The sequence below is a fragment of the Paratissierella segnis genome, assembly GCF_014385195.1.
GTDB lineage: Bacteria > Bacillota > Clostridia > Tissierellales > Tissierellaceae > Paratissierella > Paratissierella segnis.
Genome location: NZ_JACRTG010000027.1, coordinates 1 through 47,720 on the forward strand (window position 1 = coordinate 1; position 47,720 = coordinate 47,720).

Consider the following 47,720-nt stretch of genomic DNA (forward strand, 5'->3'; position numbering starts at 1 on the left):
GCTACGTCCAGAGGAAATTAAAGTCAAGACTTCATATTCACGTCGCGATAATGACTTTATTTTTTCTAATTCAATATTGCTTTTTTGTATCTTATTATTTACTAGATTTATAGATTGTAAGCTTTTTATAATATAATCATTTTCATCAATTCTACCTTTTATATTTATCAAATTATTGTTGTAATTATTTAATGATCTGTATCTGAAAATTTTATTTTCGGTAGAATTAATAACATCAGAAAGATTATCTATTGTACTTAATTTGATTAATATTAACGATTGATTTTCTTTTTCGGTTTGAATCTCATATAAATTATCTCGCAATTTGTTCAATATTTCAACTTTATTTTCTAAGAAGGATAATTTAGACTTTATATTTTCAAGATTTTTTAATTTCAATTTTAATTCTTCTAAAAAGGCAAATTTTTTTATCTCCAATTCCAAGCTTTGAACGCTGTCTTCTATGTTTTTTTTATTTATATTTAAATTTCTAGTATCTTTTAGTGTATCTCTCAGTGCATCGTCAATAATATTTACTCCTACTAATCTACCAATAGCACTTGCCCTCACAGAAGTTTTTTCTGAAAGCAGGAATGCACCTTCTAATTGTTCCCCCAAATTGATTGCATTTGAAGAATCACTATCCAAATTTATCTTTTTTATTCCAACTGTTTCAATTATTTCTTGAGGAACGTTAGATCCAAATCCTTCGAATTTTATTTCATTTCCATCTCTATCCGTTAAAATATAAATATTTTTATATTTACTCCTATATCTTTTTAATATTACATTATCATTAAATTCAATGGTTACACTACATTCTCCTGCTCCTTCACGTATGAAATAATCACCAGATGGTTCATTGTATAAGGCCCACTTTATGCCTCTTATGATTGCTGATTTTCCTGAATCAGACGGACCAACAATGACATTTAGGTCTTCATTGAAATCTATTACTGAGTACTTATGGGACTGAAAGTTTTCCAAAATAACTTTTTTTATATATTTCATATTCTCACCTACAAGTTTTTCATTTGGATAAGTGCTATTCTTTTAAGAGCTTCAAGTTTTACTTCTTCCGAAACTCCTTCTGAAGAAGAAACTTCTAATAATACATCATTTATATCCATTTTTTCAAAATTCAAGGCTGAATCGATAGTCTGCTTAAATTCCAAAATTCTCTCGCCTTTAAATATATGTTTTTCAATTTCACTTCTATCTAGTACCAATTCACCTTCTTCGGCACATTTTAAAGGTACATATTCAATATTTATTTTATCATTTAAATCTAGCATAACAACTTGAGGTATTCTATTTATTTCTCTTAAGCTATTTGTAATTCTTACAATACTTCCTGGATTAATAAAGTATTTATTATCTATGATAGTTGTTTTGAAGCCATTATGATAGTGCCCTGACAAGGTTATATCCGCTTTAGTACCTTTTATATCTTCAAGAAGCGTATAAGGTATGCCTTTTATAAAAGGTTTATCCAACAGCATTCCATGTACTACATGTATTGAATAATTTACATTATCTTTAATTTCTTTAACAATATATTTATCTTTATTGAGCGGATTATCAATATCATAGGTATAAGGTTGTCCAGTTAATTGTAATTTTATATTATTTTTCTCCAATATAATCACTTCTTTATCATCTATGATATGAATAAAGTCTAAATCATTTAATAGCCCCAACATTGTTCTACCGACGGTTAAGGGATTATGCCCAAAGATATCGTGATTTCCACTTACTATATAAAGTGGAATTTTTATTTCTTTTAAAATTTTAGCAAATCGACTGACAATAGACACGGAAATATCTGGACGATCAAATAAATCTCCTCCATGGATCACATAATCGATATTGTTATCGTTTATTATTTTAACTATTTCCAATAACTTATTTTCAAGTGTTTTAACAAAATCATCTTTTCTATTTTTTGGATTATTTCCCCGTATATGAGTATCAGTAAAAAATAATATTCTCAATCTATACACTCCTAATGGAAAACCTCCTATATAGGAGGTTAATTGCTTTTTAATTTGCTACCGGTATTATTGTCAGCTTCTTTTTCAATAATTTCATTAGTGGCTTCTTCTTTATTTAAACCAAATTTTACTCTAACCTTCTTTTCTATTTCATTACAAACATCTTTATTTTCTTTTAGAAAATCCTTAGAATTTTCTCTTCCTTGACCTAATTTATAATCGCCATAACTATACCATGAACCGGACTTATTGATTATGTCCGCATTTACTCCACAATCAAGAATATTACCTTCTTTAGATATTCCAAGCCCATACATTATATCAAATTCAGCTTGTTTAAAAGGCGGCGCAACTTTGTTTTTTACCACTTTAATTCGCGTCCTGTTCCCAATTATTTCTTCACCTTGCTTAATAGCTTCAGATCTTCTAACATCCATTCTTATTGTAGCGTAGAATTTTAATGCTCTGCCACCAGTAGTAGTCTCTGGATTCCCAAACATAACTCCTACCTTTTCTCTTAATTGATTAATAAAAATACATGTAGTATTTGATTTATTTACTGCACCTGCAAGCTTTCTAAGTGCTTGTGACATAAGTCTCGCTTGTAAACCAATATGGCTGTCTCCCATTTCCCCTTCTATTTCGGCTTTCGGCACCAGTGCAGCTACAGAGTCTATAACTACAACATCAATAGCACCACTACGAACTAATGCTTCGGTTATTTCAAGTGCCTGTTCACCGGTGTCAGGTTGAGAGATAATTAAATTATCAATATCTACACCTAATTTTTTTGCATATCCGGGATCAAGAGCATGTTCAGCATCAATAAAGGCAGCAATTCCACCTGTTTTCTGTGCTTCTGCTATGATATGTAATGCAACAGTCGTCTTTCCGGATGATTCCGGACCAAAGATTTCAACTATCCTACCTCTAGGTACTCCGCCAATGCCCAAAGCAATGTCCAAGTCCAATGAACCTGTAGGTATAATATCTAAACTCATCTTAGCCCCTTCTCCTAATCTCATAACAGATCCTTTACCAAACTGTTTTTCAATTTGGCTAAATGCCAAATCAAGAGCTTTCTTTTTATCAGTATTAATAGTTGCCATAGTTCTCCAGTAAAACTGGATTCACCCCTTTCTGTTTTCGAACGTTAGTTCTGTATCTTTATATTACAATAAATATGAACATTAGTCAATTATAATTATTTTAAATTCACATTACCTTTGTATTTATTTTTTCATCCTGAGATTTGAAAAACCTCAGTTGTTATTATTTTTATTACCTTAAAAAGTTAAATATTTCATAGAAAGCTTTAATCGTTGCTCTATTTTGAATTGATGTTCTATTACCGGTAAAATGATTTTCGTATATCTTATAATTATCCCTTGTCATAACACACATATATACAAGTCCAACAGGTTTTTCGATACTTCCGCCTAAAGGGCCTGCTATTCCTGTAATAGAAAGCACAATATCGGAATTCGTCTTTTCTATTAAGCCTTTTGCCATTTCATATGCAGTTTCTCGGCTCACTGCTCCATGATTTTCTAAGGTCAACGGTTTTACATTTAGTTCATCGATTTTGGCCTGATTGCTGTAAGTTACCAATCCTCTATCCAAGACTTCAGAAGCACCGGAAATACCGGTTAATCTGCTAGTTATAAGTCCGCCTGTACAAGATTCACATAACGACATCTTAAATCTCTTTTCTTTTAATCTGTTAAGTACCAATTCCTCTATCGGAATGTTATCATATCCATATATAAATTCGCTAAATTTTTTATTGATTATATCAAGAATTTCATTTACTTTTTCTTCTACTTCTAATCTCACTTTTCCTTTGCCAATGATTTTTATTTCTACTTCTCCGTCTTTAGCAAACGTAGCTATTTCAAACCCATTAGTATAAACATCCAATTTTTTAAGTTCTGTTTCAAGTGCCGACTCCCCAATACCTATCAAATTTGCGGATTTTTGAATAATTGTATAATCTTCTTTGATAAGTCCGGCTACATAATTTTCAAACATGGGGATCATTTCTTTTGGAGGTCCGGGTAACAATATGATTTTCTTTCCATTTTTATTAATGAAAATACCTGGTGCGGTGCCATTGCTATTTTCAATAAACTGTGATCCTAAAGGTCTTTCCGCTTGTTTCAAGTTATTTTCAGTCATATCCCTATGCATGTTTTGAAACATCATTCTAATATTTTCTTCCATACTAGAATCTCTTTCCAAAGGAAGTTCTAATGTACTGGAAATAACTTCTTTAGTTAAATCATCTTGAGTAGGTCCTAATCCACCGGTAGTTATAATTATATCCGCTCTATCAAGTGACGTTTTAAAAACATTTCTTAATCTCTCTTTATTATCATCAACAGACGTATGGTAAATAGGCTCTATACCTAAATCCATTAATTTACCAGCTAGATATTGAGCATTAGTATTTAATATGCTACCTGTTATAACCTCTGTTCCTATAGTGAGTATTTCTGCGATCAATATTGCCATCTCCTATATTTCATCTAATTTTAACAAATCTTTATTTTTATAAATATAATCAATACCAGATAATATAGTAAATAATAAAGAAATATATAACATTATAATATCAAATGGTATGTTAATAATTCTAAAGGGAAAGTTATTCAATAACAATGCAATTATTGCAATCAATTGTGTTACTGTCTTTAATTTTCCTAATGGACTTGCCGCTATAGTTATACCTTCTGATGCAGCAATAACCCTAAATCCTGTTATTGTAAACTCTCTTGCTATTATGACAATTACAATCCATGCCGGTGCCTTACCAACTTCAACTAAAGAAATTAACGCTGCAGATACCAATACCTTATCTGCTAACGGGTCAACAAACTTTCCAAAATTGGTTACTAGATTTCTGCTTCTTGCAATATATCCATCCAAAGTATCGGTTAATGATGCAAGAATAAATATAATAGCCGCTATATATGTACTATATTGGAAATCTAAATTAAAAATAATAAGAAATATGGGAACCATTAAAACTCTTATTAAAGTTATTTTATTTGGTAAATTCATGAACCAACTCTCCTATCAAATCATATTCTAGAAAATCGCTAATTTTAACATTAACAAAATCACCTGTATTTAACTTGGTTTTACTATTTACATATACAACTCCATCAATTTCGGGACTATCCATATATGTTCTACCCACATATGTATTTTCGTCGATACATTCCTCAATAAGAACTTCATATGTATTGCCAATCTTTGAAGCCATAATATTTTCTGATATTTTCTTCTGCAATTCCATTATCATATTTCTTCTTTTTTCTTTTGTTCCTTCATACAGCTGGTTTGGCATATTATAAGCAATAGTATCTTCTTCTTTAGAATAAGTAAATACTCCGAGCCTGTCAAATTTTACATTGTTTATAAAATCATAAAGTTCTTTGAATTGCGCATCACCTTCTCCGGGAAAGCCCACTATAAAAGTGGTCCTTATTACTATATTAGATATCTCTTTTCTGAGTTTTTTAATTAATAATATAATATCATCTTTATTAGTTCTTCTATTCATTTTCTTTAAAATACTGTTATTAATATGCTGAAGAGGTATATCGACATACTTTAACACCTTGGCATTATTTTTTATTGAGTTTATTAATTCATCCGAAAAATGATCGGGATATAGATAATGAATTCTTATCCATTTAATATCTTTAATTTCGTTTAATTTATCCAATAATTTGTATAGAGAATATTCCCCATACAAATCAATTCCATAATCGGATGTATTTTGAGCTATCAAAATTATTTCCTTTACACCGTTGGAGGCTAAATATTCAACTTCGTTTATTATGTCCTCCATTTTTCTACTTCTATGCTTTCCCCTAATCTTGGGTATTATACAATAAGTACAATGGTTGTCACAACCTTCTGATATTCTGACATATGCTGACGATGAGAAATTTATTCTATTTACATTTTCCAAATATGCATTATTGATATCTTCAATTTTAACCTGTTTCTTCTGATTATTTAGATTTTCTAATATATTGTTTAAATTCCGAATATTTCCCGTACCGATAATTCCGTCAATATCTTCTATTTCTTCCATTAATTCTTTCGAATATCTTTGTGCCAAACATCCAGCTAACAATATATACCTGCAATTACCGTATTTTTTATATTTTGTCATTTCCCATATGGTTTCAATAGATTCTTCTTTAGCAGATTCAATAAATCCACAGGTATTTACTATAATTATGCTTGCATTTGAAATATCTACAGCAACTTCGAAATTTTCTTTATCCAGTATACTCAACATTAGTTCTGAATCCACTTCATTTTTGGAACAGCCTAGTGTAACTACATACACACTCATTTTTGCCATCATATCGCTCCTTAAAAATCTTCTTCCAATTCACTTAATTCTTCTTTGCTCATTAAAACTTTTCGTGGTTTACTACCCTCATAGCTACCAATAACACCGCGTTCTTCCATTTCATCTACAATTCGTGCCGCCCTAGCATACCCAATTTTTAATTTTCTTTGCAGAAGCGAAATTGATGCCTGTCCTTCTTCAACTACAAGTTTAATTGCATTAGGTAGCAATTCATCACTGTCTAAATTGTTAATATTTTTGGGGTTTTGTATTATATCTATAATCTCCTCATCATACTGTGAGATGTTTTCATCTTTCAAGAAATTTACTACTTTTTCAACTTCATCATCTCTAATAAAAGCACCTTGAATACGAGTCGGTTTAGAATAAAATGAAGGATAAAACAGCATATCACCTTTACCCAACAATTTTTCAGCACCCGACATATCCAATATAGTTCTGGAATCTACTTGAGATGATACTGCAAATGATATTCTGGAAGGTATATTTGCTTTTATAGTACCGGTAATTACATCCACCGACGGTCTTTGAGTTGCTACTATTAAATACATGCCTGCAGCTCTTGCCATTTGAGCTAATCTGCAAATATAATCCTCAATTTCCTGAGCTGCGACCATCATCAAATCTGCCAATTCATCGATTATTATAACTATAGTGGGAAGTTTTTCTTCACCGCTTTTTTCTTTGATTTTGCTATTATAAGCCGTAATGTCCCTTACACTGTTTTTTGCAAATATTTTATATCTTCTTTCCATTTCGGTAACAGCCCAACTTAATGCAAAAGCCGCTTTTTTAGCATCAGTTACAACGGGAATTAACAGATGTGGAATTCCATTATAAACGTTCAATTCAACTACCTTAGGATCTATTAACATCAATTTTACATCGTCAGGTGATGATTTATATAAAATGCTCATTATTATTGTATTTATACATACACTTTTTCCAGATCCTGTTGCACCGGCTATTAATAGATGAGGCATCTTATCTATTGAAGAAACTATGGGCTTTCCGGAGACATCTTTTCCAAGAGCTAACGGTATAGGAGAATCCATGTCTTTGTATTCATGCGATTGAATGATTTCTTTCAGATATACATTAGATTTCACTCTATTAGGGACCTCTATACCAACGGCAGCCTTTCCCGGAATTGGAGCTTCAATCCTAATATCTGATGAAGCTAAACTTAATGCTATATTATCGGATAGAGATACTATTCTACTCAGTTTGATACCCGGTGAGGGGGATAGCTCATAACAAGTAATAGTAGGACCTACGTTTATTTTTGATATAGTTGCATCAATTCCAAAATTTTTCATAGTATCTTCAATGATCTTAGCATTATTTAGAACTTCTTTTTTATTATTGGTATCATATTGATTTATTGGTGAATTCAATAGGTTTAAAGGAGGTATTTTATAAGCGATATTATGAAACTTAACTTGTTTTTCCTTTATTTCCGTATCTATATTTTGAGTTTCCTTTTTTACACTTGATGAATTTACATTTTCTTTTGTTGCATCATTTTGTGCATTTTTGGAATAATCATGTATTTTTATTTCTCCATGAGGTATTTCTAATAAATCTTCCGGAGACAATTGTGCTTTATATTTTTTGATATTATCCTTTTTTTCATGTTTGATACTATTAGTTTTTGTTATTATATCTTTAATCTTCGTGTTTGTTAAAATCAATAAACAAACTGTAATTAATAAAGATAATACTAAATAAGTACCAACGGATCCAAATAGCTTATAAAAGAAAAATCCAAAAAAGCTTCCGATAATTCCTCCACCTTTATTTGCTTTGGAAAGTATGATACTGTTTTTTATTCTATCAATAAATCCTAAATCCACTTTATTTATTCCATCTAATACAACTAATAAACTAATAAATATAGCTATTATAGCTACGGTATTCCTAAATTCCAGCTTATCAAATCTATCCAAAAGATACATGACTCCAATTGATATTACAGCTAATGGGAAAAAGTAACCTCCGAACCCCATAAGATAAAAGCAAGCATCGTTTATAGCTTGTCCAACAATTCCCATCTTTGTGTTAAAGAGACTTATCATTATAATTATGCCGATGGATATTACAACAATTCCTAATAAGTCTTTATTAAAAATAATATTATCTTTATTTGTTTTTTTCTTAGATGTTTTTTTTCGAGTTGCCAAAGAAATATCACCTCATACTCCCTGCGAATTAAATTAATTGAGTTATTACAGTAATAATTCCTACAATCCATAGATAATATGAAAAGTAATGAAGGTTATTATTTTTTAATACTTTTATAAAGGTTTTAATCGAGATAACACCAACAACCGCTGACAATATTACACCAACGATTAGAGGAGCATTAATCATAACAATATTTGGTCCTTCCTTAAATACATCTATTATCCCCAACAAAAAAGCACCAAAAATAGCAGGCAGTGCCAACAAAAAAGAGTATTCTGTAGCTAATGATTTGTTTAAGCCTCTAAACAAACTAGCTACTATTGTAGAGCCTGATCTTGATATGCCCGGTATGATAGCTATACCTTGACAAGTCCCTACTACCAAAGAATCCATTAAATTCATATCTTCTATTTTTCTATTTTTAGAAGTTTTTCTTTCAGCAAAATATAATAGAAAACCTGTTACAATAAAAGCAATACCTATTGGTAATATTGAAGTATATAAATTTTTAAAAAAATCTTCGAACAATAGTCCAATTATTGCAGTAGGTATACTTCCCGTCAAAACAAATAACCCTAATTTTTGATGTGCTGTAAGCTTTTTTCTTCTTCCTTTAATTATATCTCCAATTAATATAAAAATTTCATAAATTATCTTTTTTATGTCTTTAAAATAAACAATAAAAATAGAAATCAATGTTCCGAAATGCAGCATTTCCATAAAAAACAAATTACCTTCTTCTATACCAAATAAATGCTGTAATAAAGCCAGATGTCCTGAACTACTAATAGGTAAAAATTCTGCAATTCCCTGGAATATTCCTAAAATTACCGCTTGTATTAAACTCAAATGTATTTCCCCCTTTATTCACTTTATAGTATTATAGCATATTTATAAACTATAATCTAATATTTTTATGTGTAAAGCCCTGCTTTCATTGCATAAAAGAGCTTTATAGAAATGAATTTCATAAGAGCCATTTTATTTGTCAATAAATGCTTTTCTTATCATTTATTAATTCTTTCATTTTATTTAAAGCAAAGGAGAAATTACCTACGCTATCAATTAAACCATATTTCACTGCTTCTTCACCTACTAAAATGGTGCCAATGTCATTTGCCAGTTGATCAGTTGCATACATTAGATCCATAAGTGATTTTTCACTAATATTTGATGTACGTAAAATAAAATCAATAATCCTTTTTTGCATTTTTTGGAAATATCTAAAGGTCTGAGGAACTCCAATTACTAATCCTGTTGTTCTGATTGGGTGAATGGTCATTGTGGCTGACTCAACTATTACAGAATAGTCAGTGCAAGTAGCCAAAGGAACACCAATACTATGACCTCCACCTAATACCAAAGAAACTTTTGGTTTGTTTATTCCGTTGATCATTTCGGCCAATGCAAGCCCTGCTTCCACATCTCCTCCAACTGTATTGAGTATGATAAATAACCCCTTTATGTTAGAATCCTGTTGAGCATTTATTAATAAAGGAATGATATGTTCATATTTGGTCGTTTTTTTATCAGCAGGTGCTACAAAATGGCCTTCAATTTCACCTATTATTGAAATAAATTGTATATCGTTTTTGCTGGTAGCTAATTCATTAGGAATCCCAAGTTCTTTTATATTCTCAGTTTTATCAGTGTTGTTCCCATCAGCTTCTTTGTTTTCGTCTAATTTTTTGTCATCATCTTTTGAAAGCATATATTTCCTCCTCTTTAAGTTTTTCCTAATTAGCTTTAACCTTATTATTTATATTATTCTTAAAAGAGAAAAACATAATCTTAAAAATTTTAAAGATTATGTTTAAAAAATTTAGCTATCCAATTCAACTATAATCATATCATATCCAATTTTCCTTATTGCATCCCAAGGAATTTCTATGCCATTTTTTTCAATGCCAAAAAGTTTTGATGAAAATCTTCTGTCAGGTGCAATTAAACTTAAAATTTTACCGGTTTTTTCTTCGATAATTAAATCAGAATCAGCCAATATACCAAGCCTACCACCGTTGTTTAAATTGACGACTTCTTTTTCGCCCAACTCACTTAATTTCATATTATCACCCCAAATAAACTTTTAATAATAAATAAGAAGGTTCTGTTAGTATTCTACTATTATAAGTATATGTGGTTATTTGTTGTTTATTCATATCATTTATGATAATATCAATTATGCTACTAATTAAACTCCGGTATGACCAAATCCTCCTTCTCCTCTATCTGTCTCATCTAAACTTCCCACAAGATCAAAATCTATCCATTCGTGTTTAATCAAAACCAGTTGTGCTATTCTATCCCCATTATTTATCGTGAAGGGTTCTTTTCCTAAGTTGATAAGTATAATTTTTATTTCACCTCTATAATCGCTATCAATTGTCCCTATGCCATTAGCCAATGTAATTCCATGTTTTAATGCCAATCCGCTTCTACCTCTTATTTGCCCCTCGTATCCTTTCGGTATAGATAGAAATAGACCTGTTGGCACTAATACCCTATCTAAAGGTTTAAGCACTATAGCGTCGTCTATATAGGCCTTTAAATCCATTCCGGCTGAATAGGGTGTCTTATATTCCGGCAACGGAAAGGGACTTTTATTTAAAACTTTAACAATCATCTATCTTCATCTCCTTATCCAAATAGTATTTCTTTGATTTCTTCTTCAACTGTTTCCTGCTCGTCCAATTCTCCAACATAAGCAATATTGAAGCTATCATTTTGAAATATGTGATTTACAACTCTTTCGATGTCATCCATTTTTACATTATCTATTTTTTTAATTACCTCTTCGATTGTCTCAATTCTATGAAATTGAGATGTAGATTTTCCAATTTCCATCATTCTGTTAAATGTGGATTCCATAGCTAATATATAATTTCCCTTTAACTGATCCTTTGATCTACTCAATTCATCTTTCGTTATCAAGCTTTTCTTAATTTTCCTGATTTCTTCATCAATCAGTTTAATTGATTTAATTAAATTTTCAGAATTTAACCCTGCATATATTGTAAATATTCCGATATCTTTATAAGCTGTCATATGTGAATCTATGTCATAAACCAACCCCTCATCTTCTCTTAGCCTTTGGAATAGTTTTGAGCTCATACTTCCTCCGAATATATTGTTAAGAATTAATATTGGATAAATATCATCAGACATACTATTTACGCCATTCATTCCGATACAAAGATTAAGTTGCTCAAAATTTTTATTTATCCCTTTTATATTGTTGGTAAAATTATAAGTAATAATATTGGAAACATCTTTCGTACTATTTCCAATATTAAATTTCCCAAAAGTATTGTTAAGCTGAGAAATTACCTTTTTTTCATCAAATTTACCGACTATTGAAATTATAATATCTTCAGGATTGTAATTTTCATAGAAATATTTAAGGATCTTATCTTTGTTCAAATTTATTATACTGCTATCAATTCCCAATATCGGATATTCAAGTGGTGTTTTCTTAAACATTATTTCATTTAACAACTCATATACTAAATCCTCCGGCGAATCCTGATACATATTTATTTCTTCCATTATGACATTCTTCTCTTTTTCGATTTCACCATCTAAAAATAAAGAGTTTAAGAACATATCCGAAAGAACATCTATAGCTATATTAAGATGATCATCTAATACTTTTATATAATAAGCCGTTTGTTCTTTTCCCGTAAAAGCATTTATTTGACCTCCTACATTGTCTATAGCTTCAGCGATTTCCTTAGAAGTCCTTGATTTTGTACCTTTAAAAAGCATATGCTCAATAAAATGTGATACTCCATTGTTTGTTTCATTTTCCCTTATTGAACCGCATTCTATAACAACTCCTAGGGTTACCGAATTTAAGTAATCTACTTTCTCCATTGCCACATGTATTCCATTATCCAATTTATCTAAAATGTACATTATTTCCTCCAATTTTTAATTTATCACATCACCTATTGTACCAATTTTATATCCTTTTTGAAATAGGAAATTGATTATTTCCGGTAAGGCTTTTACCGTTTCTTGAGTGGGATGTATAAGTATAATAGCGGAATTATGTATTTTACTTTCAACTCGATTAATTATTACATCTTTGGTGCTGTCTTCTCGCCAGTCTATGGTATCTATACTCCATAATACCAATTTATATCCTAAATCTTTGGCTGCTTTTACGGTTTCATCATTGAATGCTCCGGAGGGAGGTCCAAAATATTTTGGGGACTTCCCCGTTATATCCATTATACTATTATGTGCCTTTAATATTTCTTCCTTATTCTTATCATAACTTAATTTATCATAATCCACATGATTATAACCATGATTTCCTATTTCATGGTTATCTGCGTCAATTGATTTAATTAAGTCAGGATTTTCTTTAGCCCACCTTCCTGTGGGGAAAAAAGAAATCTTGATGTCCTTATCTTTAAATATTTGGAGCATATCTGGGATATACTCATTTCCCCAGTCTACATTGCATGCAAAAGCTACGATCTTTTCATCTCTTGTCCCTTTATAAAAGATATCTTCATTAAATACATCTTTAGCATTTGAGCCAAATAGTAGAAATAATATTAAGCCTATCAATAACAATAAAGCTATAAGAATTATAAAAATTGTATTTTTCTTTATAACTAACATCTTCATAGCATAAACCCCCTTGATATATTCTATATAAATATATATTCAATTGGGAAAGTTATATACAAAGAAATTAAAACATGAACCAATTGGGTTCATGTAAATAAATTATTTTTCGCCTTTAGGCTCTTCGGGCAACAATACCTTTCTAGATAGATTGATTCTTCCTTGGTTATCTATTTCCGTAACCTTTACCAAAACTTCATCTCCAACTGAAACCACATCTTCTACCTTATTTACCCTCTCTTTAGCCAGTTGAGATATATGGACCAGACCCTCTTTACCATTAAGAACATCTACGAAGGCGCCAAAGTTAGTTATACGCGTTACCTTACCTAAATAAATGTCCCCTACCTCTACTTCCTTAACTATATCATTTATCATAGATATTGCCTTTTCTCCGCCTTCAGAGGACACAGCAGCAATAAATACCTTGCCTTCATCATCAATATCTATTTTTACTCCTGTTTCATCTATTATCTTGTTTATCATCTTTCCGCCAGGACCTATTATATCCCTAATCTTATCCGGGTTAACTTGCATGGTGTATATCTTAGGAGCATATTTAGATAGGTCATGTCTAGGAGAAGAAATGGTTTCGGCCATTTTATCCAATATAAACAACCTTCCTCGTCTTGCTTTCTCCAGTGCATCTTTCAATATCTTTCCATCTATTCCGTCAATCTTAATATCCATTTGGATTGCTGTAACACCATATCTAGTGCCGGCAACCTTAAAGTCCATATCTCCTAAATGATCTTCCATACCTTGAATGTCATAAAGAATAGCCACTTTGTCATCTTCCTTAATTAAACCCATTGCTATGCCTGCAACCGGTGATTTAATAGGTACACCTGCGTCTAGCAAGGACAGAGTGCTTCCGCAAACACTTGCTTGGGATGATGAACCATTTGAACCTAATACTTCAGATACCAATCTAATGGTATAAGGGAAATCTTCCTCTGATGGTATGACCGGCTCCAATGCTCTTTCAGCTAAAGCCCCATGTCCTATTTCTCTTCTGCCGGGACTTCTCAATGGTTTTGTTTCACCAACTGAATATGGTGGAAAGTTATAATGGTGCATATATCTTTTAGAATCTTCTTCTCCAAGCCCATCTATTACCTGAGCATCACTTATTGCTCCTAGTGTGGTAATTGTAAGCACCTGAGTTTGACCTCTTGTAAATAAACCTGAACCGTGAGTTCTAGGTAACAGTCCTACTTCACATGTTATTGGCCTGATTTCATCCACTTTTCTGTTGTCAGGTCTTATTCCTTCTTCAATTATTAGTCTTCTTACTTCTTTTCTAATTATATTCTCTATTATTTCATCTATATCTTTTTCAGTTTCCGGATAATCAGCTAAAAATTTTTCTAAAATTTCATTAGAAACCTGAGCTATATTATCTTCTCTTTCTTGTTTTTCAACAGTATTGATAGCAGCAATTAATTTTTCAGTACCATATACAATAATTTTTTCTTTCAATTCATCGTTGGGTTTGAATACTTCGTACTTTGATTTTTCCTTTCCACAATCTCTAGCTATTTCTTCAACAAAAGAGCAAATCTTCTTGATCTCCTCATGGGCTAATAATATTCCCTCTAACATTGTTTCCTCAGGGACTTCATTTGCGCCTGCTTCGACCATCATAATTGCTGATTTTGTACCGGATACAGTTAAATGAATTGCTGATTTTTCTCTTTCTTCACAATTTGGATTTATAATAAATTTACCATCTATTAGCCCAACAATTACAGCTCCTGTAGGTCCATCAAAGGGAATATCCGATACTGATAGAGCTATAGAAGAACCTATCATTGCTGCTATTTCAGGACTATTGTCTTGATCAACCGAAAGCACGGTAGCTATAACCTGTACATCATTTCTAAAACCTTCGGGGAATAAAGGTCTGATGGGTCTATCTATAAGCCTTGAAGTAAGTATTGCCTTTTCGCTTGGTCTGCCTTCTCTTTTTATAAAACCTCCTGGTATTTTCCCAACTGAGTATAATTTTTCTTCGTAATCTACGCTCAGTGGGAAAAAGTCTATTCCCTCTCTTGGTTCTTTAGATTGAGTAGCAGTAACTAAAACCACAGTATCTCCATATTGAACTAAACAAGAGCCGCCTGCTTGGAGAGCGACTTTGCCAATGGTCACTACCAAATCTCTACCAGCTAAACTATACTGGAATTTCTTCTCCATATAATACCTCCTATTAAATTTTCTATCTTTATTATAACCATTTATTTAATTATACACTAAATAAAACAGCATAAAAAGTTTCTCTTATGTTACTCTGTAAGATAAACTAATAGAGCGGGATTATCCCGCTCTTATTAACCTCTGATGCCTAATTTTTCAATTAAGGAACGATATCTTTCAATATCATTTGCTTGTAAATATTTTAAAAGTCCTCTTCTTTGACCAACCATTTTTAACAAACCTCTCCTTGAATGGTGATCTTTTTTATGAGTTTTAAGATGCTCATTTACTGAGTTAATTCTGTAAGTCAATAATGCGATTTGCACTTCCGGAGAACCTGTATCTCCTTCATGCATTTTGTAATCATTGATAATTTGCTCTTTTACTTCCTTTGATAACATTAAATTACACCTCCAAAATTTTATACACCAAAGACCAAGTTACCCGCCGAGGAACGAAATACTTAGTTCTTGGTAATTTCTATGACATTAAATATATTATCATAATATTTTTATAATGTAAATATTTAATATGCTTTAACTTGCATTATATCCTTATGCATTTGTTTTTTTAATAAATCTATAGTTTCAAATTTATATTCATCTCTTAAATATCTAATAAATTTTAACTCTACAATTTTATCATATATATTTAAATTAAAATCAATTATATGTGATTCAATTTTAAGTTCGTTCCCTTCAAAGGTAGGATTATATCCAATACTTGTCGCACTTAAATATTCTTTGTTATCTACAATAGTCCTTGTAGCATATACTCCATTTCTAGGAATTATATAATCGTCTAAAAGCTCAATATTGGCTGTAGGAAATCCCAGTTTTTCCCCTCTTTTTTTCCCATGAACTACCTTTCCTCTTACGGAATAATCTCTACCAAGCAAGGCTTTTGCTTCATCTATATCACCTTTAACAATAAGTTCTCTGATTTTTGTGCTGCTGACAATTTCATTATTTACATACATTGGACTTACAATATTCACAAAGTAATGAAATTTATTTCCCAATTTCTCCAATAAATTTGCATTTCCAGATTTTTTATATCCAAATGTATAATCGGTACCTACTGATACAGCTTTACAATTAAGTTTTTCAATCAAAATACCTTTTACAAATTCCTCCGGGCTTAATTTCATAATATTTTCATTAAAGCTCATGGTATAGACAATATCCACACCTAAATTTTCAATTAAATCATATTTTTGCTTTAAAGAAGTTATAAGTTTTGGCCCTTTCCCATCTAATATCGTTTTTGTATGATTGTTAAAGAGTAAAACGGAGGATTTTAATCCAAATTTTCTAGAAATCTCAACCATTTCTTTAATTAATTTTTGATGTCCTATATGAACTCCATCAAAATTCCCTAGTGCTATTGCTGTTTCAAATCTATCTTCTTTAAAATTTTCTATGTTTATTATTTCCATTAAACCCACCTATATCAATACTTTATCCATTTTCAAATAAAGTTTATTTTCTTTTGTAAGAATTACTCTTCCTATCCCAATAAATTTATCACATGAATAAACCCTTTGTAAAACATTAATTTTATAATTATAATTCTCAGGTAATATAATCGAAACACCATTTTTTAATTTATTATATAATTCATCATCTATTATAATTTTGTCCATATAATTCAGTGCTTCATCCATAGGAACTATAAGCTTTATTATTTCATCTTTAGGTAACTCTTGTAGATGGTCAATGCTGTATGCATTTTCCAGCTTAAAACTGCCAACTCCTATCCTGATCAGATAAGACATATGGCCAAATGTGCATAAATCCTTTCCTATATCATCACACAATGTCCTAATATATGTACCCCTTGAGCATCTTGTATAAAATAATATTTCTTTGTTATTATAATTATTTAATATTTTCAAATCTTTTATTGAAATTTCTCTTGCCTTTCTTTCAACGGAAACACCCTCTCTAGCCAACTCATATAATTTTTTCCCTTTGTGTTTTAGTGCGGAATACATGGGTGGAGTTTGCAGGATATTGCCTTTAAATTTATTAAATGAATGTATTATTTCATCTTCACCAACTATATTGTTTGATGTATGAATAATATTGCCACAATCATCTTGTGTATCTGTAGCAATACCAAGTGTCAACTCACCCACATATTCCTTGTCCACATCCAATAAATATTCGGATATTCTTGTCCCTTTTCCGATACAAATAGGTAAAACTCCTGTTGCATTGGGATCTAGGGTGCCGGTATGACCTACTTTTTTTATATTTAATACTTTCCTAATAAAATATACTACATCATGAGATGTCATACCTCTGGGCTTAAATATATTTATTACTCCATCCATATTTTCACCTGAATACTTCTGTTAAAATATTTGAAATCAATTTTTCTGATGTCCCAATGTCTTCATATATTGTGCATCCTGCAGCTCTTATATGTCCTCCGCCGTTGAAAGGTTCGCATATTTTAGCTACATCAATGTATGATTTGCTTCTCAAACTCACTTTAGTTTCCTTGTCATCAATCTCTTTTAGTAGGCATGCCACCTCAACGGAATCAATATCTCTTACAAAAGAGATTATCCCTTCAGTGTCCTCCATCTTTGTCTTGGTTCTATTGAGCATTTTTTGAGTAACCTTGACAATTGCAGCTTTATTATCTGCTAATGTATTTAGAGTTAAGAAGGATTCTATCAACAAATTCGTTCTTTCCAAACTTCTGCTGTGGTATAATTTGTTGTTAATATAAGAATGGTCTATACCGCATCTCAATAATTTAGCTATAATCTCATGTGTTTTATCAGTGACGCTTTCATACTTAAAACTTCCTGTATCAGTGCTGATTGCCGTATAAAGATTTGTAGCAATCTCTTTAGTAAATTTAATATTAAGCTTTTCAATAATACGAAATACAAGTTCTCCAGTTGCGGCCGCCTTGCTATCTACAAAGTTTAAACCCCCAAAATTGGTATTGGTAACGTGATGATCAATATTTATTACAAAATTTGCTTTATTAATAAGATTTTTATTTATACCTAACCTGTCTATATCGCTACAATCCAATATAATGAATAAATCCAAATCGGTAATCTCTTTGTATTCCTTTATAATCTCAATTCCGGGAAGAAATAGATAGTCAGAAGGTATGATATCGGATTTTAAAACAAATACATTCTTATTCAATTCCAATAAAGCAAGACCCATTGCAAGAATAGAGCCTATATTATCACCATCAGGCTGAATATGTGAAGCTATATAAATGTTGTCTCTTTCATGTATAGCATCAGCTATATCATCTAATATTTTTACAGGAATATTACTCATGTGGCTCATCCTTATGATTATTTTTATTGACATCATCTATCAATTTTGACATTCGTATGCCTTCTTCTATGGACTCATCCAGAATAAATATTGGTTCTGGTATATATCTGATGTCTATTTTATTGCCAATTTCTTTTCTTATAAACCCTTTAGCACTGTTTAACCCCTCAATAGAGCTTTCTTTTTCTTCTTGATTTCCAAGAATTGATGCGTATATTTTTGCATATCTTAAATCCCTAGTTACCCTAACTCTAGTAATGCTTGTCATTGGACTAATCCTGGGATCTTTCAATCCATGATAAAGTAATTCGGATACTATTTTTTTAATTTCTTCAGATATCCTATTTACCCTTTTTTCGTTCATATTACACCTCTATCTTTCAACTTCTTTAAGAATATATGCTTCCAGCATATCTCCTTCTTTTATATCATTGTATTTTTCTAAACCAAGACCTGCTTCAAAGCCTGATAAAACTTCCCTTGCATCATCTTTAAATCGCTTTAACGAAGAAACATCGCCATCAAATATTACAACATCATTTCTTAAAAGTCTTACTTTAGAATTTCTGGTAATCTTACCATCTAAGACGTAAATGCCTGCTATGGTATTTCCATTTGGCAGTCTAAATGTTTTTCTAACTTCCGATCTGCCCAATACACTTTCAACAATTTTTGGTGCATGCATACCCTTTACAGCATTTTGAATATCTTCAATTGCCTCATATATAATCCTATATGTTCTAATATCAACATTTTCTTTCTTTGCTACATCTATAGCGTTAAGATTCGGACGTACATTAAAGCCTATTACAATCGCATTTGATGCAGATGCAAGCATGATATCACTTTCGGTAATACCCCCAACTCCTTCATGTATGATATTGATTCTTACTTCTTCAGTGTCTAGCTTGTTTAAAGATTGTACGAGAGCTTCAATCGATCCCCTTACATCTGCCTTAATAATTATGTTTAAATCTTTAATTTCACCCATCTTTATCTTTTCAAACAAGTCATCTAAAGATACCTTAGATGATAATTTCATCTGCTCTTCTCTTATTTTATCTCGTCTTTTATCAGCTATATTTCTGGCTGTTTTTTCATCTTCAACACAATACAGCAAGTCTCCGGCATTAGGTACCTCGGACAAACCCAAAATCATAACAGGAATGGATGGGCCTGCCTTTTTAACTCTTTTTCCCTTATCATCAAGCATTGCCCTAATTCTACCACTTGAGGTCCCAGAAACGACCATATCGCCTACTTTTAGTGTTCCTTTTTGTACCAATACGGTAGCAAGGGGTCCTTTTCCTTTATCCAGCTGAGCTTCAACAATTGTTCCAACAGCCCTTCTGTTTGGATTTGCTTTCAACTCCCCAATTTCAGCCACCAAAAGAATCATTTCCAATAAATCATCAATCCCGATCTTTTGTTTAGCAGAAACAGGAACGGTAATAGTATTTCCACCCCAATCCTCGGGGATTAAACCATTTTCCACCAATTCTTGTTTTATCCTATCAATATTTGCCGTTGGCTTATCAATTTTATTTATTGCAACTATAATTGGAACATTTGCCGCCTTTGCATGATTTATCGCTTCAATTGTTTGCGGCATTACACCATCATCGGCAGCAACAACTAAAATTGCTATATCTGTAACCTGTGCACCCCTTGCTCTCATTGATGTAAAAGCTTCATGCCCTGGAGTGTCTAAAAATACAATTTTTTTGTTGTTGATGTTTGCCACTGATGCACCTATATGTTGAGTAATTCCTCCTGCTTCACTTTTAGTTACACTTGTCTGTCTAATTGCATCCAGTAACGATGTTTTTCCGTGGTCAACATGCCCCATTACCGTAACTACAGGTGGTCTTAATTTTAGATCTTCATCCTTATCGACAAAATCTAAACCAAAATTATCCTCACTTACATCATTAGTTTCTACTGGTATAAACTCCACAGCTGCACCAAACTTTTCTGCAATAATAGCTGCTGTTTCACCATCAATTGATTGATTTTGAGTAGCCATTACACCCATTCCTATTAATTTCGTTATGACTTGTGATACATTTAAATTCAATTTTTCTGCTAAGTCTTTTACTACAATATTTTCGCCTATTTCTATAATAATCTCACCTGATTCGTTGTTTTTTGGTATTTCTTTTTCCACTTCTTTTTTTGATTTGTTTTTCTTATTCTTTCTATTTTTATGTTTTATTACATCTATTGATTTTTCTTCTACTGGTTCTTCTTCAGCTATATATTCATCATTATGATCATCAGCATTTGCTTGAATAGAAGGTTTAGACTCAGATAGCAAATCGACAATTAAATCTGCGTCTTCCTTATCAATAGAACTCATATGGCTTGATACTTCCAAACCCAAACTTTCAATTTTATTCATTAACTCTTTACTACTTATATTTAGCTCTTTTGCCAATTCATATACTCTTATTTTTGTCATAAATACACCTCCCGTATTTTTATTTTTCACCGGATATCTCTACATATTTTCAATAACCTCTTTCAACTTCTCATATATATCAGGAGTTATTTCAGTCTCTAAGCTTCTTGTGAACTTTTTGCCTTTATACGCTTTTTCAAAGCAACCAATATTTGGACAAATATATGCGCCCCTGCCATTCACCTTACCGGTCAAATCTACCATTACTTGATTTTCATTGTTTTTAACAACCCTAATCAATTCTTTTTTCGGCTTGCTTTCGCCGCATCCAAGACATTTTCTGAGAGGAATTTTTTTCTTTTTCACTTGATCACCCTATTCTAATGGTTCATTAATGTGCTCATCTTCCAAGCTTTTTTCTTTACCGTCTTCTTCAGAATCCCCATCTTCATATTTACCTTCTTCTACCTTTTTGTCAAATAGCTCTTCATACTGTATTTTGGATTTAATATCTATTTTCCAATTCGTAAGTTTTGCGGCCAATCTGGCATTTTGTCCTTCCTTACCAATAGCAAGTGATAATTGGTAATCCGGTACAACTACTACAGCTGATTTTTCCTTTTCGTTAACATCAACTTTTAATACCTTAGATGGACTTAAGCTATTAGCTATAAATTCGTCTATTTTTTTACTCCAAATAACTATATCAATTTTTTCGCCATTTAGTTCATCTACTATTGCTTTAACTCTGCTGCCCTTAAAGCCAACACAAGCTCCAAGCGGATCCACTAACGGATCCTTAGAAAATACTGCAATCTTTGTTCTAGAACCCGCCTCTCTGGATATAGAGTAAATCTCAACCAAACCATCATGAATTTCAGGTACTTCCAATTCAAATAAACGCTTAACCAACCCCGTATTTGATCTTGATAGAATTATTTGAGGACCTTTTGTAGTCTTTTTTACCTCAAGAATAATTAATTTTAATCTATCACCTTGATTATAAACTTCACCTTCAATTTGCTCGGATGGAGGCAAAACACCTTCAGTTTTACCTAAATCAATATATACATTGTTTTTGGCTATTCTTTGGATTTGTCCGGTTATTATTTCATTTTCTCTATTTATAAATTCATCATAAATTACATCTCTTTCCGCATCTTTAATTCTCTGTATAACAACTTGTTTAGCTGTTTGTGCAGCAATTCTTCCAAAATCCTTAGGAGTTATTTCTATTTTTACAACATCTCCCAATTCATATCTTTCATCTAATGTCTTAGCTTCGTCTAAAGACATTTGTAAAATATCATCTTCCACTTCTTCTACCACTTCTTTGGTGGCATACACATTAACCTCGCCAGTTACTTTATCCATTTCTACTAATACATTTTGAGATGAACCAAAGTTTTTTTTGTAACTGGATATTAGTGCGGATTCCAGCGCATCGAAAATTATATCTTTGGAAATTCCCTTTTCTTTTTCTATTTGAAGAAGGGCTTCGATAAAATCCCCATTCATTTTTTTAACCTCCCTTAAAATTTTAAAGCCAATTTAATAACCGATATTGCATCCCTTGGTATTTCCATTTCATCGTCATTAATTTTTATTACAATTTTATCTTCTGTAAAGAATTTTAAATTTCCTTCAAACTTTTTTTTGTTTTCCAAAGGTTTATATAGGCTGATTTCAATGTCCTTACCTAAATTTCTTTTCAAATCTCTATCATTCTTTAGAGGTCTATCCAAGCCCGGAGATGACACTTCTAAGTAATATGCATTTTCTATTGGATCTTCTTTATCTAATTTTTCACCAAGCAATTCACTCATGCTTTGACAATCATCTAAAGTGATACCCGCCTTTTTGTCAATATAAACTCTCAGGTAATAACTGCCGGATTCTTTTACATATTCGACATCCACCAATTCATAATCAAGACTGCGAGCTGATTCATCGCACATTTTTACTAATTTTTTCATCAATTCTTTTTTATTCACTATCACACCTCCCATTAAAAAATCAAGAGTGGGAAAACCCACTCTTGCCAGATAAACCTTTTTATTGTCTAAACAATTATAGCATATTTTTAACATTAAATCAAATGCTAAATAGGCTAATCTGATTACTTTCAGGCATATTTTGTAAACAACCATGTTTGGTTAAGGCTTCTATTACAGGTTTAGTAGCTTTCCCTCTATTTACTAAATCCTCAATGGATATAAATATGCCTTTTTCTCTTTCCTCAACTATCTTTTTAGCAGCATTCTCTCCAACGCCGTCAAGTACCTTTAAAGGAGGTAAAATTCCATTTTCTCCAATTAAGAACTTATCACTATGGGACTTATATAAATCCACTCTCTCAAATTTAAGTCCTCTCTGATACATTTCCAACGCCACTTCCAATACTGTTAATAAGTTTTTCTCTTTTGCTGTAATATTATTCCCTAAATTTTCTAATTCCATAATTTTTGACTTTATAGCTTCTTTACCCTGAATGATCAATTCACCATCAAAATCTGCAGCTTTAATAGTAAAATATGTGGCATAGAATGCCTCCGGATAATAAACTTTAAAATATGCTATTCTAAAGGACATCATAACATAAGCGACAGCATGAGCCTTTGGAAACATATATTTAATCTTATTACATGACTCAATATACCAGTCAGGCAAATCCAGAGCCCTCATATCTTCTTCATCTTCAGGTGACAATCCCCTACCTTTACGCACCTTTTCCATTATAAAAAATGATTTTTTCTTATCCATGCCGGCATTTATCAAATAAAGCATAATATCTTCTCTGGTTGAAATTACCTTTGACAGCGGTGCTATATTGTTCCTGACTAAATCTTGAGCATTATTTACCCATACGTTAGTTCCATGGGACAGTCCACTTATTCTTACAAGCTCCGAGAAGGTAGAAGGCTGAGTATCCACCAACATTTGTCTTACAAATCTGGTACCAAACTCCGGTATACCCAAAGTTCCTACAGGGCAATTTATATCTTCAGGTTTTATTCCCAAAGGCTCTGTACTTGTAAATATTTTCATAGTTTTAGTCTCATCTAAAGGGATTTTAGTCGGATCTATTCCCGTAATATCTTCTAACATCCTTATAATTGTCGGTACATCATGACCTAAGATATCAAGCTTTAAAATTCGTCCGCTAATAGCATTATAGTCAAAATGTGTAGTTATTACACCTGACGATTTATCGTCTGCAGGGTATTGTATGGGTGTAAAGTCCAATATGTCCTTATATTTAGGTACGATCATTACCCCACCCGGATGTTGTCCGGAAGTACGTTTAATTCCCAAAAATCCTTTTACCAATCTGTTTATTTCAGCATTGCTTACATTCATTTCCTTCTTTTCAAAATATTTTTTTACAAATCCGTATGCTGTTTTATCCGCTATAGTACCTATAGTACCGGCTCTAAATACATATCCTTCGCCAAACAATTCCTCAGTGTATTTATGAGCATTTGATTGATACTCTCCTGCAAAATTAAGGTCTATATCAGGCTCCTTATCCCCTTCAAATCCTAAGAAAACTTCAAAGGGAATGTCTTGTCCATCTTTATTTAATACAGAATTACATTTCGGACAATTTTTATCCTGTAAATCCGACCCGCTGGCTACAATGCCATCTGTGAAGAATTCGCTGTATTTACATTTAGGACAAACATAATGAGGAGCTAAAGGATTTACTTCCGTAATACCGCTCATTGTAGCAACAAATGAGGAACCAACAGAACCCCTGGAACCCACTAAATACCCATCAGCATTTGATTTCCAGACAAGTTTTTGTGCAATAATATACATTACTGCATAACCATTTTTAATGATAGATGTAAGTTCTCTATTCAGTCTTTCTTCTACAATCTCGGGAAGGGGATCTCCATATATTTCATATGCTTTTTTATATGTAATCCGTTTTAAATCTTCATCCGCTCCTTCGATTATCGGAGGAAAAGTTCCGCTTGGAACAGGAATTATCTCTTCTATTGAATCACTGATTAGGTTGGTATTGGTTATGACTACCTCTCTGGATGTATCTTCACCTAAATATGAGAATTCATCCAGCATTTCATTTGTTGATTTAAAATACAATGGTGCCTGTAAATCCGCATCCGAAAAGCCTTGTCCCGACATTAGTATTCTTCTATAAACTTCGTCCTCAGGCTCTAAGAAATGTATATCGCCTGTTGCTACTACTAATTTCTTGCTTGTCTTTCCCAACTCATATATTCTTTTATTTATAGATTTTAATTCTTCTTCATCTTTAACAACACCATCTCTAACAAGATGCATATTGTTGCCTAAAGGTTGTATCTCTAAATAGTCATAGAACTTTACTATGTCCCTAATTTCATTGTAACTTTTGTTATTCAATATTGCCCTGTATAGTTCTCCTGCTTCGCAAGCACTTCCTATTATAAGCCCATCCCTATTAGCTTCTATTAAGGACTTAGGCATTCTTGGCTTTCTATGAAAAAATTTAATATGCGAATCTGAAATAAGACTATATAAATTTTTTAAGCCAACATAATTTTTAACTAGAATAATAACATGGTATAATTCACCTTTAGAAATATCTCTGTTTTTGGTTAAACTGTTCAAATCGCCAATATTCTTAAAGTTTTTATCCTCTAAAATTTCCAAAATTTTAAGTAAAATTTCTCCTGTTGCCGAAGCATCATCCACTGCTCTATGATGATTGACAAGACTTATGTCCAAATGCTTTGCAACAATATTCAATTTGTGGCTTTTCAAATTAGGAAATACTGCCCTGGATAATTCCAAAGTATCTAAAACAGGATTATCAACTTTGATACCTTCTAATTTCATCTTTTCTCTAATAAAGCCCATATCAAAATTAGCATTATGTGCTACCAAAGTACAATCACCGATAAATTCCTTAAATAATGGTAAAATATCTTTTATATAGGGTTTACCTTCTACCATATCATTAGTAATAGACGTTATTTCAGTTATATGTTTTGGTATGGAAATTTCAGGATCAATAAGCTGACTGAATTCATCAACTATGTTACCATCAACAATTTTTACGGCACCTATTTCTATAATTCTATCATTTTTGGCAGAAAGCCCTGTAGTCTCTAAGTCAAATACAACGAAATTATTTATTTCTATTTCTCCATGGATATTTGTCACTATATCTTTTTGATCATTTACCATATAGCCTTCGACGCCATATAATATTTTAACTCCATATTGTTTACCTGCATCCATGGCTTCCGGAAATGCCTGTACAACTCCATGATCGGTAACGGCTATTGATTTATGTCCCCAAATACTAGCTCTTTCCACTATTTTTTTAATACTAGTTATGCCATCCATAGAGCTCATCTGACTGTGGACATGAAGTTCAACTCTTTTTGAAACTTCAGTATCTTTTCTTACCTCTTTTGTCAAAAGTACTAATGATTTAAGCATTATAACATTATCCCTGGAGTAATTGTCATAAGTAACATCTCCTTCCAACAAAACATAGGAGCCTTCTTTGACATTGTCTAAAAATTCCGCGCTGGTATTTTCATTTAGAAATGATTTTACGGTAATTGAATCCGTTCCATCGGATATGCTAAATATAACTAAAGTCCTTTTCCCTTTAATGTCTCTGGTACCAAGTTCGAAGATGTCGCCTTTTATCGCAACAGTTCCCAATTGAAGGTCTATATCTTTAATGAGAATTGTGCTTTCCTTTATACTCTTACCATAGGAATAATTCCTTCCATTGGATTTCTTTGAATTTCCCCTTACGATGGATTTAGTAGGAAACTCTACGTTTTCAAGAATATTTTTGGAAATCTCTCTTTCTTCAATTTCTTTTTCTTCTAAAAAATATTCATTTGAATTATCTTCTTTATATTCAATTAAAAATTTACTGTCTAATTTTGATGATATTAGCTTTGTAATATTGTCAACTAAACCATTTCTCTTCACAGAAAAAAAGGCCATCTGATTGGGAAGTATTAGCTTTAGGTAATCTTTTTCTACTTCCCATTCAATACCCTTTATCCATGATCTTCCGGAAGGAATTTCCTCTAATATTAACTCTGTAATATCGTTAAACAGAGCATCTATATTGATTCCCTCACTTGGAATTTTTTCTATTTTATTGAGTTTTATTTTAAAATCCTTAAATATGTCGGTAAACATAAGATTTAAGTCTTCGATTATTTTCTTTTCAATTTCTTCTCCTATTTCCAAGTCCAAAATCAATTCCATATCGGCTTTTAATACTGTTACTTTTTCTATATTTATATTATATTTTGCTAAATGACTATATTTGTCATCATTAATTATATTTTTTAATAAAACCAACGTAATACCCCCTTATGGGATAAAAATTTTGCAATTCACAGTTCACAGTTCACAATCGACCCCTTGAGTCGTTCTACCGTGTACCCTTTGTAGTCTAAGGGTGAGACGGGCAGTATAAACACTACTTCCGAAGGATCTCCGCTTTTGGTTAATTGAAATTTGTAACAATTATTAAAGTTTTTCAATTTCTTTTAGAAGTTCTTGTAACAATTCTTCTTCTTTTACCTTTTTAATTATTTGACCTTTTTTAAATATGAGTCCTTCTCCTTTTCCTCCGGCTATCCCTATGTCCGCTTCTCTAGCTTCTCCTGGACCATTTACAGCACAACCCATGATTGCTACTTTTATATGTTTATCTATACCTTCCAATGCCTTTTCGGCTTCTTCAGCAATCTTAATTAAATCTATGTTTGTCCGACCACAGGTTGGACAAGAAATTAATTCAAGTCCTTCATTTAAGAGCCCTAAGGACTTAAGTATTTCTCTTCCTACTTTTACTTCCTCTATTGGATCTGATGTTAGAGAAACCCGGATGGTATCCCCGATACCCATAGCAAGAAGTACACCCAGCCCTACCGATGATTTAATAGTTCCTCTCCATGGGGTTCCGGCTTCTGTGATACCTAGATGAAATGGATAATCAACTAATTCAGCCATTTTTTGATATGCTTTTATAGTTAGTGGAACAGAACTTCCCTTTAAAGCAATCTTAATATCAAAAAAATCTAAGTCCTCTAAATATTTGATCTGTTCCAAGGCGCTGTAAACCATGGAATTTTCATTTACACCATTATATTTTTCCATGAATTCTTTTTTTATTGATCCGGAATTGACCCCAATCCTAATGGGCAAATTATTTTCCTTACAGCCTTTGACTACCTCTTTAACTTTTTCCATACTTCCGATATTTCCCGGATTTATTCTCAATCCGTCTATACCATATTTTATGGACTCTAAAGCTAACTTATAGTCATATTGAATATCGGCTATTATCGGTATATGGATTTGTTTTTTAATATTTTTAATCGCCTTAGCATCATTAACATTAGATACGGCAACTCTGATAATATCACAACCTGCATCTTCCAATGCCAATATTTGTTTAACCGTTTTTTCTATATCACCGGTTATGGTATTTGTCATGGATTGAACAGTAATAGGATTGTTACCCCCTATTAATCTGTCTCCAACTTTTATAACCCTAGTTTTTCTTCTTTCCATTTAAATCACCTAATAAAATAATCTTAAAATATCTTTATACGTTATTATCAACATAAATGAAATTAAGAATGCAAATCCTATTAGATTTACAAATCCCTCTTTTTTTGGATCTATAGGTTTGCCTCTTATCAATTCTATTAATAAAAATAGTATTTTACTTCCATCTAATGCCGGAATAGGCAGTAAATTGAAAAATCCTAAATTTACACTTATAAATCCTAATAAGACTAAGAGATTTAGAAATCCACCTTTAGCGGCCTGACCCACCTCATTTATTACACCGACAGGACCGGAAAAATCATTTATAGATACTTGCCCTTTAAATAACATTTCTATAAATTCGAACATGAGTTTTAGAAAAGTCCATGTATTTTCCAATCCACCCTTTAGTCCCAGCAAGAAAGATTTTTCATAAACTGGAGTAATTCCTATTATTGTCCTGTTTTCTTCAGTTGTTGGCATTACATTAAAGATTTCCTCTTTACCATCTCTTAAAACTTCTATTCTAACTTCCTGATCTGAAGGCAATTTGCTTACTGTATCAGTTATATCATTCCAACTATTAATATCAATGCCATTAACAGAGATAATTCTATCTCCTTCCAATATACCGCTTACTTCGGCAGGAGAATTGGGAGTTGCTTTTACTGCAGTCGTAGGCATACCTGTACTAAATGAAACTATAGAAAATACGACAAATGCCAAAATAAAATTCATTATTGCTCCCGCTGTAACAGTAGCTATTCGAGCAAATATCGGTGCATTATTAAACCCTCTGGGATCATTGGACTCTTCATCTTCACCTTCCATCTGTACATAACCACCTATGGGAAGAGCTCTCAATGTATATAAAGTTTCTCCACTTTTCTTTTGAAGCAATTTAGGTCCCATACCAACTGAAAACTCATTTACTCTGATGCCAACCAGTTTTGCAACGGTAAAATGACCAAATTCATGCAATAATATTACTAATAAAAATACAAATATTGAAGCTATCGCTGTTTGCATTAAAACACCCCTTAAATTAAAAAATACTTGACATAATAATATATTATTGGTGCAGTGAGAATAATACTATCAAATCTATCCAAAACTCCTCCATGCCCTGGGAATATCTTGCCAAAGTCTTTGATATGAGCAACCCTCTTTATTTTAGAGGCTATTAAATCCCCTATCTGAGAAGTGATAGAAGCGATAATTGCCAATATTGAAAGATTTAAATAGGAATTTAAATCCATATAATAGGCAAAGACAAGCGTAAGAACTACACTTCCCAGAATCCCGCCTATTGAACCTTCGACAGTTTTATTGGGGCTTATATTTGGACACAATTTTCTTTTCCCTAATAGATTACCGAAAATATATGCAAATGTATCCGTTCCAAAAGACATAATAAATACTAACCATATAGATGTAGTATTATCCAAATAGAAAATATGGAACAGCATAAATGGTATATACATTATACCTATCAGTGTAATTGTAATATCTTCCAATCTAATTTTATTGATAAAAATATGTGTCAAAAGTAAAAAGGTTATTAAAGTCAATACAAGATTTATAGTTATTTCAGGTATTAAGGTTGAAAGATAAAAACCAAATGTACCTAACACACCAATATAAGTTATAGGATTAAGTCCGGTATTTCGTATTGCCTTATAAAATTCATTGAGTCCAATTAGTGATAAAATAAAAATAGATGTAGAAAGATATATTCCACCCTTATTAACTATTAGTATTAGTAATAAAATTCCAATTATTCCAGTTGTAACCCTTTTGATAAATTCCACTTAAATTCCTCCAAATCGTCGGTATCTTTTCTGATAATCTAAAATAGCTTTATAAAAATGTTCCTCTTTGAAATCAGGCCATAAAATATCTGAATCTGCAAAATATAATTCCGCATAAGCTATTTGATAAAGTAAGAAATTGCTAATCCTTAATTCTCCGCTCGGTCTTATAACCAAATCTACATCCGGTTGACCTTTTGTATAGAGGTAGTTTGAAAAAGTCTCTGTATTTAAATCATCTTTTGTTATTTTACCCATTTCTAAGTCATTTAAAAAATTTTTTATACCATAAATTATTTCGTCGCGTCCGCCATAATTTAAGGCTATATTTAGAGTCATTCCCGTATTATTTTTAGTCTTTTCAACCGCTCTTTTAACCTCATTCCTTGGAGTATCCGCTAACCTTGATATATCACCTAATATATCCAATTTTACATTATTTTTATATAATTTATCCAATTCTCTTCTTATATAGAAAACAAGTATCTTCATCAGGCCTTCAATTTCAGATTGTGGCCTTTTCCAATTTTCTGTAGAAAATGCATATAAAGTTAGATACTTGATGCCTATCTTGTCTGCACACTCCACAATCTCAATGACTCTTTCCATCCCTTCTTGATGCCCAAAATTGCGAGGTAAATTTCTTTTTTTTGCCCACCTTCCATTGCCATCCATAATTATACCAATATGAGTTGGCAAAGAGTCTAAATCTATCTTATCAATCAACTTATCCTTTTCGTATTCTTTATCTTTCATGTCAAGCCCTCCACCACGAAAAACCCCTTCAAAGGAAGGGGTTCATTTAAATTTCCATTATTTCTTCTTCTTTTTTCTTAGTAATTTCATCAACTTGTATGATATATTTATCAGTTATTTTTTGTATTTCTTCTTCAGCCAATTTTCTTTCATCCTCGGAAAGCTCTTTGTTTTTTTCCATTTTTTTAATTTTATCAATTGCATCTCTTCTGGTATTTCTCAATGCTACTTTTGAATTTTCACCATTTTTCTTTACTAGCTTTGCTAGCTCTTTTCTTCTTTCTTCAGTTAGTTGAGGGATGATAAGTCTAATTACTTTACCATCATTTGACGGATTTAATCCTAAGTCAGATTTAAGTATCTCTTTTTCAATTGCAGGTATTAAATTAGAATCCCACGGCTGTATAACTATAAGCCTTGGTTCAGGTGCTGAAATGCTTCCAACTTGTTTTAAAGGTGTAACTTGTCCATAATAATCAACTGTTATCTTATCTAGCAATGCTGGATTTGCCCTTCCTGCTCTTATACCCAGTAATTCTTCTTTATAGACGGAAATAGTTTTGCTCATTTTGATTTCTGTCTCTTTATAAATCTCCATACTTAATCCTCCTTTACATGTGTTCCTATTTTGCTTCCTAAGATTACATTCTTAATATTATCCGGCTCATCTATCCCAAATACAATAAGAGGGATTTTATTGTCCATACACAAAGATGTAGCAGTGGAATCCATTATTCCAAGTCCTAAATTAAGTATATCAATATATTTCAAAGTGTCAAACTTTTTTGCATTTGAATTTATTTTTGGATCTGAATCATATACACCATCAACACCCTTTTTAGCTAATAAAATAACATCAGCCTCTATCTCTGCGGCTCTAAGAGCAGCAGTTGTATCAGTTGAGAAATATGGATTCCCCGTTCCGGCTGCAAATATGACAATTCTACCTTTTTCTAAGTGTCTTATAGCTCTTCTTCTAATGTAAGGCTCTGCTATCTGTCTCATCTCAATTGCAGATTGTACTCTGGTTATAACACCTAAGTTTTCTAAAGCATCTTGTAAGGCTAAAGCATTCATTACAGTCCCCAGCATGCCCATATAATCTGAAGCAGTGCGATCCATATTTTGTGAATACCTTCCTCTCCAGAAGTTCCCTCCCCCTACTACTATCGCAACCTCAACATCTAATTTATGTAGTTCTATAATTTGTTTTGATATACTATTAACTGTTTCAATATCAATACCTGTACCTTTGGATCCTGCTAAAGCTTCTCCACTTAATTTTAGTACAACTCTTTTATAAATGGGTTCCATATAAACACTCCTAGCATATTTATTAGTCAAATGGAGAACACTAGTGTTCTCCATTTTTTAGATGTTCATTTGCTTTGCGACTTCATCAGCAAAGTTTTCTTCTCTCTTTTCTATGCCTTCTCCAACCTCAAATCTGGCAAATCTTCTTATTTTCAAATTTTCACCGATTTTAGCTATTTTTTCATTTAATAAATCTTTTACTTTAATGCTTGGGTCTTTAATAAAGTTTTGTTCAAGTAAACAAATCTCTTCGAAATACTTTTCCATTCTGCCATCAACGATTTTTTGTGCAATATGTTCAGGTTTGCCTTCGTTAATTACCTTATGGATTTGAACTTCCCTTTCATGAGCTATTTCAGCCTCAGGAACATCTTCTCTTGAAACGTATTGCGGGTTAGAAGCTGCTACCTGCATAGCAATATCCTTAACGAATTGTTTAAATTCGTCAGTTTTTGCCACAAAGTCTGTCTCTGAATTTACTTCAACTATAACTCCGATTCTTCCACCGTGGATATAAGCATCTACCAAACCTTCAGATGCAATTCTATTAGCTTTCTTAGCTGCTGATGCCAGTCCCTTTTCTCTTAGCAAATCAACAGCCTTGTCAATATTTCCATCCGCTTTAGTTAATGCATTTTTACAATCCAGCACTCCTGCACCTGTTTTTTCTCTTAATTCCTTGACTAAGGAAGCACTTATATTCATTTTATCCCTCCTCTAATTGTTAAAAAAGGTAAGAGATTAAAGGAAATCCCTTAAAGCTCTTACCAAATAATATTCTCAATCAAGATTCTATTTGTTCACCTTGCTTGCTTTCAAGGACTGCATTAGCAATTGTTTCGGTAAGTAGTTTAACTGCTCTTATAGCATCATCATTCCCCGGAATTACGAAATCAACTTCGTCCGGATCACAGTTTGTATCTACAATACCTATTACCGGTATACCTAGAATTTGAGCTTCTTTAACAGCTATTCTCTCTTTTCTTGGATCTACTACAAATAGAACATCCGGTATTCTGTCCATATGTTTTATTCCGCCTAAGAATTTTTCCAGCCTTTCAGCTTCATGTTTTAGTTTTATAACCTCTTTCTTTGGTAGGACTTCAAATACTCCGTCTTCTTCCATTTTAGTAAGCTCATGAAGTCTATCAATTCTCTTTCTGATGGTTTTGTAATTAGTCAACATACCGCCTAACCATCTTTGATTGATATAATGCATATTACATCTTTTAGCTTCAGTTTCTATTGCTTCTTGCGCTTGTTTCTTTGTCCCTACAAAAAGAACTTCTCCTCCATCTGCAACGACTTCCTTCATAAAGTCATATGCTTCTTCCATCTTTTTTACAGTCTTTTGTAAGTCAATAATGTAAATACCATTTCTCTCTGTGAAGATATATTGAGCCATTTTAGGATTCCATCTTCTGGTTTGATGTCCAAAATGAACCCCTGCTTCTAATAAAGATTTCATTGTAATTACTGACATACTATTCACCTCCTAAGTTTTTCCTCCACTCTCATCATGTATCTTAGGGACTCAAAATGAGCACTTGCCTTTGATATCAGAGAGTGTGTGTAATCACTATAGAATTATAACATAAGCTATTTCCTAAATCAATGATATTATTCTAAATATTTTTAAATAAAATTCATAATTAATTACAGTTCACACATTCCTTTGGATCTAAAAGGAATATCCTTAACTTAATTGTGCATTGTGAATTGTGAATTATGTACTGTAACCTATGATCTTGCCTTTTTTAATTCTTCAACCAGTTTATCATTAAGTATTTTTATATGAGTACCTTTCATACCTAAGGATCTTGACTCTATTACACCGGCACTCTCAAATTTTCTTAATGCGTTAACTATTACAGATCTGGTTATACCAACTCTATCTGCTATTTTACTGGCTACTAAGAGCCCTTCAGAACCGTCTAATTCATTGAAAATATGCTCCATTGCTTCCAGCTCGGAATATGATAATGTTCCGATAGCCATCTGTACAACAGATTTCTTTCTAGCTTCCTCTTCAATTTCTTCGTTAGTTGCCCTTAGAATTTCCATTCCAACTATTGTTGCACAATATTCTGCAAGTATCAAATCGGATTCGTCGAATTCTCTTTCTATTCTGGCTAAGACCAAAGTACCTAATCTATTACCTCCGCTATTTACGGGTATAATTGTGGATATCTTGTCCGGATAATCACATTTGGATACTTGATCAAATACACAATCACTTATTTCCTTTGTATTTTCTTTTGTTTCAGATATCTTAAGTAATTCATCATTATATTTTTTAGGGAAGCGTTTTTCTTTCCCAATCTCTGCGTTTATAATTTCACATTCATAACCTTTGCATAATTCATATCCCAGAACTCTTCCTTTTTTACTTGCTATATAAACATTAGCTTCCATTATGTCACTTAATATTTTACTGAGTTCAACAAATGAAACAGGTCTAGTTCCGTATGACTGAATATTTTTATTAAGCCTTCGCGTCTTTTGCAATAAACTTTCCATATAATACTTATCCCCCTTATTTTTCTTCTATTTTCAAATTTAAGCAATATTATTATTTTTAATATAATTCTGAATATTTATACATATATAAGATACTATAAAATCTCCAAAATGTACAGAAAATAATCAAAATATTTTATATCCTTTACTTTTTATTTTTTGATATACCCACACTCCTTATTTGAACATCTTATTGTGTCTCCACTTTTATTTCTCTTTATAACCATGTATTCACCACAATTTGGACACTTCTCGTCATATGGTTCATCCCATGAAACAAATTCACAATTGGGATAATTACTGCACCCGTAAAAAGTTCTTCCATTTTTTGTCTTTTTCCTAACAATCTTACCATCATCACACTCAGGACAATTTACATTTATCTCATCCAATATCGGTTTTGTATTTCTGCATTCAGGAAACCCCGGACATGCTAAAAATTTTCCATAACGGCCTGATTTAATTACCATGTTTCTGCCGCATTTTTCGCACAACACATCACTTACTTCATCTTTAACTTCGATTTTATCAATTTCGTCTTCAGCTTTTTCTAATTCAACCTTAAAATCGCTATAGAAATCATCTACTACTTCCACCCAAGTTAGGTTGCCTTCTGCGATATTATCCAGTTTTTTCTCTAAATCAGCTGTAAACTCTTCATTGACCACAATGTTAAAGTATTCAGTAAGCAAATCATTTACCAACTTTCCCAAATCGGTTGGATAAAATATTTTATTTTCCAGTGCTACATAATTCCTTGCTAAAATAGTCGCTATAGTAGGAGCATAGGTACTTGGTCTTCCTATCCCCTTTTCTTCCATAGTTTTAATTAATGAAGCTTCTGTAAACCTTGCCGGTGGTTGAGTGAAATTTTGTTTTGGTAGGATATCTTTTAATTTTAAAATATCTCCTTCATTCAAATCAGGAATTTTCATATCCGCAATTTCCTCATCCGTGGTTATATATACCTTTAAAAAACCGAGAAATGCCAGTTTTGAACCTGAGGCTTTAAACAGATTATCATTATTTAGTATATTTACACTCAAAGTATCATAAATTGCTTCTTTCATCTGTGATCCCACAAATCTATCCCAGATTAATTTATATAATTTAAACTGGTCTTTAGACAAAAAACCTTTAATCTCATCAGGTATTCTCAGTACATTTGTAGGTCGTATCCCTTCATGCGCATCTTGTGTTTCTTTTTTTGATTTATTTGTATAATCTTTACCGCCATTTGAATATTCTTTTCCAAAATTCTTGTAAATAAAATCCTTGGTAGAATTTATTGCTTCTTTTGCTATTCTGGTAGAGTCTGTTCTCATATATGTTATAAGACCAATAGTTCCTTCTTTTCCTAAATCTATACCTTCATATAGTTGCTGTGCAACCATCATTGTCTTTTTTGTTGTAAATCCCAATTTTTTTGAAGCATCCTGTTGTAAAGTACTTGTAGTAAAAGGGGGATATGGCTTTCTCTTTCTTTGTCCTCTCTTTATACCATGTACAATAAAATTGTTGTTTTCAATTTCGGATAAAATCTTATTTACTTCTTCTTCTGTCTTTAATTCAACTTTTTTTTCTTTATTATTGATATATTTTCCGATGAAATTCGCTTCAAAAGATTCCCTATCCTTCGATAGCAAAGCTTTAATTGTCCAATATTCCTGAGGTATAAAGTTGTCTATTTCTTCCTCTCTATCACATATAAATTTTACAGCGACTGATTGAACTCTACCGGCACTAAGCCCTTTTTTAATCTTCTTCCATAGAAGAGGACTTATTTTATATCCTACAAGCCTATCCAAAATTCTCCTAGCTTGCTGTGCATCTATTAAATTTATATCTAAAGCTCTTGGCTTTTTTATCGCATTTTTGATGGCATTTGAAGTAATTTCATTAAATTCTACCCTAACCTTGTCATTAGGATCTATATCTAATATATAGGCAAGATGCCATGATATGGCTTCGCCTTCTCTATCTGGGTCAGTTGCAAGCAGGATCTTGTCAGCATTTTTCCCTTCTTTTTTTAACTCATTAATCAATGGCCCCTTACCACGAATATTAATATATTTAGGTTTGAAATTATCTTCAATATCAATACCTAAAGTACTCTTTGGTAGGTCACGTATATGACCTACAGAGGCAATAACCTTATAGCTTTTACCCAAAATCTTACCTATTGTTTTTGCCTTTGCAGGGGATTCTACAATCACTAAATTTTTTGCCAAAATAAACACCTCCGACTTTCTAATTTAAAGTAAATATCCTATTAGAAAGTTCTTTGATTAATCCTTTCAATTCTAATATTGTAAGCACACTCATTATACTGGAAATATCCATTCCAGTCTTCATTGCAATTGTATCGCAATGAGTTGGTCCTTCTTCTATAATTTTAATTATATTTGCCTCTGTATTGCTTAATGAAAAATAATCAATTGATTCTCTTTTCTTTTTTTCCATATGAGCTTGCAGCTCATAAATTTCTTCTATTATATCATCGATGTCAAGTAACGGTCTTGCACCATCTTTTATCAGTCTATTGGTTCCACCGCTGTATATGCTATTTATATTGCCCGGCAAAGCAAAGACTTCCTTACCTTGGTCCAATGCAAGATGTGCTGTAATCAATGAGCCTGATTTTTCTTTTGCTTCGATTACTACTACTCCAAGAGATAGTCCTGAGATTATTCTATTTCTTTGGGGAAAATTGTAATTAAAAGGTTGTGTACCTATAGGAAATTCTGTAAAAACTATACCATTTTGAGCAACTTCATTGTAAAGTGCATAGTTTTTCTTAGGATATATTACATCTATTCCATTACCTAAAACTCCTATTGTCCTACCTCCGGCTTCAATTGCACTCTTATGGGCTACTGAATCAATCCCTAAAGCAAGACCGCTCACAATAGTGATTCCCATATTCACCAACTCTTTTGCAAATTTCTCGCATGCCCATTTCCCATATGCTGTCGCCTTTCTGGAACCAACTATAGCTATTGCAAGGCTATCTTCCTCTTTATACTTTCCCATAATATATAATACTATAGGTCTATCATATATATATTTTAATCTTTCAGGATAATTCTCATCTAAAATTGTAATTATGTCTATATTAAGTGAATTAATTTTATTTTTTAATTCTAATAAATAATTATTATTTCTATTGCTTAAAATTTTATCAACTAAATCATCCTTATTATTTAGTATTTTTCTTAATATATTTTCTTTTAAAGTCCAAACTTCTCTTATGTCATCAAATAATTCCATTATTTTTATTATGTTTTTATTTCCGATATTTAAACTGTTTAAATAAATCAATATATCTCTTTCTGTAATCAAAATATTACCCCCAATATTTATTGTCTAAAGTCCTATACCTTATAGCTTCAAGTATATGCTCATCCTCGATATTCTCTTTCCCATCTAAATCTGCTATAGTTCTGGATATCTTTAGTAATTTATTGTAGGTTCTTCCACTAAATTTATATTTTATAAAAGCCTTTTTCATTATTCTCTCAGACGATGAGGATAATTTGCAATATTTCTTTATGTCCTTAGTCAAAATTTGTGAATTGTTAAATATTTTATCTTCTTTATATCTTTCAAGTTGTATTTCACGAGCTCTTTTTACCCTTTCTCTTATTGTACTGGAAGATTCTTGCTTAATATCATTGTTTAAATCTTTATACGCCACAGGTAAAACTTCTATATGTATGTCAATTCTATCTAGTAAAGGATTGCTAATTTTCCCTAGATATCTATCTATACTGCCTTGTGAGCAAGTGCATTCGTGTGTAGGATCCCCATAATATCCACAAGGACAAGGATTCATACTGGCGATGAACATAAATTTAGCTGGATATGTAATTGTAGCATTAACTCTGGATATATTAACAACACCATCTTCAAGGGGTTGCCTCAATACCTCTAAAACATTTTTCTGAAACTCCGGAAGCTCATCTAAAAATAAAACTCCATTGTGTGCAAGAGATACTTCACCGGGTTTAGGTATCCTTCCGCCTCCAATTAGAGATATATTGGATGCAGTATGATGAGGAGCCCTAAAGGGTCTTTCTTCTATTAATGATTTTGATTTTAATAAACCGGCTATGCTATATATCTTCGTAACTTCAATGGATTCTTCAAATGAAAGTTTGGGAAGTATTGTCGGTAGTCTTCTAGCGGCCATTGTCTTTCCTGAGCCTGGGGGGCCAATAATCAAAAGGTTATGAGAGCCGGCTGCAGCTACCTCCAACGCTCTTTTTAAACTATCTTGACCTTTTATATCTGCAAAATCCACTTTAAAATCTTTATTGTCATCTTCCTTATCATAAGACATTCCGTCAAAAGGCTCTATAGCAAGTTCATCATTCAAATAATCTACAACTTCATTTAAGTTTTTCACTGGAATAATCTCCATATCGGAAATAACACCGCATTCTTCCCTATTATCAAATGGTACTATACACCTTTTGATATTATAATCCCTCATAGAAATGACCATAGGTAACGCTCCGTCTATTGAGTTGATAGTCCCATCCAATGCCAATTCCCCTAAAAAGATACTATTCGAAATTTCTTTATCATTTATCAATCCATCTGCAATGAGTATACCGATTGCAATTGCCAGGTCCATTTGGGAACCTTCTTTTTTAAGATTAGCCGGAGCAAGATTGATTGTTATACGGTTAAGAGGAAATTCATATCCGCTATTCTTAATTGCTGCTCTGACTCGTTCTTTTGATTCTTTGATGGCAGTATCCGGCAAGCCAACAATATTAAACACAGGCAGCCCCCTTGATAGATCAGTCTCGACCTCTATGACAAATCCATTAAGTCCTAATAATACACAAGTTTTTATTTTAGAATACATAGCCATCCTCCTTTCAAAATTGATTGCCATGGAAATAACTAAAATACTACATTTTCCAATCTTTATAGACAAAAAGCATTTTTCAAATGGTTGATTTTAAAATCTTTTGTCATATAGACTTCGATTATATCATATCTTAGTTGAGTATCTAGGTAGTTGTAATATTTTATATAAATTAAAGATGTATTTATAATCTTTCTTTGTTTTCTAAAATCTACCGCTTCAAAAGCATAGCCATATGACATGCTTGTCCTTGTCTTAACTTCAACAAAAACAAGCATATCTCTATCCATCGCAATTATATCTATTTCACCTATACGATTTCTATAATTTGTGGCAAGAATTCTATATCCTAATGAAACAAGATAATCCTTTGCCAATTCTTCACCGGACTTGCCCTTAGCAATATTATCTATCATTAAATCAGCCTTCTAGTATTTTTTTTAAAAATGTATTTCTATGTAAAGGTGTCTTACCTAGTGTTTTTAATGCCTGTATATGTGCTTTTGTTCCATAACCCTTATTCTTTTTTAAACTGTAATTAGGGTACTGCTTGTCCCATTCTAAGCATAAATTATCCCTATATACCTTTGCAATTATTGACGCACAAGCTATACCATGAGATATCTCATCACCTTTAATTATACTTGTCTGTGAAATATTATCAATATATACCTTTTCTGCATCTATCAAAAGATGATCTGGGATTATTCTGTTATTATTTTTATCTTTAAGATTTTCAACTGCCAATTTCATACTAAGTCTGGTAGCTTCTTTAATATTAATTCTATCCACTTCCATAGAATTTACCCTGCCTATTCCATAAGCTACACATCTTTCCAATATTATATCATAAAGGAATTCCCTTTTCTTGGAAGTTAATTTTTTTGAATCTTTAACTCCATCTATGATAAGTCCCTTTGGCATAATAATAGCACAGGAAACTACATCGCCAAACAAACATCCTCGCCCTACCTCATCAATACAAGCGATAGTTGAAAACCCCTTATCATAAATTCCATTTTCTATTTCTAACAAATTTCGTCACCTTAACTTTCCGGAAGCTCTAGAGTAATTCTACCCATATTCCCTTTTCTGAAATCATCTAAAATAATATTACCAGCTTTAGTATAGTCTATTTCTCCTCCTTTAACAATACATCCACGTATTCTGCCTATTGAATCCAAAATTTCTAAAGCCGTTTTATCCTCCAAATTTACCTTATATCTATCAATTAAAAGTTCCGGATAAATCTTTATCATATCTTCTATAAATCTCAATGCTAAAGTTTCAACATCCAGTATTTCATCTTTAATTGCTCCAGTAAAAGCTAAATTTAACCCGACTTGTTGGTCTTCAAATTTTGGCCATAATATTCCGGGAGTATCCAACAGTTCAAGATTTCCTTTTGTTTTAATCCATTGATTTGATTTCGTAATACCGGGCTTGTTTCCTGTTTTAGCACCGCGCCTTTCTGTTAATGTGTTTATTAGTGTAGATTTTCCTACATTTGGAATCCCTATTATCATTGCTCGAATAGGCAGGTTTTTTACACCCTTTTTGGCATAAGCCAGCCTTTTTTCACTTGTTACTTCATTTGACAGACTAATCAGTTTATCTATTCCTTTTCCTTTTAAAGCATCTATTAGGACTGATGGAATGCTGCTTTTATTAAAAAAATCCTGCCATATTATATTTACTTTTGAATCAGCCAAATCAGATTTATTCAATATAATAACCCTAGCCTTATCGCCAACAATCATATCTATCATTGGATTGCGACTGCTATATGGTATTCTTGCATCTATCAGCTCAAATATTACATCTACCAATTTTAAATTATTTTGGATAGACTCTTTGGTTTTTTTCATATGACCGGGATACCAATTAATGTTCACTAAATCACCTACTTAAAAATAAAAATGGGACTACATAGCCCCATTTATTAGTAATTTCTCTTCTCTTTAATTTTCGCAGCTTTACCTTGTCTGTCTCTTAAATAGTAAAGTTTAGCTCTTCTTACTTTACCTCTTCTAGTTACAACAAGCTTCTCAATTCTTGGAGAATGTATAGGGAATGTTCTTTCAACACCTACTCCATAAGACAATCTTCTTACAGTAAATGTCCTTCTTGCTCCCTCGCCTTGAATTTTTATTACAGTACCTTCATATACTTGAATTCTTTCACGTGTTCCCTCAATAACCTTGTAATGAACTTGAACTGTATCTCCAACATTAAAATCAGGTAAATCATTCCTTAATTGTTCATCTTCAATCATTTTAATTATATCCATAGTTTGTTCCTCCCTTCTCCATAGATGTTCTTGCGATTTACGCAGAGGACCACCCTTAATCAACACTTTGAGTATTATAGCATAACAAAGTTTTATTTACAACAAATTTTTTAATTCATATCTACTCGTAAAGCTTTTAAAATCGCTTCTTCTTCCTTAGTAAATTCAATATTTTCAATTAGATCCGGTCTTTTTTCTAAAGTGGTCTTAATTGATTGATATTTACGCCATTCATTTATTTTCCGATGATTGCCTTCTAAAAGAACATCCGGTACTTTTAAACCATTGAACTCTCTTGGTCTAGTATATTGGGGGTATTCTAGCCATTCATTATAATGTGATTCATCTATAAAAGATTCATCACTTTTTAAGGTCCCCGGAATTAATCTGGTTATACAATCTATGAGGACAAGAGCGGGTATTTCACCACCTGTCAGTACATAATCGCCAATAGATATTTCTTCATCAACAAAATTTTCTATAATTCTATTGTCTATTCCCTCATAATGCCCGCAAAGTAATATTAAATGGCTTTCCTTTGATAGACTATTTGCCATTTTTTGATTTAATTTTTTCCCTTGAGGGGACAAATAGATTACCTTAGAATTTTCATTTTTGACACTATTTATAGCCTCAAAAATGGGTTCAGGTTTCATTATCATACCTGGACCGCCGCCAAAAGGATAATCATCAACTCTTTTGTGTTTATCATTTGAAAAATCCCGTATATTTACATTGTTAATTTGAATTATGTTTTCTTCTATTGCCCTTCCAATTATACTGAATTCATCTAGAATTTGAAAGAATTCAGGAAATATTGTTAATATATCAAACTTCATTCTATCATCCCTTCGATGGGATCAATATAAATGGTTTTTTTATCAATATTTACGTTCTTTACAAATTCCTTTACTGCAGGGATCAAATGTTCTTCATGGCTCTCATCTTTTACAACATAGACATCATTGCTTGCACCTTTAAGTACCTCAACAACTTTGCCAATATAATTATCTTTCATATCGTAAACATGGCACCCTACTAAATCATAAATAAAGTAATGATTTTCAGGTAATATAACCCTATTTGCGTCATCAACATATATTATCTGTTCTTTAAAATTTAAAACATCATTTATATTGTCATATCCTTTGAATTTTATCAACGGTAAACCCTTATGATATTTAACACTTACTACATGTACCTTTAGTTTATCATCACCCACATAAGCAAACTTTAGAATACTAAACCGCTTTGCGTCATCAGTATATGGATAGACTTTCACTTCTCCATTTACACCATGAGTATTTATTATCTTTCCGATTGCAGTATAATCCATCTTTTCACCCGCCAGTAAAGGGATTAATCCCTATTGAATAATTTCAACTACTACTCTTTTATTTTCTTTAATGGCAGCTGCTTTAACAACTGTTCTTATAGCTTTGGCAATTCTACCTTGCTTACCTATTACTTTTCCCATATCTTCTGATGCTACTCTCAGTTCAATAATAATAGATTGTGAACCTTCTATTTCATTAACACTTACTTCTTCAGGATTATCAACGATTGCCTTTGCGATAAACTCTACTAATTCTCCCACTGTAAGCACCTCCATGAATTATTCCTCAGTATTTTCTTCTTTCTCAAATAATCCATTTTCTCTAAATAATCTTTCAACAACATCAGTTGGTTTTGCACCATTCTTTAACCAATTTGCAGCTTTTTCATTATCTATTTTAACTGTTTTTGGTTCAGTTAGTGGATTATAGTAACCAATCTCTTCAATAAATCTGCCATCTCTTGGAGAACGAGAATCAGCTACAACGATTCTATAGAAAGGATTCTTTTTAGCACCCATTCTTCTTAATCTAATTTTAACTGCCATCTATTTCACCTCCTTCAAATATTATTATTTATTTAAGAAAAGGGGAATCCAAATTTCCCTTTTTTCTTCATTGTCTTTTCCATATCTGTAAACTTTCTCATCATCTTCTTAGTTTCTTTAAATTGCTTCAACAATTTGTTTACATCTTGGACATTTGTACCACTGCCATTGGCAATTCTTTTTCTTCTACTGCTATCTATAATATCGGGATTCTCCCTTTCTTTCTTTGTCATTGATTTAATTATAGCCTCAAGCCTTGCCAAGTCCTTATCATTCACATCCAACCCTTTAAGAGCTTTTGCATTAACGCCTGGAATCATTCCTAAAAATTGATCCAAAGGTCCTAGGTTTTTCATTTGTTCTAATTGTTCTAAAAAGTCATCGAACGTAAACTGAGCAGATCTAATTTTTTTCTCCAATTCCAAAGCCTTTTTTTCATCGATGCTGGATTGAGCTTTTTCAATAAGAGATAATACATCACCCATTCCAAGGATTCTAGATGCCATTCTGTCCGGATAAAAAGGCTCTAAATCATCCAGCTTTTCACCCATACCTACAAATTTTATAGGCTTGTTGGTTACAGCTCTTAAAGATAAAGCCGCTCCACCTCTAGCGTCTCCATCCAGTTTAGTTAATATAACCCCGGTGATTCCAAGTCTTTGGTTAAAAGTATCTGCTACATTTACAGCGTCCTGACCTGTCATTGCATCTAGTACTAATAGCACTTCTTTTGGGTTTACTGCATCATGTATATTCACGATTTCATTCATTAAATCTTCATCTATATGAAGTCTACCTGCAGTATCGATAATTATCACATCGTTGCCATGCTTTTTACCATGTTCTATTGATGCTTTTGCAATATCCACAGGACTTAGTTTATCTCCCATTGAAAATACAGGAACTTCCACTCTTTCTCCCACTACTTCCAACTGTTTAATAGCAGCTGGTCTATAGACATCACAAGCTACTAAAAGAGGCCTTTTGTTTTGTTTTTTCAAGTGTAAAGCTAACTTTCCCGCTGTGGTAGTTTTCCCTGCACCTTGGAGACCGCTCATAAGAATAACTGTTGGTGGTGAGGACGCAAAAGTAAGCTTTGCTTGGCTTTCTCCCATAAGTTTTGTCAATTCTTCATTGACAATTTTAATAACATATTGCCCCGGAGTTAAGCTTTCCATCACTTCTGATCCTATGGCTCTTTCCTTAACATTTTTAATAAAATCTTTAACAACCTTGAAATTGACATCTGCCTCTAGTAGGGCAAGGCGTACTTCTCTCATGGCAAGATCTACATCTTTTTCGGATAGTTTCCCTTTACCTTTCAATTTACCTAAAGCGCTTTGCAACTTTTCTGATAAACTTTCAAATACCATTAATCAATAACCTCCCCTCTAGTCTAAAATTTGTGAAATAATTTTTTGAATTTTATCCGCCTTTTCACCAATTGTATTTAAATTTGATTCATCGCTTAAGTTTCTAATTTCCTTAGAAATCTCACCTATTTCTCGAATCTTATCTTGATTTACATTAAACTTCTTAACTAACCCAAGTATTTCTTCATAGTGATATAACTTTTGTTCAGCTCTTCTTAAGGTGTCAAATACACCTTGCCTAGTAATATTTAACTCTTCTCCTATTTCCGATAAGGACAAATCATCTATATAATAATACTCTATAGCTTGGTGTTGCCTATTGCTAAGAAGCTTTCCATAGAAGTCATATAAATTTCCTATCTCGACTAACTTTTCCATAATATCACCAATTTAAAATATTGTCAAGGTATTTACTTGACAGTATTATTCTAATATAGATTTAATTGTTTGTCAATAAATTTTTCTCGAGCCATTTGGCAACTCCATCATCATTATTTGAATCACAAATGTAATCTGCTATCATTTTAATTTCATCTATGGAATTATCCATTGCTACACTTAATCCAACACTTAATAACAATTCCTTATCATTTATATCATCACCAAAAGCTACTATTTCATTTTTTTGTATATTAAACTCACTTGCAATATGCAACACTCCATTGCTCTTTGTAGCCTCTTTATGCATTATCATAGCTAAATTATCCCTGCTCAAATTTAGATATAAATCTTTCGGAAGTATTGAATTGATTAAGTCTATCTGCGATGGATTTTCTACTAAGGCATATAATTTATCTGCATTCCCTGAGACATTTGAATAATTTGTTACGACGAATTTGTCAATGTAACTCCATACTTCTTTTACATTGAAGTTAGCATAATGAACTCCTTCAATTTCAGCTGCAACTTTAAGGTCGTTATTGGATAACTTTCGTAAAAATGGGATAAAAGTATCTGCAAAGATCATCCTATCATATACGAGTTTGTTATCAGCGTAAGCTTTAGCACCATTTAGTAAAACACATCCATCAAATAATTCATAAGGTATCAATGGTTTTGTGCTATTTCCTCTAGCCGTTGCAAATACAACTTTTATACCTTTATTACGGATTTTTTTAAGTATGTCAATTGTATATGCAGAAATAGATTTATCAGTCCTAAGAAGAGTTTCATCCAAATCGATTACAATCATTTTAATCATATAGTTATCCTCCCTAATACGTTCAAACAATGAAGTCTTAAAAAAGTGACAATTCCATATTTATTTGACCTCGTCCATCTTTTCTTTTATAATTGAGGCTTTCATATAAATTTATTGCATTATAGTTCTCAGCATCACAAGCTAAAAAGCTTCTTTTAGCTCCATTTTCTTTTCCCCATCCTATGCCATGTATGATTAATTGTCTCCCAATACCTTTAGACTGATAATTAGGAGTAACAGCTAATTCCCTTATCCATAATACAGTACCTTTATCACTATCAAACCCGTATAATATAACAAAGCATAGCCCTATTATATTCCCATCCACATTAGCTGCGAATAACTGTGAATTTTCTGTTTTAAACCAATCTTCTATATTTTCTTCTGATTGACCAGTAAAACCTCTGGAATACCCCTTACAACTTTTAGTTATATCGCTTGCAATTTTGATTTCATTATCCATTAAGGGTCTGATATTTGCTTTATATTTATAAATATAAGTATTCTGAAAAAATAAATCACTATTCCAAAAATCAACCCATTCAGATACCATAGAAAAATTTAATTTATACATATTCTCCAAAAAATTTTCAGGAACAAATTCCAAATATATTTTTTTGGTATTGCTTTCGTTTTTCCTTATATGTTCTATAGTATCCTTTAAGCCATCTAAATAGCTTCTCTTAGAATCAGCAGCCCAAAACAATTGAATGTTATTACTCGATTTTGAATTCCAATATAGCTCTCTTTGGACATCAGCATTCTGATATAAAAAGATGCAGGAACTTGTGCTAATAAGAACTTTTGATTTATCTATATCCCTTATATCTACATACTCTAGAGAATTATATTTAAATTGTCTGGCTTTTTCAATTATATTTTCCATAATATATCACCTCGTATAATATGTTTAGAACAACTTTTTAAGTGTTCTAAACATTAATTTATTTTTGCAAATTGCATTAATAAAGAACTACCCTTTATGACTGTCAAATCTGTTAAGCAAATACTTGT

The 47,720-nt window shown here is 32.1% G+C and carries 48 protein-coding genes; all 48 read right to left on the reverse strand.

Annotation, left to right across the window (positions count from 1 at the left end; genetic code table 11):
• A partial coding sequence (locus tag H8707_RS11205; protein WP_262430224.1) for an AAA family ATPase occupies window positions 1–1,011 on the reverse strand: 1,011 nt, incomplete at its 3' end.
• Between the two features lie 8 nt (window positions 1,012–1,019).
• Entirely contained in the window at window positions 1,020–2,003 is a 984-nt protein-coding gene (locus tag H8707_RS11210; RefSeq protein WP_394354667.1) for a metallophosphoesterase family protein, read from the reverse strand.
• A 29-nt stretch (window positions 2,004–2,032) separates the two neighbouring features.
• On the reverse strand, window positions 2,033–3,103 hold the full coding sequence (gene recA / locus H8707_RS11215; RefSeq protein ID WP_262430226.1) for a recombinase RecA: 1,071 nt from the start codon (window positions 3,101–3,103) through the stop codon (window positions 2,033–2,035).
• A 172-nt stretch (window positions 3,104–3,275) separates the two neighbouring features.
• Complete coding sequence (locus tag H8707_RS11220) at window positions 3,276–4,508, reverse strand: competence/damage-inducible protein A (RefSeq protein WP_262430227.1); 1,233 nt, start codon at window positions 4,506–4,508, stop codon at window positions 3,276–3,278.
• A 3-nt stretch (window positions 4,509–4,511) separates the two neighbouring features.
• On the reverse strand, window positions 4,512–5,057 hold the full coding sequence (gene pgsA, locus H8707_RS11225; protein WP_262430228.1) for a CDP-diacylglycerol--glycerol-3-phosphate 3-phosphatidyltransferase: 546 nt from the start codon (window positions 5,055–5,057) through the stop codon (window positions 4,512–4,514).
• Complete coding sequence (gene rimO, locus H8707_RS11230; RefSeq protein ID WP_262430229.1) at window positions 5,041–6,378, reverse strand: 30S ribosomal protein S12 methylthiotransferase RimO; 1,338 nt, start codon at window positions 6,376–6,378, stop codon at window positions 5,041–5,043. Before rimO ends, pgsA begins: the two co-directional genes overlap by 17 nt.
• A gap of 11 nt (window positions 6,379–6,389) precedes the next feature.
• Window positions 6,390–8,573 (reverse strand): FtsK/SpoIIIE family DNA translocase, encoded by a 2,184-nt coding sequence (locus H8707_RS11235; RefSeq protein WP_262430230.1) that lies wholly within the window; start codon window positions 8,571–8,573, stop codon window positions 6,390–6,392.
• Window positions 8,574–8,601: 28 nt separating this feature from the next.
• Window positions 8,602–9,426, reverse strand: coding sequence for an undecaprenyl-diphosphate phosphatase (locus H8707_RS11240; protein WP_262430231.1), 825 nt, complete (start codon window positions 9,424–9,426; stop codon window positions 8,602–8,604).
• A gap of 139 nt (window positions 9,427–9,565) precedes the next feature.
• Window positions 9,566–10,288, reverse strand: a complete 723-nt coding sequence (locus tag H8707_RS11245) for a ClpP family protease (protein ID WP_262430232.1) — start codon at window positions 10,286–10,288, stop codon at window positions 9,566–9,568.
• A 111-nt stretch (window positions 10,289–10,399) separates the two neighbouring features.
• Window positions 10,400–10,642, reverse strand: a complete 243-nt coding sequence (locus H8707_RS11250) for a YlmC/YmxH family sporulation protein (RefSeq protein ID WP_262430233.1) — start codon at window positions 10,640–10,642, stop codon at window positions 10,400–10,402.
• Window positions 10,643–10,768: 126 nt separating this feature from the next.
• Window positions 10,769–11,200, reverse strand: coding sequence for a dUTP diphosphatase (gene dut, locus H8707_RS11255; protein WP_262430234.1), 432 nt, complete (start codon window positions 11,198–11,200; stop codon window positions 10,769–10,771).
• Window positions 11,201–11,214: 14 nt separating this feature from the next.
• Window positions 11,215–12,492 carry a M16 family metallopeptidase gene (locus H8707_RS11260; protein ID WP_262430235.1) on the reverse strand — a complete coding sequence of 426 codons (1,278 nt, stop codon included), beginning with the start codon at window positions 12,490–12,492 and terminating at the stop codon, window positions 11,215–11,217.
• A 15-nt stretch (window positions 12,493–12,507) separates the two neighbouring features.
• On the reverse strand, window positions 12,508–13,215 hold the full coding sequence (locus tag H8707_RS11265; RefSeq protein ID WP_262430236.1) for a polysaccharide deacetylase family protein: 708 nt from the start codon (window positions 13,213–13,215) through the stop codon (window positions 12,508–12,510).
• Between the two features lie 102 nt (window positions 13,216–13,317).
• Window positions 13,318–15,414 carry a polyribonucleotide nucleotidyltransferase gene (locus tag H8707_RS11270; RefSeq protein WP_262430237.1) on the reverse strand — a complete coding sequence of 699 codons (2,097 nt, stop codon included), beginning with the start codon at window positions 15,412–15,414 and terminating at the stop codon, window positions 13,318–13,320.
• A 134-nt stretch (window positions 15,415–15,548) separates the two neighbouring features.
• Window positions 15,549–15,815 carry a 30S ribosomal protein S15 gene (gene rpsO / locus H8707_RS11275; RefSeq protein WP_262430238.1) on the reverse strand — a complete coding sequence of 89 codons (267 nt, stop codon included), beginning with the start codon at window positions 15,813–15,815 and terminating at the stop codon, window positions 15,549–15,551.
• Window positions 15,816–15,940: 125 nt separating this feature from the next.
• Window positions 15,941–16,852 carry a bifunctional riboflavin kinase/FAD synthetase gene (locus H8707_RS11280; RefSeq protein ID WP_262430239.1) on the reverse strand — a complete coding sequence of 304 codons (912 nt, stop codon included), beginning with the start codon at window positions 16,850–16,852 and terminating at the stop codon, window positions 15,941–15,943.
• Between the two features lie 9 nt (window positions 16,853–16,861).
• Complete coding sequence (gene truB, locus H8707_RS11285) at window positions 16,862–17,752, reverse strand: tRNA pseudouridine(55) synthase TruB (protein WP_262430240.1); 891 nt, start codon at window positions 17,750–17,752, stop codon at window positions 16,862–16,864.
• Between the two features lie 4 nt (window positions 17,753–17,756).
• On the reverse strand, window positions 17,757–18,731 hold the full coding sequence (locus H8707_RS11290) for a DHH family phosphoesterase (RefSeq protein ID WP_262430241.1): 975 nt from the start codon (window positions 18,729–18,731) through the stop codon (window positions 17,757–17,759).
• A complete protein-coding gene (gene rbfA, locus H8707_RS11295; protein WP_262430242.1) occupies window positions 18,724–19,095 on the reverse strand; it encodes a 30S ribosome-binding factor RbfA in 372 nt (123 codons plus the stop codon). Before rbfA ends, H8707_RS11290 begins: the two co-directional genes overlap by 8 nt.
• Before the next feature lie 9 nt (window positions 19,096–19,104).
• Window positions 19,105–21,192 carry a translation initiation factor IF-2 gene (infB, locus tag H8707_RS11300; RefSeq protein WP_262430243.1) on the reverse strand — a complete coding sequence of 696 codons (2,088 nt, stop codon included), beginning with the start codon at window positions 21,190–21,192 and terminating at the stop codon, window positions 19,105–19,107.
• Between the two features lie 39 nt (window positions 21,193–21,231).
• Window positions 21,232–21,498 carry an RNase P modulator RnpM gene (gene rnpM / locus H8707_RS11305; RefSeq protein ID WP_262430244.1) on the reverse strand — a complete coding sequence of 89 codons (267 nt, stop codon included), beginning with the start codon at window positions 21,496–21,498 and terminating at the stop codon, window positions 21,232–21,234.
• Window positions 21,499–21,507: 9 nt separating this feature from the next.
• Window positions 21,508–22,650 (reverse strand): transcription termination factor NusA, encoded by a 1,143-nt coding sequence (gene nusA, locus H8707_RS11310; protein ID WP_262430245.1) that lies wholly within the window; start codon window positions 22,648–22,650, stop codon window positions 21,508–21,510.
• Window positions 22,651–22,664: 14 nt separating this feature from the next.
• Window positions 22,665–23,126, reverse strand: a complete 462-nt coding sequence (locus H8707_RS11315) for a ribosome maturation factor RimP (RefSeq protein WP_262430246.1) — start codon at window positions 23,124–23,126, stop codon at window positions 22,665–22,667.
• A gap of 100 nt (window positions 23,127–23,226) precedes the next feature.
• Entirely contained in the window at window positions 23,227–27,480 is a 4,254-nt protein-coding gene (locus tag H8707_RS11320) for a PolC-type DNA polymerase III (protein ID WP_262430247.1), read from the reverse strand.
• 171 nt (window positions 27,481–27,651) lie between these two features.
• A complete protein-coding gene (gene ispG / locus H8707_RS11325) occupies window positions 27,652–28,701 on the reverse strand; it encodes a flavodoxin-dependent (E)-4-hydroxy-3-methylbut-2-enyl-diphosphate synthase (RefSeq protein ID WP_262430248.1) in 1,050 nt (349 codons plus the stop codon).
• A 9-nt stretch (window positions 28,702–28,710) separates the two neighbouring features.
• Window positions 28,711–29,709, reverse strand: coding sequence for an RIP metalloprotease RseP (gene rseP, locus H8707_RS11330; protein ID WP_262430249.1), 999 nt, complete (start codon window positions 29,707–29,709; stop codon window positions 28,711–28,713).
• An 11-nt stretch (window positions 29,710–29,720) separates the two neighbouring features.
• Window positions 29,721–30,491, reverse strand: a complete 771-nt coding sequence (locus tag H8707_RS11335; RefSeq protein WP_262430250.1) for a phosphatidate cytidylyltransferase — start codon at window positions 30,489–30,491, stop codon at window positions 29,721–29,723.
• Window positions 30,492–31,247 (reverse strand): isoprenyl transferase, encoded by a 756-nt coding sequence (locus H8707_RS11340; protein ID WP_262430251.1) that lies wholly within the window; start codon window positions 31,245–31,247, stop codon window positions 30,492–30,494.
• Window positions 31,248–31,293: 46 nt separating this feature from the next.
• The gene (gene frr, locus H8707_RS11345) at window positions 31,294–31,845 is read right to left on the reverse strand and encodes a ribosome recycling factor (protein WP_262430252.1); all 552 of its coding nucleotides are present in this window, start codon (window positions 31,843–31,845) and stop codon (window positions 31,294–31,296) included.
• A 2-nt stretch (window positions 31,846–31,847) separates the two neighbouring features.
• Window positions 31,848–32,561, reverse strand: coding sequence for a UMP kinase (gene pyrH, locus H8707_RS11350; RefSeq protein ID WP_262430253.1), 714 nt, complete (start codon window positions 32,559–32,561; stop codon window positions 31,848–31,850).
• A gap of 57 nt (window positions 32,562–32,618) precedes the next feature.
• On the reverse strand, window positions 32,619–33,266 hold the full coding sequence (gene tsf / locus H8707_RS11355) for a translation elongation factor Ts (protein WP_262430254.1): 648 nt from the start codon (window positions 33,264–33,266) through the stop codon (window positions 32,619–32,621).
• Window positions 33,267–33,345: 79 nt separating this feature from the next.
• Window positions 33,346–34,044, reverse strand: a complete 699-nt coding sequence (rpsB, locus tag H8707_RS11360) for a 30S ribosomal protein S2 (RefSeq protein WP_262430255.1) — start codon at window positions 34,042–34,044, stop codon at window positions 33,346–33,348.
• Window positions 34,045–34,301: 257 nt separating this feature from the next.
• A complete protein-coding gene (gene codY, locus H8707_RS11365; protein ID WP_262430256.1) occupies window positions 34,302–35,081 on the reverse strand; it encodes a GTP-sensing pleiotropic transcriptional regulator CodY in 780 nt (259 codons plus the stop codon).
• A gap of 152 nt (window positions 35,082–35,233) precedes the next feature.
• Window positions 35,234–37,312 carry a type I DNA topoisomerase gene (topA, locus tag H8707_RS11370; protein ID WP_262430257.1) on the reverse strand — a complete coding sequence of 693 codons (2,079 nt, stop codon included), beginning with the start codon at window positions 37,310–37,312 and terminating at the stop codon, window positions 35,234–35,236.
• Between the two features lie 19 nt (window positions 37,313–37,331).
• A complete protein-coding gene (gene dprA, locus H8707_RS11375; RefSeq protein ID WP_262430258.1) occupies window positions 37,332–38,423 on the reverse strand; it encodes a DNA-processing protein DprA in 1,092 nt (363 codons plus the stop codon).
• A gap of 4 nt (window positions 38,424–38,427) precedes the next feature.
• Window positions 38,428–39,957 carry a YifB family Mg chelatase-like AAA ATPase gene (locus tag H8707_RS11380; protein ID WP_262430259.1) on the reverse strand — a complete coding sequence of 510 codons (1,530 nt, stop codon included), beginning with the start codon at window positions 39,955–39,957 and terminating at the stop codon, window positions 38,428–38,430.
• A 62-nt stretch (window positions 39,958–40,019) separates the two neighbouring features.
• Complete coding sequence (locus H8707_RS11385; RefSeq protein ID WP_262430260.1) at window positions 40,020–40,376, reverse strand: YraN family protein; 357 nt, start codon at window positions 40,374–40,376, stop codon at window positions 40,020–40,022.
• A gap of 4 nt (window positions 40,377–40,380) precedes the next feature.
• The gene (locus H8707_RS11390) at window positions 40,381–40,995 is read right to left on the reverse strand and encodes a ribonuclease HII (protein WP_262430261.1); all 615 of its coding nucleotides are present in this window, start codon (window positions 40,993–40,995) and stop codon (window positions 40,381–40,383) included.
• An 11-nt stretch (window positions 40,996–41,006) separates the two neighbouring features.
• Window positions 41,007–41,855, reverse strand: a complete 849-nt coding sequence (gene ylqF / locus H8707_RS11395; RefSeq protein ID WP_262430262.1) for a ribosome biogenesis GTPase YlqF — start codon at window positions 41,853–41,855, stop codon at window positions 41,007–41,009.
• Window positions 41,856–41,902: 47 nt separating this feature from the next.
• Window positions 41,903–42,250, reverse strand: coding sequence for a 50S ribosomal protein L19 (gene rplS / locus H8707_RS11400; protein ID WP_262430263.1), 348 nt, complete (start codon window positions 42,248–42,250; stop codon window positions 41,903–41,905).
• A 110-nt stretch (window positions 42,251–42,360) separates the two neighbouring features.
• Window positions 42,361–43,089 carry a tRNA (guanosine(37)-N1)-methyltransferase TrmD gene (gene trmD, locus H8707_RS11405; protein WP_262430264.1) on the reverse strand — a complete coding sequence of 243 codons (729 nt, stop codon included), beginning with the start codon at window positions 43,087–43,089 and terminating at the stop codon, window positions 42,361–42,363.
• Window positions 43,086–43,586 carry a ribosome maturation factor RimM gene (gene rimM / locus H8707_RS11410; protein ID WP_262430265.1) on the reverse strand — a complete coding sequence of 167 codons (501 nt, stop codon included), beginning with the start codon at window positions 43,584–43,586 and terminating at the stop codon, window positions 43,086–43,088. The genes trmD and rimM overlap by 4 nt, the downstream gene beginning before the upstream one ends.
• Before the next feature lie 30 nt (window positions 43,587–43,616).
• On the reverse strand, window positions 43,617–43,847 hold the full coding sequence (locus H8707_RS11415) for a KH domain-containing protein (protein WP_262430266.1): 231 nt from the start codon (window positions 43,845–43,847) through the stop codon (window positions 43,617–43,619).
• 18 nt (window positions 43,848–43,865) lie between these two features.
• Complete coding sequence (rpsP, locus tag H8707_RS11420; protein WP_262430267.1) at window positions 43,866–44,132, reverse strand: 30S ribosomal protein S16; 267 nt, start codon at window positions 44,130–44,132, stop codon at window positions 43,866–43,868.
• Window positions 44,133–44,164: 32 nt separating this feature from the next.
• Complete coding sequence (gene ffh, locus H8707_RS11425) at window positions 44,165–45,505, reverse strand: signal recognition particle protein (RefSeq protein WP_262430268.1); 1,341 nt, start codon at window positions 45,503–45,505, stop codon at window positions 44,165–44,167.
• 18 nt (window positions 45,506–45,523) lie between these two features.
• Window positions 45,524–45,883: a YlxM family DNA-binding protein gene (gene ylxM, locus H8707_RS11430; RefSeq protein WP_262430269.1), complete on the reverse strand. Its 360-nt coding sequence runs from the start codon at window positions 45,881–45,883 to the stop codon at window positions 45,524–45,526.
• A 61-nt stretch (window positions 45,884–45,944) separates the two neighbouring features.
• Window positions 45,945–46,706: an HAD family hydrolase gene (locus tag H8707_RS11435; protein ID WP_262430270.1), complete on the reverse strand. Its 762-nt coding sequence runs from the start codon at window positions 46,704–46,706 to the stop codon at window positions 45,945–45,947.
• Between the two features lie 37 nt (window positions 46,707–46,743).
• Window positions 46,744–47,592: a GNAT family N-acetyltransferase gene (locus H8707_RS11440; protein ID WP_262430271.1), complete on the reverse strand. Its 849-nt coding sequence runs from the start codon at window positions 47,590–47,592 to the stop codon at window positions 46,744–46,746.
• Window positions 47,593–47,720 lie beyond the last annotated feature (128 nt).

Bases quoted from the DNA above. Each gene is read 5' to 3' on its own strand.
- recA (WP_262430226.1), bottom strand. From the start codon at position 3,103: ATGGCAACTATTAATACTGATAAAAAGAAAGCTCTTGATTTGGCATTT.
- H8707_RS11220 (WP_262430227.1), bottom strand. From the start codon at position 4,508: ATGGCAATATTGATCGCAGAAATACTCACTATAGGAACAGAGGTTATA.
- pgsA (WP_262430228.1), bottom strand. From the start codon at position 5,057: ATGAATTTACCAAATAAAATAACTTTAATAAGAGTTTTAATGGTTCCC.
- rimO (WP_262430229.1), bottom strand. From the start codon at position 6,378: ATGGCAAAAATGAGTGTGTATGTAGTTACACTAGGCTGTTCCAAAAAT.
- H8707_RS11245 (WP_262430232.1), bottom strand. From the start codon at position 10,288: ATGCTTTCAAAAGATGATGACAAAAAATTAGACGAAAACAAAGAAGCT.
- H8707_RS11250 (WP_262430233.1), bottom strand. From the start codon at position 10,642: ATGAAATTAAGTGAGTTGGGCGAAAAAGAAGTCGTCAATTTAAACAAC.
- dut (WP_262430234.1), bottom strand. From the start codon at position 11,200: ATGATTGTTAAAGTTTTAAATAAAAGTCCCTTTCCGTTGCCGGAATAT.
- H8707_RS11260 (WP_262430235.1), bottom strand. From the start codon at position 12,492: ATGTACATTTTAGATAAATTGGATAATGGAATACATGTGGCAATGGAG.
- H8707_RS11265 (WP_262430236.1), bottom strand. From the start codon at position 13,215: ATGAAGATGTTAGTTATAAAGAAAAATACAATTTTTATAATTCTTATA.
- H8707_RS11270 (WP_262430237.1), bottom strand. From the start codon at position 15,414: ATGGAGAAGAAATTCCAGTATAGTTTAGCTGGTAGAGATTTGGTAGTG.
- rpsO (WP_262430238.1), bottom strand. From the start codon at position 15,815: ATGTTATCAAAGGAAGTAAAAGAGCAAATTATCAATGATTACAAAATG.
- H8707_RS11280 (WP_262430239.1), bottom strand. From the start codon at position 16,852: ATGGAAATAATAAACATAGAAAATTTTAAAGAAGATAGATTTGAAACA.
- truB (WP_262430240.1), bottom strand. From the start codon at position 17,752: ATGGATGGAGTAATAAATATATTTAAGCCCAGAGGTATGACATCTCAT.
- H8707_RS11290 (WP_262430241.1), bottom strand. From the start codon at position 18,731: ATGAGTAATATTCCTGTAAAAATATTAGATGATATAGCTGATGCTATA.
- rbfA (WP_262430242.1), bottom strand. From the start codon at position 19,095: ATGAACGAAAAAAGGGTAAATAGGATATCTGAAGAAATTAAAAAAATA.
- infB (WP_262430243.1), bottom strand. From the start codon at position 21,192: ATGACAAAAATAAGAGTATATGAATTGGCAAAAGAGCTAAATATAAGT.
- nusA (WP_262430245.1), bottom strand. From the start codon at position 22,650: ATGAATGGGGATTTTATCGAAGCCCTTCTTCAAATAGAAAAAGAAAAG.
- ispG (WP_262430248.1), bottom strand. From the start codon at position 28,701: ATGGAAAGAAGAAAAACTAGGGTTATAAAAGTTGGAGACAGATTAATA.
- rseP (WP_262430249.1), bottom strand. From the start codon at position 29,709: ATGCAAACAGCGATAGCTTCAATATTTGTATTTTTATTAGTAATATTA.
- H8707_RS11340 (WP_262430251.1), bottom strand. From the start codon at position 31,247: ATGAAAGATAAAGAATACGAAAAGGATAAGTTGATTGATAAGATAGAT.
- frr (WP_262430252.1), bottom strand. From the start codon at position 31,845: ATGGAGATTTATAAAGAGACAGAAATCAAAATGAGCAAAACTATTTCC.
- pyrH (WP_262430253.1), bottom strand. From the start codon at position 32,561: ATGGAACCCATTTATAAAAGAGTTGTACTAAAATTAAGTGGAGAAGCT.
- tsf (WP_262430254.1), bottom strand. From the start codon at position 33,266: ATGAATATAAGTGCTTCCTTAGTCAAGGAATTAAGAGAAAAAACAGGT.
- rpsB (WP_262430255.1), bottom strand. From the start codon at position 34,044: ATGTCAGTAATTACAATGAAATCTTTATTAGAAGCAGGGGTTCATTTT.
- codY (WP_262430256.1), bottom strand. From the start codon at position 35,081: ATGGAAAGTTTATTGCAAAAGACGCGAAGGCTTAATAAAAATATTCAG.
- H8707_RS11380 (WP_262430259.1), bottom strand. From the start codon at position 39,957: ATGTATTCTAAAATAAAAACTTGTGTATTATTAGGACTTAATGGATTT.
- H8707_RS11385 (WP_262430260.1), bottom strand. From the start codon at position 40,376: ATGATAGATAATATTGCTAAGGGCAAGTCCGGTGAAGAATTGGCAAAG.
- rplS (WP_262430263.1), bottom strand. From the start codon at position 42,250: ATGGATATAATTAAAATGATTGAAGATGAACAATTAAGGAATGATTTA.
- trmD (WP_262430264.1), bottom strand. From the start codon at position 43,089: ATGAAGTTTGATATATTAACAATATTTCCTGAATTCTTTCAAATTCTA.
- rimM (WP_262430265.1), bottom strand. From the start codon at position 43,586: ATGGATTATACTGCAATCGGAAAGATAATAAATACTCATGGTGTAAAT.
- rpsP (WP_262430267.1), bottom strand. From the start codon at position 44,132: ATGGCAGTTAAAATTAGATTAAGAAGAATGGGTGCTAAAAAGAATCCT.
- ffh (WP_262430268.1), bottom strand. From the start codon at position 45,505: ATGGTATTTGAAAGTTTATCAGAAAAGTTGCAAAGCGCTTTAGGTAAA.
- ylxM (WP_262430269.1), bottom strand. From the start codon at position 45,883: ATGGAAAAGTTAGTCGAGATAGGAAATTTATATGACTTCTATGGAAAG.
- H8707_RS11435 (WP_262430270.1), bottom strand. From the start codon at position 46,706: ATGATTAAAATGATTGTAATCGATTTGGATGAAACTCTTCTTAGGACT.
- H8707_RS11440 (WP_262430271.1), bottom strand. From the start codon at position 47,592: ATGGAAAATATAATTGAAAAAGCCAGACAATTTAAATATAATTCTCTA.